This window comes from Paraburkholderia sp. EB58 (assembly GCF_050436665.1).
Lineage (GTDB): Bacteria > Pseudomonadota > Gammaproteobacteria > Burkholderiales > Burkholderiaceae > Paraburkholderia.
Map to the genome: position 1 here is coordinate 286,971 of NZ_JBNDMQ010000002.1, position 57,671 is coordinate 344,641.

Here is a 57,671-nt window from a genome sequence, read left to right on the forward strand (position 1 = left end):
TATCTGTTGCATTCCATGTCGCGATTCATCCCGCACTTCATCGCGCTGTCGGCGTCATCGCCGTTCGTGCAAGGTGTGGACACAGGTTTTCATTCGGCCCGTCTGAATTCGGTGTTTGCCTTTCCGCTGTCCGGCCGCGCGCCGTTCATGCTGACCTGGGACAGCTTCGAAGAATACTTTTCGAAGATGGTTCACACGGGTGTCGTGAACAGCATGAAAGATTTCTACTGGGACATTCGTCCGAAGCCAGGTTTTGGGACCATCGAAGTGCGCGTGATGGATACGCCGCTGTCGGTCGACCGCGCCGCGGCGATTGCCTGCTACATCCAGACGCTTGCACGTCATCTGTTGCTCGATAAACCGTTGACGCCGAGAGAGGACGACTACCTCGTCTACACATTCAACCGGTTCGAAGCATGCCGCTTCGGGCTGGCCGGCACCTGCATCGATCCGCAAACCGGCGAGCGCAAGACGATTTCGGAAGACATCCTCGAAACGCTTGAACGGATCGCGCCGCATGCCGACGCGTTGGGTTCAGGCAAGGCGCTGGCTGAAGTGGCGTCGATCGCACGTGGTCAGCTCAACGATGCAACCTGGTTGCGGACCGTGTTCGAACATGAAAAGTCGTTGCATGAAGCGGTACGGCAGCAGTGTCTGCAGTGGCGCGAGTGACAAACCGGTAGGCAAAACGACAGGCAAAGGCAGCCGGTTGGCCTAGCCGAAACCCGCAAAACAGTTTTTTGCGGGTTTTTTTTCGCAATCCTGATTCCAGTTCAGGGTTCCTTAGAAGTTTCCAAAGTTTACGTATACAAACGTAGTAGTAGTTAACAAGCATTGCACGGGCCTGTGGACAACTGAATAATTCCTTGCAAAGTCAAAGCGATGCGTAAATGATAACCATGCTGTTCAGACTCGCATCCGGACCGGAAAGTGCGGATAACTTCGACGGTGGCGAGGGGCTCGGGAGGCTTGTCAAGAATCGGTGCACACCCAGTCCCGGGCGTTTTCCCGTGGTTATCCACAGGATCCGGTGAATAAGTTAGCTGTACGATTCGCCGCTCTCGCATAGAATGTCGTTTGCGCAGCTTCGACCACGTTGTACCGCTGGCCGGTTTGATGGCGAGCAGGGTGGTTGGAGATGGCAAAAAAGCGTTGTAGTAAGGTGCGCCAGAAATGGCGTGCGAGGCAGTAAATTTTCAAGATAGTTGATTCAGTCCGTCCGTGGTCCGGGCGAGGCTGCCCACATACAGGCTGCCGGCGTGTTTGGCACCCGACGGCCAGCTAACAGCGACATGCTGTCAATAACCAACGAAAGATTATGAGCGAAGGCGTATACGGAGAGCAGGCAACCGGGCGAGTCACCCACAGCCTATTGCGACTGAGCACGGCCATGCGAAGCCAGGCATGGGAGTGGGCCGAAGGCGCGGGTTTGACGCCCACTCAAGGCGAGATTCTGGTGTTGCTGATGCAACGCAAGGGTCCAATGCGCCTGGGCGAAATCGCACGTGAAACGGCCTTGACCGCCGCGACCACGAGCGATGCGGTCAGCACCCTGGAAAGCAAGGGGCTGGTCGAAAAGCGCCGTGCCCTCGACGACGGCCGCGCCCTCGCGGTGCGTCTGACGGCCCGTGGACGCACGTCGGCCAAGCGCGCCGCGCAATGGCCGGACTTCCTCGCCAAGGCGGTGGGGACGCTGCGCGAGGACGAACAGGCGCTGTTCTACCGCACGCTGCTGAAGACGGTTCATCAGCTCGAAACGCAGGAGGACATTCCGCCGCACCGCATGTGTCTGACCTGCACGCATTTCGAGCCGAGCAAGAATCCGAAGAAGACGCCGCATTTTTGCAAGCTGCTGAATCTGAAGATGTCGGACACGGACGTGCGTCTGGACTGTTCGGTGTACGAAGCCGCTGACGTCGCGACCCAGAAGAAGACCTGGAAGATCTACGCGCAGTAACGCGGGTCCGCCACACTGCAAAGCCGGTCCGGCAGCCGCTAGATGCGAGCCTGCCTGATCGGCCTTGCGCTGTCTGGCGCCGTATCTTTTTGTCCAACTGATGATGGGATCTGCCGATGATTCACGAAGTTCTGGCGATTCGCCATGTCCACTTCGAAGATCTGGGCAGTCTGGAACTGGTGCTGGGCGAGCGCGGGCGGCCGGTTCGCTACCTCGATGTCGGCTTGGGCCGTATTGAGGCGCCGGACCCTGTCGCACCTTCGCTGATGGTCGTCCTGGGCGGCCCGATCAGTGCCGGCGACGATGCGCGCTACCCGACACTCCTGCCGCTTTTGTCGATGATCGAAAAGCGAATTGCGGCGGGTCTGCCTACGCTTGGCATCTGCCTTGGCGCGCAACTGATTGCGCGGGCGCTCGGCGCCCGGGTCTATCCAGCAGGCCGGACTGAACTCGGCTGGACACCGCTCACGCTGACCGACGCCGGACGCGCTTCGCCGCTTCGTCACGTGGACGGGGCGCTCACCTCCATGCTGCATTGGCACGGCGACACTTTCGACCTGCCAGCCGGTGCGACCCATCTTGCCTCGACCCCTGCTTGTGAGAACCAGGCGTTCGCCTGGGGCCAGCACGTGCTGGGTCTGCAATGCCACCCGGAAATCCGCGCTGACCGTTTCGAGCCCTGGCTGATCGGTAATGCTGGAGAAATCATCGCTGAAGGCCTCGACGTGTGCGAACTGCGCGCCGAGACGGCCCGTTTCGGCCCCGGTCTTGAAGAAGCGGCCCGCCGGATGTTCGGCGAGTGGCTCGACCAGGTCGAGAAGAACGGTACGAAGCCGTAAATGGTACGTACTACCAGGCTCACGCCAGGTTGCGGTCAGGCTTATGTCAGTTTCAATCAGGTTCAATCAGGTTCAATCGCGCCGGACCCACAAAGCGATGCGTGACGGCGCGAGTGCGCTCTGGCCGACAGGCATGAATGCCTGTCCAGCAGCGAATCGAACGCGGTGCTATGCTCGTTCGCTCCTCCGCTTTCCTTGGGCGTAATCCATGAGCGCGCTTTTTTCTCCGCTCACGCTGCGTAGCGTGACGCTTGCAAATCGCATCGTCGTGTCGCCGATGTGCCAGTATTCCGCCGAGCGTGGCGAAGCCACCGCATGGCACATGATCCACCTGGGCAGCATGGCGTTATCGGGCGCGGGTCTGCTGTGCATCGAGGCCACCTCAGTCGAACCCGAAGGTCGCATCACGCCGGGGGATCTGGGCCTGTGGGACGACGTCACGGAAGCCGCACTCGTGCCGGTGCTCGCCGCAATCCGCAAACATTCTTCGATTCCGGTTGCGATGCAGCTCTCACACGCGGGCCGCAAGGCGTCGAGCCATACACCGTGGGACGGCGGTCAGCTGATTCCGGTCGCCGAGGGCGGCTGGTTGCCGCATGCGCCGTCTGCGCTGCCGCATAAAGCGGGCGAAGAGCCGCCGCTCGCACTCGATACGGCAGGGCTCAACCGGGTTCGCGAGGCGTTCGCGGCGTCGGCCCGGCGTGCGGCACGGCTCGGTATCGACGCGCTCGAAGTCCACGGGGCGCACGGTTACCTGCTGCATCAGTTCCTCTCGCCGATTGCCAATCAACGTACCGACGAATACGGCGGCTCGCGCGAAAACCGCATGCGTTTTCCACTGGAGATCTTTGAGATCGTGCGCGCCGCGTTTCCGGCCGACAAGCCGGTGGGCGTGCGCGTGTCGGCGACCGACTGGGTCGAAGGTGGGTGCACCCTCGACGATACGATTGCCTTCGCGCTGGAACTGAAAAAACGCGGCTGCGACTGGATCGATGTCTCTTCCGGCGGCGTCTCGCCTTTGCAAAAAATCCCGCTTGAGCCCGGCTACCAGGTGCCGTTCGCACACGCTGTGAAGCAGGCCACAGATCTCACGACTATCGCCGTGGGTCTCATCACCGATCCGTTCCATGCGGAGCAACTGATCGAAGAGGGCGACGCCGACCTGATCGCGTTAGCTCGCGGACTGCTCTACAACCCACGCTGGCCGTGGCACGCTGCCGCCCAACTGGGCGCGACGGTCGAGGCGCCGCCGCAGTATTGGCGCTCGCAACCACGCGATCAAAAGGCACTGTTCGGTGACATTTCGTTCGGACAGCGTTAGGTCTTTGACGGGCAGAACATGCTGAAGGCGGTCTGACGGTTGAAGGAAGCCATATCAAGCGTGTACGATGCCGGATGTGACGCATGTGCGTCGCAAGTCGACGCGGCGCCCGCAAGGCGCCGCGTTTGCTATTCGAGTCAGAAAATCCGGCCGTCAGCATGCAGCCAGTGCTGACGACAGTCGAGATGTTCACCCCCAGTTCTTCACAAGGATTCATTCAATGAGTTCACGCAGGATCGTCGTGCGCCGTTCGGGAGTGCATGGCAAAGGCGTGTTTGCCCTCGAACCGATTGCGGCCGGCGAGCGCCTGATCGAATACAAGGGCGAGCGGATCTCGTGGAAAGAAGCTTTGCGACGTCACCCACACGATCCGAAAGAACCGAATCACACGTTTTACTTCGCGCTGGATGACGGCGGGGTGATCGACGGCAAGGTGGACGGCAATAGCGCCCGCTGGATCAACCATTCGTGCGCGCCGAATTGCGAAGCCGAGGAGATCGACGGGCACGTCTATGTGCACGCGTTGCGCGATATCGCGGCCGACGAAGAACTGTTCTACGACTACGGCCTCGTGATCGACGCGCGCCAGACCAAGAAGCTGCAGAAGGAATACGAGTGCCGGTGCGGTGCGCGCAAATGCCGCGGCACGATGCTGGCACCGCCGGAAAAGGCCGACAAGAAAGGCAAAAAGAAAAAGAAGTGACGCGCGGGCTGCGTGAGCGCAGCCCGGCATGGCCGGGCTTGCCATTAGTCAGTGGAACAACACCTGACCAGATAACGACTGCGGGACTACAGACCGATCGGCGCCTTGTGCGCCGATTTTTTTGGCGCGCGCCGGCCCTCGGGCTCGCGCACCGCGTTGCTTGCTGTCAACGGTATCCGCACGATAAAGCGCGCGCCGCCGTCCGGTGCGTCTTCGTAATGCACGCTGCCGTGATGCAGCACCATGATGTCGTGAACGATCGCGAGGCCGAGGCCCGCGCCGCTGTCGACGCCGCTTTCGCTCTGGCCGTCGCCGCGGAAAAAGCGCTTGAACAGATCGACCTGCTGGTTCACCGGCACGCCCGGTCCGTTGTCTTCGACGATGACCTCCGCCATCGCCACATTGTCGACGTGGCTCTGCGAGACGGTGAGCGTGATGCGCCCGCCGTCGAAACGCGAAGGCGGCACATACTTCAGCGCATTGTCGAGCAGGTTGGCAATCACCTCGTGCAGCAGCACCGGGTTGCCGCGCGCGGTGAGCGGCCGATCGTTGGCGGGGTCGTCCAGGCGCTGGAAGCCCAAGTCGACGTGGACCGCGAGCGCGCGCGGCACCCATTCCGCACCAGTTTCGAAAGCCAGCGCGGCCATGTCGACGTTGACGAAACGCGCAGCCTGCTCACCCGGTTCGGCGCGTGCGAGCGAGAGCAACTGGTTGGACAGGCGCACCGCGCGATCGGCGGCGGCGCGCAGTTCACGCACAGCGGCGAGCGTCTTTTGCGGATCGCGGGCCACGGCTGCCTGTTCCGCGTGCAGCTTGACGGCGGTGAGCGGCGTGCGCAGTTGATGCGCGGCGTCGGCGATAAATTTGCGCTGCGCGTCGAGCGCGGCTTTCAGGCGGTCGAGCAGTGCGTTTAGTGCGCCTGTAAGCGGACGGATTTCGACCGGCACGTAGGTCTCGTCGACCGGCTCCAGCGAAGTGTGAGTCTGCCGGTTCAGCGAGTCGGCCAGATCGGTCAACGGATTGAGCTGCTGATTGACCACGCGCCACACGATCACCCAGCCGGCGAGCAGCAACAGCAGCAGCGGCATCATGATCGCAACCAGGAATTCGGCCGCGATCTCAATGCGGTGCTCGACCGGTTGTCCCACCTCCACGACAATCGGATTGCCTTTGGGCTGGTCCACGCGCACTTGTGCGACGCGCATGGTGATGCCCTGGTGCTGCGTCTCGAACACGTAGGCGTAGTGCATGATGCGTACGTTCTTGCCCTGCAGCGGCAGGCTCGGATCACCGGCGATTTCGCTTTCGCCGTCGCTGATCCGATAAGACAGATGTTCAATCGGATCGGAGAACATGGCTTGGGCGAGCGGTTTCACGCTGACCGACGCATTGGGACCGGCAATCTGGATCTGCCTGGAAATGGCGGTGGCGAGGTCGGCCAGCGACCGGTCGACCACATGCTGCGTGTATTGCCACGCGAGCCAGTAGGCGATCAGGCCGCTCATCAATGCGAGCAGGGAAAGGGGGGCGGCCAAGCGGCGCAGCAGCGTGCGACGCAGGCTATTCGCGGCCGGGTGGGGCATGGTCGAACGCGATAAAAGAGGCAGAGCGGCGTCTGAGCCGCCGAAAGCCGCTGGGCCGCGGCAAACTACGCATCCGTGCGACGAATGCGCCGTGCCGGCCCAGCGCCGTCAGGTTATCGGGCCATCAGCGTGGCCCGAGCCTTCATAACCATTATGCGGCCTGACGGATTTCCTGCAACAGGTAGCCGAAACCGCGCACCGTGACGATTTCGACGCGGCAGTTTTCGAGCTTTTTGCGCACACGGTGCACATAGACTTCGATCGCAGTGTCGCCAAGATCGCCGCCGAAGTGCGTCAGGTGGTCTTGCAGTTGAGCCTTGCTGACCACGCGGCCGTGGCGCAGCAGCAGCATTTCAAGCACGGCGAATTCACGCGGCGACAGTTCGAGCGGCTTGTCGTCATTGAAGATGCGGCGGTCGACACCCGACAGGCGCACGCCGCCCAACGACACTTCCGGACGCGGCATGTCGCCGTGCGGGCCGCTGCGGCGCATTACCGCACGGATGCGCGCTTCGAGTTCAGCCGGTTCGAACGGCTTCAGCATGTAGTCGTCGGCGCCGGAATTCAGGCCCTGAACGCGGTCGTTCAGTTCGTCGCGCGCGGTCAGCACGATCACAGGCGTGTGCCGGTTGCTCTGACGAAAGCGCGAGAGCAGCGTCATGCCGTCGATGCCGGGCAGACCCAGATCGAGGATCACGAGTTCGTGGCGGTTTTGCGTGAGGGCCTGTTCGGCGAAAATGCCGTCGTGGACCATGTCGACCGTGAAGCCGGCTTGTTCGAGACTGCTTTGGATGCCGCGTGCGATGGGGCGGTCATCTTCGATCAGAAGGAGTCGCATGGATTTCGCTCAAGTACAATGGGTTTAGGCGTTCGGGCACGCGGTTCGCCGGGGCGCCTGCTGCACAGGATGCCGGGCGGCGTCGCCGTACCTGCGCGTCCAGGGAGCAATCACGAAAGTCATGTCCGATATAACGATCCACGAACTGGAAGCCGCGATCAACTTCTGGCGCGCCCGCTCACCTTCGAGCGGCGACGAACTGGTTCTGTGCAAGGAGGCAAGCGCGCTCTCCAAGCCGTATGCGCTGATGATTGTACAGCGTCAGACCGCGCTATCACCGGAAGGTTTGGATGCAACCGCGCGGGAAGCGTGGAATTCTTACGTTCGCCTTAAGAATGGCCTGTAGAACTGAAGGTTTGCGTGCCGTAATACCTGCAAAGCCCTTTCATCGTACTGCAAAGGCGGTTTTCCTGCGTGCGTCGATGCCTAGCCTTTCTGCGAGTCTTTGCCGGCCTGATCGATAAAACGGGCCAGCAAGATATCCCGTTCCGTGAGACCACCGGCCTCATGCGTCGACAGTGTGATTTCCACCTTGTTGTAGACGTTGAACCATTCCGGATGATGGTCCATTTCCTGGGCCTTGATCGCAACCCGCGTCATGAAACCGAACGCCTCGTTGAAATCGGCAAACTTGAAATGCCGCTGGATCGCGTCCCGGCCGGCGACCGCCACCCAGCCGTGCAATTGGGGCAATTGCGTTGAACGTTCTTCGGAAGTCAGTTTGTTAATCATGAGGATACCTCGCTTGTTTGCTCGTTTGTCCGGATCGGCGCGCCGGAGCGCACCCGTCCTGTAGACCGGCGATCGCGCGCGTCTTGAGACGCGCGAGCGATACGCGGACATGCGGCTATTTTTTCACGGATCGGGTTGGGCCGCTTTTGGGCTCGCCCTGAGTTTGGGCCAAGTAGGTTCAGACGTCGCCGTCGGCTTGCCAGCCTTCCTGGGTGCCCCGGTTGAGCACGCGATCGGATTCGAGCACCGCGCCCGCTGCGAACGGTGCGGCGTTGGCCAGTTTCGCCATGAGGGGGCCGAGATCGGTGCGGGCCAGCTCGAACAGTTGCGCGAAATCGTCGAGCACGAAATACGTCTTCTGAAACGTGTCGATCCGGTAGCGGGTCTGCATGACGCGTGCGAGGTCGAAGCCGAGCCGGTTGGGCGCCGCGCTTTCGAGGCTATAAAGCGTCTCGCTCTTGCTCGACACAATCCCCGCGCCATAGATCTGCACGCCGTTCGGGCTCGCCGCGTCCCGGATCAGACCGAATTCGACGGTGTACCAGTAGAGCCTCGCGAGTAAGGGCAGGGCGCCGACGTCATCCGCCGCTAGCGCCGCGCGGCCATAGGCCTGCATATAGTCCGCGAACACCGGATTGATCAGCAGCGGCACATGGCCGAACAGGTCGTGAAAGCAGTCCGGTTCTTGCAGATAATCGAGCTGATCGGGACGGCGCATCCACCAGGTGACCGGAAAACGGCGGTTCGCCAAATGTTCGAAGAAGACCTGCTCCGGCACCAGCCCCGGCACCGCGACAATCTCCCAACCGGTAGCGGGCGTAAGCTGTGCGTTGATGGCGGCAAACGACGGTACGTGCTCGGCCGACAGGTTCAGACGCTCGACGCCGGCCAGAAACGCCTCGCAGACTCGGCCCTTTAGCAAAGCTGTTTGGCGCGCGTAGAGCTGGTTCCAGACCGCGTGATCGACTGCGCCGTAGCGCTGGAGCGGCTGGTCGATGGTGAAATCGGCACGGGTTTCGAGGCCGGCGTCGAATTGTTCCTGCAGTTTGGCGGTGTTCGGACTGGACATGATGCGGCGTTCGAATGCAGTGTTTCAGTCCAGCCAGTGTAGAGCGGAGAAGCCGCGGAAAGGGCGCAAAGAGAGCGGTAATTAGGATGTTTATGCAATAATCGTGCATTAAAATCCAAATTTATGCGGGGATTAATCATGCTGGAACTAGATCACTTCGATCTCGCGCTGCTAGAGGTGCTGCAGCGCTTTGGACGGGCGACTCATCAGCAGCTCGGCGAGCAGGTGCCGCTGTCGCCGTCGCAGATCGGCCGGCGACTGCAGCGCCTCGAACAGGTGGGCGTGGTGGACGGCTATCGAGTCGTGCTGCGCCCGGAGAAACTCGGGCTCGGCGTGACCGCGTTCACCAGTCTCAAGCTTAAGCATCACGGCGATTCGATCATCGAGCAGTTCCAACAGCAGATCGACGTGCTGCCCGAGGTGCTCGAATGCCACGCGGTGGTGGGGGATGCCGATTATCTGCTGCGCATCGTGGCGCCGGATCTGAACGCGCTGTCGTCGTTCGTAATGAAGAAGCTGATGCGGGTGCCGGGTGTGGACAGCGTGCGTTCGAACATCGTGTTGACCACGTTCAAGCGCAACGGTCCTTTGCCGTTGGGGCACCTCGCACCAGGGTCGGCCGCTAGCTGAGGCGGCGCCTGTAGACTTTTACGCCGCTTGCCGCGGCTCGCTGTCGGGGCTGAGCAGATCCACGTAAGCGACGGCCACCAGATCCGTTTCAGGCACGCCGAGCTTCGCGAACATTTCGTGCGCTTCGGCGTGGCCGCCTTCCTCGTCGTCGTCCTGGGCGAGGAGTACTTCCAGTTCGACGAAGTCACCCAGGCCGTCCACCCGGTCGAGGTGAATGCGCGTGCGTCCGGTCGTGTAGACGTGGCGCTCCTTGGTGACGATGCCGCGCGTGGTCAGTGCGGTGGCAAGCAGCGCATGCATGGCTTCCGGGTTGGTCACAGGGCTGCGCGTGTAGTAGGACGCCTTCGGGCCGTCACGATCGTCGCGTTGATAGAAGATCAGCTCAGCGGGTGTGCCGTCGTCGAACTGGCGCAGCTTGAGCCGTCCACGCGGCACATCGTAGAAAAAGTCCTGCTGGCGGAAGATCAGTGGAGCCTCGGGCGAAAGTTCGGCGGCGCGTTCGCGGAGTTGCTCGAATTGCTGTGCGCGGGCTTTGATTTCGATGTTGCGTGCCATGTCAGGCTCCTCAGGAAGGATGGATTGTGGGCGGCTTCAGAGACATGTTACGGGGGCGAAGCGCGCCAGGAAGGACAAACTCGGAAGAAACTTAAACAAAGGCGGGGTGCAAACAGACGCGCGAACCCTGAATCTAGCAAAAAGCGCGTGACGATGGTGTTAAGGCGTCCGTAATCGAGTGCCGGATCGGGCGGCGCTGTCATGAGTGCGCCTCATATCGCCCACTGCTGCTCGATCGCCTTGAGTGCCGCGGCAATCGCCGGATCGTCCTGGCGCGCGGCCAGCGTGACGAAGCTCAACTGGGTCGGCACTGTGACACCCTCGACGATCGTGAGCGCGTGGGCATGCGCTTCGGCGATGGCGGTGGCGTCGCGCGCGAGGGTGAGGCCGACGCCTGATTTAACCAGATCGAGCATCGACGGCTCCTGATCGACTTCAGCCACCTTAACAGGCTTCACACCAGCCTCGGCAAAGCGCCGTGACAGCAGCCGATGATGGGCGGAGGCGGGCGGCGTCCAGATCCATGGCAGGGCGGCGAGTGTACGCCAGTCGCGCGCGCCTTTCACGCGGTCCTTCCAGCCGGCGGGCGCGAGCACGCGGTACTGGAAATGCGTCAGCGTGAGCGCATGAAACGCGGCGCCGTCGCGGGTATCGTCTTCTGAAGGATGGCCGATGTAGTAACCCACATCGAGCTCGCCCGCGCGGATCTGCTCGAGGACCCAGCCGGACATGCCGTGCCGCAGGGCGGTTTCGATATGCGGCCAGGTTTCGACGAGCTGCTTGAGGAAGCCGCCGAGGCGGAGGAATTCCGGATCGAGGATTGTGCCTATGCGGAGCGTGCCGCGTACCTCGTGACGGAGCGATGCGGCGGCGCGTTGTACGTCGTTGGCTGCGGCGAGGGCGCGTTCGGCGTGTGGTAGTAGCGCCTGGCCGTCGCGCGTTAATGCTAGTCCGTGCGAGGTTCGCGTGAATAGCGTTAGTCCTAGCGTTTCCTGCAGATGCTTGATTTGCAGGCTGACGGCAGGTTGGGTTAGATGCAGTTGCACCGCGGCGCGGGTGAGGTTGCCCTCGTTGGCGACGGTGACAAAAGCTCGCAGTAGGGTTAAGTCCATTTGGTGATATTAGCGCGGCTTATAGCGCGGTTGAGTAGAACTCATTGGATTTTGTGCTGCGCTGGCGGGTAGGCTTCCGGAATCAGGGCTTTTTTGGTTTTTGCCTACGGTGTTTGGTTGGTGTTTCTATGGCGTTGGGCTTTCCTTGTTTTGTTTTCGGTCTGGTTGGGTTTGTCTTTGGCTGTGTTCCTATGGCGTTGGCCTCTCCTTGCATTCTTATCGGTCTATTAGCTTCGCCCCTGTGCGGGGCGGCAAAGAAAGCGGGCTGCAACCGCCAGCCCGTAGTGAGCCATCTCGGTCATCCACCGGGAACGGCCCAAAACGAGATCGTCTCTCGCACCGCAAGCGCTAGTGACACAGGGCTCATTCATCCCGCCAGCGCGCTGCGTGCGCGGCGGATGGGTTGGCTCTACTGCGATGCGTGTGAATGCGTGCGTGGGGTAGGTGGTGAATGTTTGGATACCTAAACATGAGAAAAACAGTAAGAGCGTATCGAAGAATTGTTATGCCAGACGGCGGGGCGCGCAGCGCGACGCTGGAACGGATGAGTGCTTTGTCACTAACGCGAGTGGTGCGAGGGCGCGTCTCGTGTTGGGCCGTTTCCGGTGGATGACCGAGATGGCTCACTACGGGCTGGCGGTTGCAGCCCGCTTTCTTTGCCTACTTTCTTTGCGGCGGCAAAGAAAGTAGGTGCCGCCCCGCACAGGGGCGAAGCTAATAGACCGATAAGAATGCAAGGAGAGGCCAACGCCGTAAAACCACCACCAAAAGCCCCGCAGGCAAACAGACCACGAAGAAACCAAGGAAAGGCGAACGCCGTATGAGCAACGCCAAAAACGCCGTAGGCAAACAAACTAAGGAGACGAAACAGTGAGCACGACCAGCAAGACAGCCGCGCGCAGCGCAGAAACGGAAACGAGAACGTTAGAAGGCGAATTCGACTACATAGTAATAGGCGCCGGCACAGCAGGCTGCGTACTAGCAAACCGCCTAACCGAAGACCCAGAAGTCTCCGTACTTCTACTAGAAGCCGGCGGCAAGGACGACTACCACTGGATCCACGTCCCGGTAGGGTATTTATACTGCATCGGCAACCCCCGCACCGACTGGCTCTACAAAACGCGCGAAGAACCCGGCCTGAACGGCCGCTCCCTTTCATACCCCCGCGGCAGAGTCCTGGGCGGCAGCTCGTCCATAAACGGCATGATCTACATGCGCGGTCAGCGCGAAGACTACGACGAATGGGCCCGCGTCACCAATGATGCCTCCTGGTCCTGGAACAACGTCCTCCCCATCTTCAAACGCAGCGAGGACTACCACGGCGGCGCCAACGAATCGCATGGCGCAGGCGGCCCATGGCGCGTCGAAAAACAACGCCTCAAATGGAAAATTCTCGAGACCTTCGCGCAGGCCGCGCAGCAAACCGGCATCCCCGCCACCAACGACTTCAATCGCGGTGACAACAGCGGCGTCGGCTACTTTGACGTCAACCAGAAACGCGGCATCCGCTGGAACGCCTCGAAGGCCTTTCTACGCCCCGCACTCAAGCGCCCCAATCTGACTGTCATCACCGGCGCCGTCACGCAGCGCGTCGTGTTCGATGGGCGCCGTTGCACCGGTGTCGAATATCACGGCAATAACATCGATTATTTCGCCAAAGCCCGTTGTGAAGTGATCCTCAGTTCCGGCGCGGTCAACTCGCCGCAGTTGCTCGAACTCTCTGGCATCGGTAACGGTGCACGACTGCAGAACCTCGGCATCGAGGTCGTGCAGGATCTGCGCGGCGTCGGCGAGAATCTCCAGGATCATCTGCAATTGCGCATGGCGTACAAGGTCGACGGCGTGCGCACGCTCAATACCGCTTCGGCGCATTGGTGGGGCAAACTGATGATCGGCCTGCAGTACGCGCTGTTCCAGAGCGGACCAATGTCGATGGCGCCGTCGCAACTTGGTGCATTTGCGAAATCGGACCCCGATGACCGCTCGGTCACCCGGCCTGATCTCCAGTATCACGTGCAACCGCTTTCGCTCGATCGCTTCGGCGAGCCGCTGCATCGCTTCAACGCGTTTACCGCCTCGGTGTGCCATTTGCGACCCTCGTCACGCGGCAGTGTTCATATCGTCTCTGCCGAGCCGCACACGGCGCCGCTAATCGCGCCCAACTATCTGTCCACCGATTACGACCGTCACATCGCAGCCAATGCGCTGCGTCTGACGCGGCGTATTGCGGCCGCGCCCGCACTGGCCCCGTATCGGCCGCAAGAAATTATCCCTGGCATCGAGTTTCAGACCGAAGAGGAACTCCAGCAGGCCGCCGGCAATGTGGGGACCACGATCTTCCATCCAGTCGGTACTTGCCGGATGGGCACGCCGGACGACCCAGCCGCCGTCGTCGACCAGCGCCTGCGCGTGATCGGTGTCGAAGGTTTGCGCGTGGTCGATGCTTCGGTCATGCCTAACATCACCTCGGGCAATACCAACTCGCCCACGCTGATGATCGCCGAGCGCGCGAGCGACATGATTCGCGAGGATCGTCGCGCACGTCTTGCCGGGCAAACATCGCAGTCACGCCCGGCGGCTTCGATGTCCATTGCGTGACATGCAAGCGCGATGCGCGCCGCGGCTTGCCGGCGCGCATCGCATACTAAGTGCAAATCCCAATGAATGCGCTGCATCATTGGCGCGACAATGGCGCCATGCTGCGTGGCGCGCCGTGGATTACCGTCCGTAATTGGTGCACCACGCCAACGATCGGCACGGGGGTGTCGTCGCCATCACACGTCGCGCAGCCTCTGGCGCGGAAGATCGTAGTGTTTCGCCTCACTTCGCATGGAAGGGAACATGATTCTCGGCGACACGATTCTCGAAACGCGCGGACTAACGAGAGAGTTCAAGGGCTTTGTCGCCGTCAACGGCGTCAACCTGCGCGTGCGCCGTGGCTCGATTCATGCGTTGATCGGCCCGAATGGCGCCGGTAAAACGACCTGCTTCAATTTGCTGACCAAATTCCTCGTGCCCACCGCAGGGCAGATCGTCTACAACGGCGTCGACATCACCCGTGAACGGCCGGCACAAATTGCGCGGCGCGGCATCATCCGTTCGTTCCAGATTTCCGCCGTGTTTCCGCATCTGACGGCATTGCAGAACGTTCGCATCGGTTTGCAGCGCGCGTTGGGCACCGCTTTTCATTTCTGGAAGAGCGAACGCACGTTGCATCAGCTCGATGACCGGGCCATGGATCTGCTCACGCAGGTCGGTTTGACCGACTTTGCCGACGTGCTGACGGTCGAATTGTCCTATGGCCGCAAGCGCGCCCTCGAAATTGCCACCACGCTCGCGATGGAGCCCGAACTGATGCTGCTCGACGAGCCGACCCAGGGCATGGGCCACGAAGACGTCGATCGCGTGACCGCCCTGATCAAGAAGGTCTCGAGCGGCCGCACCATCCTGATGGTCGAGCACAACATGAATGTGATCGCCGGCATCTCCGACACGATTACTGTCCTGCAACGTGGTGAGGTGCTCGCCGAAGGCACGTACGCCGAAGTATCGAAGAGCCCGCTCGTTATGCAGGCCTATATGGGTAGTGCCGATGCCGCGCTCACCGGAGCGCATGCATGAGCACGATTGCGGAGCGCGAGAACGTCGAAGTCAGCGGTGTGGCCAGCGCGGAACCCGCGTTGGAGATCGCAGGCCTGCAGGCGTGGTATGGCGAATCCCATATATTGCATGGCGTCGACCTGACCGTGAACCGGGGCGAAGTCGTCACCTTGCTGGGCCGCAACGGCGCCGGACGCACCACCACGCTGCGCGCCATCATGGGACTCACCGGGCGGCGTACCGGGTCGATTCGCGTCGGCGGGCGCGAGACCATCGATATGCCGACCCATCGCATCGCCCACTGCGGCATTGGCTACTGTCCCGAAGAGCGCGGCATCTTTTCGAGCCTGTCATGTGAGGAAAACCTCCTGCTGCCTCCGCCGGTCGGCGATGCTGCGCACATGATGTCGCTGGATGAAATCTACGCGATGTTCCCCAATCTGCAGGAACGCCGGGTGAGTCAGGGCACGCGGCTCTCCGGGGGCGAGCAGCAGATGCTCGCCGTGGCCCGGATCCTGCGCACCGGCGCCAGTCTGTTGCTGCTCGACGAAATCTCAGAGGGCCTTGCACCGGTCATCGTGCAGGCGCTCGCGCGCATGATCGTGACGCTCAAGGCGCGCGGCTACACGATCGTGATGGTCGAACAGAATTTCCGTTTTGCCGCGCCGCTAGCCGACCGCTTCTATGTGATGGAGCATGGCGGCATCGTCGAACACTTCGGCGCTGGCGAACTCGAAAGCAAGATGCCGGCGCTGCACGACCTGCTTGGCGTATAGGTGCCCGATTGCCTCTGATAACCACAAGCAAGGAAACAAGGAGACCGCAATGAAAATGAATACACTCGCGCGACTTTCGGCATTCTGCTTTGCAGCAGCGGCCAGCGCCGCGCTGATGATGGGCGGCGCGCGGGCGGCTGACGACACAGTCAAGATCGGCTATATCACCGACATGTCCGGCCTTTACGCAGATATCGATGGCCCCGGCGGCCTCGAAGCGATCCGCATGGCGATCGCCGACTTTGGCGGCAAGGTCAATGGCAAGCCGATCGAACTCGTCTACGCGGACCACCAGAACAAGGCGGACATCGCCGCATCGCGGGCGCGCGAATGGTTCGACCGCGACGGCGTCAATATGTTGATCGGTGGCACGAACTCGGCGACAGGTCTGTCGATGGGCCAGGTGGCGGGCGAAAAGCACAAGGTCTATATCAACGTCGGCGCTGGCGCAGACACCCTGACCAACGAGCAATGCACGCCGTACACGATCCATTACGCGTATGACACGACGGCGCTCGCGAAGGGCACGGGCACGGCGGTGACGAAGCAGGGCGGTAAAACCTGGTTCTTCCTGACGGCTGACTACGCGTTCGGCAAGGCGCTGGAAACGGCGACCGCCGCCGTGGTGAAGGCAAATGGCGGCCAGGTGCTCGGCGACGTGCACCATCCGTTGTCGGCTTCGGATTTCTCCTCGTTCCTGTTGCAGGCGCAAGCGTCGAAGGCGCAGGTGCTGGGCCTTGCGAACGCCGGTGGCGACACCATCAACTCGATCAAGGCGGCGAAGGAATTCGGCATCACGAAGACCATGAAGCTCGCGGCGCTGCTGATCTTCATCGACGACATCCACAGTCTCGGGCTCGAAACGACGCAAGGTCTGGTGCTGACCGACAGCTGGTACTGGAACAAGAACGACACCACGCGCAAGTGGGCTGAGCGTTACTTCGACAAGACGAAGAAGATGCCGTCGAGCCTGCAGGCAGCCGACTACTCGGCCGTTACGACCTATCTGAAGGCGGTGCAGGCGGTGGGTTCGACGGATCCTGACAAGATCATGGCTCAGCTGAAGAAGACCAAGATCGACGACTTCTACGCCAAGGGCTATATCCGTGAGGACGGCAGCATGATTCACGACATGTATCTGATGCAGGTGAAGACGCCGGCTGAATCGAAAGAACCGTGGGACTACTACAAGATTACGGCGACCATTCCGGGTGATCAGGCGTTCACGACCAAGGCGGAAACGCGCTGCGCGCTGTGGAAATAAACGCGGGCTGAATCCCGTCCGTCTGTAGCCGGTACAACAGACGGGCCCGGTTCACCACGCTGCGCGCGGGCGGGACAGGGGGCCGCGCGCAGCCGGTCGCGCGCATTTCGATCTCACCTTGACGATGGTTAAGGGCTAAGGCGTTCAATGGAAATCTTTGGCATTCCGCTCTCGGCGATGCTGAGCCAGTTGCTGCTGGGACTCGTGAACGGCTCGTTCTATGCGATCCTGAGCCTCGGTCTCGCGATCATCTTCGGCCTCCTGAACGTGATCAACTTCGCGCACGGCGCGTTGTTCATGCTGGGCGCGATGCTCACGTGGATGGGGCTGTCGTATTTCAACCTGCCGTACTGGGTGATGCTGGTGCTCGCGCCGCTGCTTGTCGGTGCGTTCGGCATGGTGATCGAGCGCTCGATGTTGCGCTGGCTCTACAAGCTCGACCATCTGTACGGCCTGTTGCTGACCTTCGGTCTCACGCTGGTCGTTGAAGGCGTGTTTCGCTCCATCTACGGTTCGTCGGGACAGCCCTATGACGTACCCGAGGCGCTTTCCGGTGCGACCAATCTTGGCTTCATGTACTTGCCGAACTATCGCGCGTGGGTGGTGCTGGCCTCGCTGGTGGTCTGCTTTGCCACGTGGTTCGTGATCGAGAAGACGCGCCTTGGCGCCTATCTGCGCGCCGGTACCGAGAACCCGAAACTGGTGGAGGCATTCGGCGTCAACGTGCCGTTGATGATTACGCTGACCTATGGCTTTGGCGTCGCGCTCGCCGCGTTTGCCGGCGTGCTGGCGGCGCCCGTGATCCAGGTTTCGCCGCTGATGGGGCAGCCGATGATCATCACCGTGTTCGCGGTGGTCGTGATTGGCGGAATGGGCTCGATCATGGGCTCGATTCTCACCGGCCTGATGCTCGGCGTGATCGAAGGCTTCACACGCGTGTTTTACCCCGAAGCATCGGCGACCGTCGTCTTTGTCATCATGGCTCTGGTGCTGCTGGTGCGCCCGGCGGGTCTTTTCGGCAAGGAAAAATGATGCAAAGGAAAGCGCTTTACGCCGTGCTGCTGCTCCTGCTGATCGCGGTGCCGTTCATCGGCATCTATCCATTGTTCGTGATGAAGGTGCTGTGCTTCGCGCTGTTTGCGGCGGCCTTCAATCTGCTGATCGGCTACACGGGGTTGCTGTCGTTCGGTCATGCCATGTTTCTTGGGATGGCCGGTTACACCACCGGCTACGCGATCCAGACCCTCGGCTATTCACCCGAACTGGGCGTGCTCGCGGGCACGGCGGCAGCGACTGTCCTTGGGTTGGTAGTGGGCCTGTTTGCGATCCGGCGCCAGGGCATCTACTTCGCGATGGTGACGCTCGCGCTCGCGCAGATGGTCTACTTCGTGTTTCTGCAGGCGCCGTTCACGCATGGCGAAGATGGTCTGCAGGGCGTGCCGCGCGGCAAGCTGTTCGGAGTGCTGGATCTCTCGTCCGATTTCACGCTGTACTACGTCGTACTGGCGGTGATGGTGCTGATGTTCCTGTTGATCGTACGCATCGTCCACTCGCCGTTCGGACAGGTTTTGGTGGCGATCAAGGAGAACGGCCCGCGGGCGGTCTCGCTCGGCTATGACAGCGACCGTTTCAAGTTGCTGGCCTTCGTGTTGTCGGCAGGCATTGCCGGGCTGGCGGGGTCGATGAAGGTGCTGGTGCTGGGCTTTGAAACCCTGAGCGATGCGTACTGGACCATGTCGGGGCTGGTGATCCTGATGACGCTGGTCGGTGGCATGGGCACCTTGTTTGGGCCGCTGCTCGGCGCAGCGCTGATCGTTGCGCTCGAGGACCGGCTCGGCGATATCGGCGGCGCGCTGGCATCGGTGACCGGGGTGCAGTGGTTCAACTCGCTGGGCGAGTCGGCCACCATCGTCACGGGGTTGATCTTCATCGCTTGCGTGCTGGCATTCAGACGCGGCATCGTTGGAGAGATCGTGGCGCGGGTGCGGCTGTTGCGCGCATGACAGCATGCGGTCTTAAAGTACTTCGGTGTCCGATGCAATGTGAAAGGGAGAGGGTTGGCGGCATGGCGCACGGCGCTATGTCCGGGTGTTTCAAACGTGCCCCAATTCAGTGCTGCGATGCACCACTAGGGTAAATGCTAGTTGTCCGGATGGGGGCGGTTGTTTAATCTTCACCCAGTTCTGATGAACACCGAATTTGCAGGTGGAGAACGAGGAGACAATGAGGCACTCAGTGCCCAGACGAAAGCGCTGTTGGATATCGATCCAACAGCGCTTTTTATTTGTGCTTTTACAAATCGCTTATTCGCCGCCTGTGCACTTTCCGCGCTTTTTTCTCACCTTTTAGCGCGGGTTTTTCTGCAGATTTTCCGCACCCGACTGACGCTTGCCCTTTAGCGCCGGACAGTTTTTTTGCCCCCGTCAATGCTTGCAAAGCGCTTGCCGCAGGCCGTGGGCGTCCGCTACACTCGCCGTTCACTGACCGCTGGGTCGGGGTTTTAGCCCAGCACATTTAATTCGAACGGGTAACGGAGCAGCAAGAGGAGCGGGATGAATTCGGCATTGCGTTGGATGAGTGCGGCGTTGATTGCGACGGGTGTATCGGCGGTGTGGAGCGGCCATGCGTTTGCGGATGTGAAAATCGGCGTAACGGTGTCGGCGACCGGGCCGGCCGCTTCGCTCGGTATTCCGGAAAAGAACACCATCGCGTTGCTGCCGAAAGAAGTGGCGGGGCAGAAAATCGATTACATCGTGCTCGACGATGCGACCGATTCCACCCAGGCCGTCCAGAACGCCCGCAAGCTCACCAGCGAAGACCACGTCGACGCACTGGTCGGCTCGACCGTCGTGCCGAACTCGCTCGCCATGATCGACGTGGCCGCCGAAACGTCGACGCCGATGATCTCGATGGCCGCGGCCGCCTCGATCGTCGAACCGATGGATGCGAAGCGCGCATGGGTCTTCAAGACGCCGCAGAACGACATCCTGATGGCAACCGCGATCGCCCAGCACATGGCTAATCACGGCGTGAAAACGGTGGCCTTTATCGGCTTTGCCGACGCCTACGGTGAGAGCTGGTTCAAGGAGTTCGGCAAGGCCGCCGATCTGGCAAAGATCAAGATTGTCGCCAACGAGCGCTTCGCGCGCACCGATGCCTCGGTCACGGGCCAGGTGCTGAAGATGATGTCGCAGAACCCGGATGCGGTGCTGATCGCGGGTGCCGGCACGCCGGCGGCGCTGCCGCAGAAGACGCTGAAAGAGCGCGGCTACAAGGGCAAGTACTATCAGACGCACGGCGTGGCGAATAACGATTTCCTGCGCGTGTGCGGTAAGGATTGCGAAGGCACCTATCTGCCGGCGGGGCCGCTGCTGGTGGCCGATCAACTGCCTGATTCGAACCCGGTGAAAAAGAGTGCGCTTACCTACAAGCACGCGTACGAAGCGGCTTACGGCGTCGGCTCGATTTCGACCTTCGGCGGCCACGCATGGGACGCGGGCCTGTTGCTGCAAAAGGCGATTCCTTTGGCACTGCAAAAAGGCCAGCCCGGCACGCAGGCTTTTCGCGAAGCGCTGCGCGCCGCGCTTGAGGGCACCAAAGACCTGCCTGCTTCACACGGCATCTTCAACATGAGCGCAAACGACCATTCCGGTCTTGATCAGCGAGCGCGGGTGATGGTGGAGATTGTGGACGGCAAGTGGAAGCTGGCCGGCGACTGAGAAGGCGGAACAGCGAATCGGAACCAGATACAAGGCGCGTGCAGTTGACGCGCCTTTTTTGTTGCTCGCGCGGTACCGTGAGTCGTCGCGCGAGAGAGGCGAGACGTGCCGGCTCGGCAGGGAAAACCATGCTTGGCACACCTGAATCCGATCAATAGATTCAGACACTCGGCCCACGAGCCGGATAACAGATACACGCATCAAGCGTTTGGAGACAGACAATGAAAAAGACAGGGCAGTGGGTCCGCACGGCGATCGCACTAGCATTGGTATGCGGTGCGAGCGCGGCGATGGCGCAGGTGAAGATTGGGGTGACGGTGTCGACGACAGGACCGGCCGCATCGCTCGGGATTCCTGAGAAGAACACCATTGCGTTGCTGCCCCAGGAGATAGGCGGCAAGAGCGTGCAATACATCGTGCTCGACGACGCATCGGACACCAGCAAGGCGGTGCAGAACACACACAAGCTGATCGACGAAGATCACGTCGATGCGATCATCGGGTCGACCGTCACGCCGAATTCGCTGGCGATGCTCGACGTGGTGTCGGAAGGCAAGACGCCGATGATTTCGCTGGCCGCCTCGGCGGCGATCATCGCACCGATGGATGCGAAGCGCGAGTGGGCCTTCAAGACGCCGCAAAACGACAGCCTGATGGCGGATGCGATTGCGGGCTATATGGAGAAACACGGCGTCAAGACGGTCGGTTTCATCGGCTTCGCAGATGCCTATGGCGAGAACTGGTACAGCGTATTCAGCACGGCCGCGGCCGCGCATCATCTGAAGCTTGTCGCCAATGAGCGCTACGCCCGCACCGACGCCTCCGTGACCGGCCAGGTGCTGAAGACGATGGCTGCGAATCCGGACGCGGTGCTGATTGCCGGTTCAGGAACGCCTGCAGCATTGCCGGCCAAGACACTGAAAGAGCGTGGCTACAAGGGCAAGATCTATCAGACCCACGGCGTGGCGAACAACGACTTCCTGCGCGTGTGCGGGAAGGATTGCGAAGGCGAGTTGCTGCCCTCTGGCCCGATTCTCGTGGCCGACCAGTTGCCGGATTCGAACCCGGTGAAGCAGTCGTCCGAGGCGTACAAGAACGCGTATGAGAAGGCGTACGGCGTGGGCTCGGTGTCGACCTTCGGCGGTCACGCATGGGATGCCGGCCAGATGCTGCAGCGGGCGATTCCCGAGGCGCTCAAGAAGGGCCAGCCCGGCACGGTAGTGTTCCGCGAGGCGCTGCGTGACGCGCTCGCAAACATCAAGGAGCTGCCGCTCGCGCACGGCATCATGAACACCACGGCGACCGACCACAACGGGCTCGACAAGCGCGCTCGTGTGATCGTAGAGATCGTCGACGGCAAGTGGAAGCTGCAGGACGAGTAACGCAATAAAAGCGGACGATACACGCTTCTCGCGCACAGCCTGCGGTGGATGACGCCGCTCTGCCATTCTGTTCGATGACAATGGTTGTGTCCGCTGCGCCGGGCTCTGGCGCGGCGGCTGTGTCTTGCGGCCTTACGGCGTTAGTGAAGCCTCTGTGCGGCACGTGTGCCCATCCGAGCGGCACGGCTTAAGGGCGGGTAGTCTGTCTTGCCGTCATCACCCGCCATGACGGTTTCCCAGTGTCGACCAGAGTTAGCGCTTCAGTGCTTGCTCTGGTCTCATGCAATTTATTGCGATCGATTTCGACGTTTTCAGGACGAGGAAGTATGGATCTATCTATTGCGGCGATCCTCGCGCAGGACGGCATCACCACCGGAGCGATCTACGCGCTGCTCGCGCTCGCGCTGGTGCTGGTGTTTTCCGTAACGCGGGTCATCTTTATCCCGCAGGGCGAGTTTGTCTCGTACGGTGCGCTGACTCTTGCCGCACTGCAGTCGCAGAAATTTCCGGCCACCTGCTGGTTGCTGATGGCGCTGGGGGCGGCATGTTTTGTCGTCGAGACGGCCGGCCTCGTACGGCATCCGGAGCGGCGCGCTCATGCGGCACGCACGCTGGTGATACTCGCGGCCAAGTATCTGCTGTTCCCGGTTGCGGTGTACGCGGTGACGCACGGGCTATTCGCGCAGCCACTGCCGATGCTCGCGCAGATTGCGTTGACGCTGCTGATCGTGATTCCAATGGGGCCATTCGTGTACCGGCTGGCCTTCGAGCCGATCGCCGAAGGCACAACGCTGCTGCTGCTGATCGTGGCGGTCGCGGTGCACTTCGCGATGGTCGGCCTCGGGCTCGTGATGTTCGGCGCGGAGGGCTCGCGCACCAATGCCTTCTCCGATGCCACGTTCAACCTCGGCAGCCTGTCGATCTCCGGGCAGAGCGTGTGGGTGGTCGGGACGGCCGTGGTGCTGATCGCGGCGCTCTATCTGTACTTCGACCGCTCGATCTCGGGCAAGGTGTTGCGCGCGACTTCGGTCAACCGTCTTGGGGCGCGGCTGGTCGGCATCGGCACGACCCAGGCGGGCAGGCTTGCGTTCACGCTGGCTGCGGGGCTCGGAGCGCTGTGCGGCATCCTCGTTGCGCCCCTCACCACCATCTACTACGACTCGGGCTTCCTGATCGGTTTAAAGGGCTTTGTGGGGGCCATCATTGGCGGCCTGGTCAGTTACCCGCTGGCGGCTGCGGGCTCGGTGCTGGTGGGCCTGCTGGAATCGTATTCGTCGTTCTGGGCGAGTGCCTATAAGGAAGTGATCGTGTTCACGCTGATCATCCCGGTGCTGCTGTGGCGCAGTCTCGCCAGCCCGCACGCTGAAGAGGACGAGGAGTGACACGATGAAGCACATCATGCAAAACAAGTTCTTCTGGCTGTTCCTCGTGGTGATGTTCGCGCTGCCGGTGCTGCCGCAGCCGATTCATGTGCCGGAGTACTGGGTGACGCTGCTCAATTACATCGGCCTGTATGCGATCGTGGCGATTGGCCTGGTGCTGCTGACAGGCATCGGCGGCATGACGAGCTTCGGGCAGGCGGCGTTCGTCGGCGTGGGTGCCTATACGACCGCCTTTCTGACGACGCAGTACGGTGTGTCGCCGTGGCTCGCGCTAATCGTCGGCGTGGTGCTGACAGCGTTGATTGCGTTGATGCTCGGTGCCGTGACGATGCGTCTTTCAGGGCACTTCCTGCCGCTCGGCACGATTGCCTGGGGGCTGGCGCTGTTCTATCTGTTCGGCAACCTCGACATCCTCGGCAAGTACGACGGCATTAACGGCATTCCGGTGCTCAACGTGTTCGGCATCAATCTGGAGTCGGGGCGCCATATCTATTACCTGATCTGGGTGGTGGTGATCGGTGCAGTGGTGTCCGTTCAGAATCTGCTTAATAGCCGGCCTGGACGGGCGATTCGTGCGTTGCGAGGCGGCGGCGCGATGGCCGAAGCCATGGGCGTCAATACGGCGTGGATGCGCGTGGTGATCTTCATCTACGCCGCGGTGCTGGCGGCGATCTCCGGCTTCCTTTACGCGCATTTGCAACGCGCAGTGAATCCGACGCCGTTTGGTCTGAACCACGGCATCGAATTCCTGTTCATGGCGGTGGTGGGAGGCGTCTCGCATGTGTGGGGCGCAGTGCTCGGGGCGGCGATCCTCACCATCCTGCAGGATTATCTGCAGACGCTGCTGCCCAAGTTGCTGGGGGAGAGCGGCAATTTCGAAGTGATCGTGTTCGGCGTGCTGATGGTCCTGCTGCTGCAGTACGCGCGGCAGGGCGTGTGGCCGTTCGTGGCGCGCTTCTTTCCGCGTGGACCACGTGCCCATGTGCCAGAGCAGGCTGAGCCGTTGCCGCAGCGCAGCAAGCCGGCGGCGGGTGAAACGCTTCTGACCGTGGATAAGGCGCGCAAGGAGTTTGGCGGCCTAGTGGCAGTGAACGACGTCAGCTTCGAGGTGAAGGCGGGACAGATCATCGGCTTGATCGGGCCGAACGGCGCGGGTAAGTCAACCACCTTCAATCTGGTCACCGGCGTATTGCGCGCAACTAGCGGCGAGATCACGTTTCGCGGCGAGCGGATCGATGGACTCACTTCACGTGAAATCGTCAAACGCGGAATTGGCCGGACGTTCCAGCACGTCAAACTGCTGCCGGGCATGAGCGTGCTGGAGAACGTCGCGATCGGCGCGCACTTGCGCGGACACGCGGGCGTCTGGCGTAGCGTCGCCAAGCTAAACGCCGCAGAAGAAGGGCGCCTGATGGCGGAAGCCGCCCGGCAGATTCGCCGTGTGGGGCTGGAAGAGCATATGTACGAGGAAGCGGGGAGTCTCGCGCTTGGCCAGCAGCGAATTCTGGAAATCGCGCGTGCACTGTGCTGCGATCCGACACTGTTGCTACTTGACGAGCCCGCTGCGGGCCTGCGCTATCAGGAAAAGCAGCGGCTCGCCGACTTGCTGCGCAAGCTCAAGGAAGAGGGAATGAGCGTGCTGCTGGTCGAGCACGACATGGATTTCGTGATGAATCTCACCGACCGGCTGGTGGTGATGGAATTTGGGACGCGGATCGCGGAAGGTTTGCCGCAGGACGTGCAGAAGGATCCGGCGGTGCTCGAAGCGTATCTGGGTGGGGTGGACTGATGGAAACGATGATGAATTCCGCGATGCCGATTCTCGACGTGGAGGGGTTGTCGGTCCGCTACGGCAAAGTTGAGGCGCTGCACGGCGCCAGCATCAAGGTCCGACCGGGGCAAATCGTGTCCGTGATCGGCCCAAACGGAGCGGGTAAGTCCACTCTGCTTAACGCGATCATGGGCGCGTTGCCAGTGACTGGTCATGCAAAGGGCGCGATTTTGTATCGGGGGGAGGACGTTAGCGCGGTGCCGGTGGAAAAGCGGGTGGCGCGGGGCATGTGCCTCGTCCCCGAGAAACGGGAGCTCTTTTCGACGATGAGCGTCGGGGACAACCTCGTGCTGGGCGCCTACCGGCGCAAGCGGGCGGGGGAGCGCAATTATCTTGACCAGCTCGAACCGGTCTTCACGCTGTTTCCGCGGCTCAAGGAACGTCGGAAGCAGGCGGCGGGGACGCTGTCCGGCGGTGAGCGCCAGATGCTGGCAGTGGGGCGGGCGCTGATGGGCAAGCCTGAGTTACTGATGCTGGACGAGCCGAGCCTCGGTCTTGCGCCGCTGATCGTCAAAGAGATTTTTCACATCATTAGCGCGCTGCGTCAGACGGGCGTCGCGACCTTGCTGATCGAGCAAAATGCGCGCGCCGCCCTGCAGATTTCCGAGTACGGCTACGTTCTGGAGACTGGCGAGTTGGCGCTTGAGGGGCCGGCCGTGGATCTGGCGCAGAATCCTCGCGTGATTGAGACATATCTCGGTTTAACGAAGAAGGTGGCGTAAAGCCTTTGGCGTCAAGCGTTTGCGGGTGACCGAGCGGTGCGTTTCACGTGAAACACACCGCTTTTTTTATCGTCTGGCCAAACGGACGAAATTCGGGCCAAAAGCGAACCCGCTATAATTCGCCAATACATTTTCCTTAGAAGGTTCACGCGGTGTCCCGGCGTGAGATCCGCGATGCTTTATCCCACTGAATTTGACGTAATTGTCGTTGGCGGCGGTCATGCCGGCACCGAAGCCGCTTTGGCTTCTGCACGCATGGGCAACAAGACGCTCCTGCTGACGCATAACATCGAAACCCTCGGTCAGATGAGCTGCAATCCGTCGATTGGCGGTATTGGTAAAGGCCATCTGGTGAAGGAAGTCGACGCACTCGGCGGCGCGATGGCCGCAGCTACCGACGAAGGCGGCATCCAGTTCCGTATCCTGAACTCGTCGAAAGGCCCTGCCGTGCGGGCGACCCGCGCGCAAGCCGACCGTCTCCTGTACAAGCAGGCTATCCGGCATCGCCTCGAGAATCAGCCGAATCTCTGGTTGTTCCAGCAGGCGGTGGACGACCTCATGGTGGAAGGCGACCGGGTGGTCGGCGCAGTCACGCAGGTTGGGATTCGCTTCCGCTCTCGCGCTGTCGTGCTGACGGCCGGGACCTTCCTGGACGGCAAGATTCACGTTGGCCTGAACAACTACACAGGCGGCCGCGCAGGTGATCCGGCCGCCGTGTCGCTGTCGGCGCGCCTCAAGGAACTGAAGCTGCCGCAAGGCCGACTGAAGACCGGGACGCCGCCGCGGATCGACGGCCGCACAATCGATTTTTCCAAGCTTGAAGAGCAACCGGGCGATCTGGATCCGGTGCCGGTGTTTTCGTTCCTGGGCCGCGTCGAACAGCATCCGCGTCAGGTGCCGTGCTGGGTGACGCATACCAACGAGCGTACCCACGACATCATCCGCGGCGGGCTCGACCGGTCGCCGATGTACACGGGTGTGATCGAAGGGGTAGGGCCGCGTTATTGCCCGTCGATTGAGGACAAGATTCACCGGTTTGCGTCGAAAGAGTCGCATCAGATCTTCCTGGAACCCGAAGGCCTGACCACGAACGAGTTCTACCCGAACGGGATTTCCACGAGCCTGCCGTTCGACGTGCAACTGGAACTGGTGCGCTCGATGGTGGGTCTCGAGCGCGCCCACATCCTGCGTCCCGGTTACGCGATCGAATACGATTATTTCGACCCGCGTGGGCTGAAGGCGTCGCTGGAAACGAAGGTGATCAACGGTCTGTTCTTTGCGGGGCAGATCAATGGCACGACCGGTTACGAAGAGGCTGCGGCGCAAGGTCTGCTGGCCGGCATAAACGCGGGTCTGCATGTGCAGGGGCGCGAAGCGTGGTGCCCACGTCGTGATCAGGCGTACCTTGGTGTGCTGGTCGACGACCTCGTAACGCGCGGTGTTTCCGAGCCGTATCGTATGTTTACCAGCCGTGCCGAGTATCGTCTGAGCCTCCGTGAAGACAATGCGGACATGCGTCTGACGGAAATCGGTCGCGAACTCGGAGTTGTGGACGACGTCCGCTGGGAGGCATTTGGCCGCAAGCGCGAGGCTGTTTCACGTGAAACAGAGCGCCTCCGCACAACGTGGGTGAATCCGAAGACGGTGTCCGCGGAAGAGGCGACGGCGTTGCTCGGTAAGGCGATCGATCACGAGTACAGCCTTGCTGATCTCTTGCGTCGTCCGGGTGTGACCTATGACGGCGTGTGTGGTTTGCGCGACGGCGTTTGCGCCCCGGCCGAAACCTTGGCCGAAGACGACGTCCTGCTGGCGCAGATCAAGGAGCAGATCGAGATCGGCATCAAGTATCAGGGCTATATAGAGCGTCAGGCTGGAGAAATCGAGCGTAACGAATCGCATGAAAACACCCGCCTGCCCGAAGGACTCGACTACGCCGAGGTGCGCGGCCTGTCATTCGAGGCGCGTCAGAAGCTGACCCAATTCCGCCCCGAAACCATCGGCCAGGCATCGCGTATCTCCGGCATTACGCCAGCGGCGATCTCGCTGCTGATGGTTCACCTGAAGCGCGGCCTTGGCCGCCGCTTGACGAAACCCGCCGGTGCAGCCGACAGCGGCACCGACTCCACGCCGGTGACGCAATGACGGCACGGCAGAAGGGGTTTGGCGGCGCAGATAGCAGGGAAGCGCTGGGTGCGTTGCTCAACGAGGGTGTCGAGGAACTCGGCCTCGATCTGAGCGACGCCCAGCTTGGCAAGTTGCTCGACTACGTCGCATTGCTTGCGAAGTGGAACGCCGTGTACAACCTCACGGCAATCCGCGAGCCGCGGCAAATGCTGATCCAGCACATCCTCGATTCGCTTTCAATCGTGCCGCATCTCGCTAGCCTCGGTCCGTCGTTGGCACTCGACGTCGGCTCGGGTGGTGGCCTGCCCGGAATCGTGTTAGCGATCGTCTTGCCTGACTGGACGGTCACGCTCAACGACATCGTCCACAAAAAGACGGCGTTTCAAGCGCAGGCCAAGGCGGAACTCGGTCTCACCAATCTCTCCGTGGTGACCGGCCGCGTCGAAACACTGAAGCCTGGCGTGGAAGTGCCGGGAAAGTTTGATGTAATCGTCTCGCGTGCATTCGCAGAGCTCGCGGATTTCGTTACACTGGCCCGTCATCTGGTTGCTGAGCAGGGCGCGATCTGGGCTATGAAGGGCGTACGGCCCGATGGCGAGATTGAACGCCTACCGGCGGGCTCCCACGCAAAACAGATCATCCGGCTCAAGGTGCCGTCGCTCGAAGCAGAGCGCCACCTCGTCGAGGTGGTGCTGGACGCCGATAGCTAAGCCGCCCCGCGAACCAGAGATTAGATACAAGCGCATTCCAACTCATCCAGGCAGCAAAAGGGACACACCAAAGATGGCAAAAATCTTCTGCGTTGCGAACCAGAAGGGCGGCGTCGGGAAGACGACGACAGCAGTCAATCTCGCCGCTAGCCTCGCATCGCAGGGACAGCGTGTTCTTCTCATCGACCTGGATCCGCAGGGCAACGCCACCATGGGCAGCGGTGTCGACAAGGCCGCCTGTACCAACACCGTTTATGAAGTGCTGGTGGACGGCTTGGCGATAGCGGATGCGCGGGTGCGGCCTGAAGCGGTTTCGTACGACGTAGTGCCGGCCAACCGCGAACTGGCGGGGGCTGAAGTCGAACTGGTGGACGTGGAGCATCGCGAGCGTCAGTTGAAGGATGCGCTGGCGTCGGTGGAAGGCGACTACGACTTCATCCTGATCGACTGCCCGCCGGCTCTGTCGCTGCTGACCCTCAACGGCCTGTGCGCCGCGCACGGCGTAGTGATCCCGATGCAGTGCGAGTATTTCGCGCTTGAAGGGCTGTCGGACCTGGTCAATACCATCAAGCAGGTGCACGCGAACCTGAATCGCGATCTGAAGGTCATCGGGCTGCTGCGCGTCATGTTTGATCCGCGCATCACGCTGCAACAGCAGGTGTCCGACCAATTGAAAGAGCATTTCGGCGACAAGGTATTTGACGTCGTCATTCCGCGCAACGTGCGTCTCGCCGAGGCGCCCAGCTATGGATTGCCGGGCGTCGTGTTCGACCGTGCGTCGCGCGGTGCGCAGGCGTACGTGCAATTTGGCGCGGAAATGATTGAGCGAGTGCGCGCGATCATTTGACGCGTGGCGAGGCACCCCCAAGCTGATCGAGGAAGCACGATGAATGCAGTAGCACGAAAGAAGGGATTGGGCCGGGGGCTGGAAGCCTTGCTCGGCGGCAGCGCGGACATCACCGAGGCGGTGAAGATCGAAGGCGCGCCGAACGTCTTGCCGCTTGGCAAGCTGCAGGCCGGCAAGTACCAGCCGCGCACGCGCATGGACGAAGGTGCGCTGCAGGAATTGGCGGCCAGCATTCGCGCGCAAGGTCTGATGCAACCGATCCTCGTGCGCCCAGTCTCGGCCGACAAGTACGAGATCATCGCCGGCGAGCGGCGTTTCCGCGCGGCACGCATCGCGGGTCTGGAAGAGGTGCCGGTGCTGGTGCGGGACGTGCCCGACCAGGCCGCCGCAGCGATGGCGCTGATCGAGAACATCCAGCGCGAAGATCTGAACCCGTTGGAAGAGGCTCAAGGCATCCAGCGTCTGCTCGACGAATTCAGCTTTACGCATGAGCAGGCAGCGGAATCGGTGGGGCGATCGCGCAGTGCAGTGTCGAACCTGCTGCGTCTGTTGAATCTGGCGGCGCCGGTGCAGACGATGCTGCTCGCGGGCGATCTCGACATGGGCCACGCCCGTGCGTTGCTGGCGGTCGACGCCGCCACGCAGATCACGCTCGCCAACCAGGTCGTCAACAAGCGGATGTCGGTGCGCGAAACCGAGAAGCTGGTGACCACGACCACCAAGGTCGCGCCAGCGGTAAAGGCGAAGGCAAACAACGACGGCGGCCGCGATACACGGCGCCTCGAAGAGGAGCTGTCGGATCTGCTGGCCGCCACGGTCAAGATCAAGCTCGGCCGCCGCGGGCGTGGCCAGGTGCTGGTGGACTTCGGCGACCTCGATGCGCTCGAAGGCATCCTCGTGCGGCTGCGCGGCAACGCCACGGCCTGATTGACGATTCCCCGTGACGGTTGCCGAGCGCGAGTCCCAAACCGCCAGAAGAAGTCCGCTGCATAAGCTGATCGCCCTTGCGACGAAAGAGCCGGTTCTCTCTGTGCTCGTCGTCGCGCTGATCGCGCTGCAGTGTCTGCACCCACGCCCGTGGCTCACGCTGCCGGGGCTCGTCGACTGGCAGACCGTCCTGACACTTGCAGGACTCCTGATCTTGACGAAAGCCATCGAATTATCAGGAGTCCTGATGTGGATGGCGCACCGGGTGATTCATTACATCCACTCGGAACGGGCCCTTGCGTTCTTGCTGATCGGCCTGGCGGCGGCGTTGTCAACGCTGTTGACCAACGACGTCGCGCTGTTTGTGGTCGTGCCGCTTGCGTTGTCCCTGCACGAACTCACGCCGCTGCCGCTCAAGCGTCTCGTCATTTTCATCGCGCTGTCGGTGAACGCGGGCTCGATTCTGACGCCGCTCGGCAATCCGCAAAACCTGTTTCTCTGGCAAACCAGCGGCGTGTCCTTTGGCGGTTTCGTCTGGGGGCTGGCTCCGCTTTGTGCCGTGTTGATGGTGATGCTTTACGTCATGGCGGCAGCGAGCTTCCGCGCGAAGCCGCTCGATCTGTCCAAAGATACGGAGACTCACCCCGTCGACCGCGTACTCGTAGGCGTGGCGGTGCTGTTGTTTATTGCTTTCGTGCTGCTCGCCGATTCCCATCACGCCGGCATTGCGCTCGCGGCCATCGTGGTGGGCTTCCTGATCTGGCGCCGCGAGATCGTCCTGAAAATCGACTGGCTGCTGCTGCTGATTTTTGTCTTCATGTTTATCGTGTTGCGCAGCGTCGCGGCGTTGCCGTGGGTGCACACGCTGGTCGGCCAACTGGGTCTCGCGACCCCGCTGCGCGCTTTTGCCGCAGGGGCCGTTCTCTCGCAAGGAATCAGCAATGTTCCGGCTGCGATCATGCTCGCCGAGTTCACCAAAGACTGGCGCGCGCTCGCCTTCGGTGTGAGTGTGGGCGGCTTCGGTATCGCAATCGGTTCACTGGCAAATCTGATTGCCGTGCGACTCTCGAAGGAACGCGGCATGTGGCTGCCGTTTCACCTTTACTCCGTGCCGTTCTGGCTGGCCGGCGGGGCAGTCGGCGGCTGGCTTCTGTTGCATATTTGATACGGACGCCAGAGCGTCCCCGTGCTAGCCTTCCGGCCCGAATCAGGTCAATTTAGCTGACATTTTTTGCGATCCCCCGACAGCCTTACAGTTGGCGTCCATTGGGATCTGAAAGCCGCTTTCCCGCATCATGGAGCGCCTTTTCACGCGGGTTATTGAACGGCCTAAAGTCTTGAATTGCCTGCAACTATCGCTTACAATCGCCCGGATTTAATTGCACGGCAACCCCGTAAGCGTCGCGTAAGCTGGCGGACGGAACTAGACTTTCGGAACACAGCGATGGCGGTCAAAACGTCGAATCAGGCGCCGAAGAATGGGCACGACGAAGACCGCGCAGAACGCACGTTTTCCGCTGCGTCTGGTCAGCCCGTTACACATGACGATGGGTGGGATGTCGAGCAACAAGATAACAATATCGTTCCGCTCACGCGGGCTGAGGCAGAGAAGCTGTTCGGTCCGAATGTGAGTCGTCCATCGCGGGTCACGCCTTTCAAGGTCGTGGCGGCGCAAATGGTTTTGTCCCTGGGTGCTACGCTGGTGTGGTGGCTGTTCTACAAGCCGCCGGGCGCTGCTGCGCTGTCCGCGTTCTTGGGGGGAGCGATTTGCTGGGTGCCGGGCGCATTGTTCGCGGCACGACTAAGAACACTGAGCGGCGCCGAAACAGTCATGAGCTGGATGATCGGCGAAGCGCTCAAGATGGGGACAACGATCGCGATGTTTGTAGCCATCGCTTTCTGGTATCACGACGTACGCTGGGTGCCGCTGCTCGTGACCTACCTCATTGCATTGAAGACGTACTGGATCGCGCTTGCCTGGCGGTGAGCGGAGAAGTAACGCAAAAAATACTGGCTGGCGCAAGGCGTCGGCAAAAAGGCGCGCGGGTAGGACATGACTCGCGCCGGCGTGTTCCCGCAATAGACTCTTGCAGCGGGAACGGCCCGGACTGATTTTCGACAATTTGGGTGGCATTAACGATATGGCAGCTAGCGAAGGAACGCGCGCGATGGATCCGTCCGAGTACATCGCGCACCACTTGCAGAACTTTTCTACCGCGCACCAGACGTCGATTTTCGATATCCACGTCTGGAATCTCGACACCCTGTTCTGGTCGATCGTTTGCGGCCTGCTCACCATCTTCATCCTGCATCTCGCTGCCCGTAAAGCGACTTCCGGCGTGCCGGGCCGCTTCCAGTGCGCGATCGAAATGCTGGTCGAAATGGTCGAAGATCAATCGAAGTCGATGATCCACGGCAGCCGCACCTTCATTGCTCCGCTCGCACTGTTCGTGTTCGTCTGGGTTGCTCTGATGAACTCGCTCGACTTCATCCCCGTCGACCTGCCGGGCCGTGTGATCGGCTGGCTGGGCCTCTCGGAAGTCATTCCGCACCACCGCATCGTTCCGACGGCCGACCTGAACGGCACGCTCGGCATCGCGCTCGGCGTGTTCGTGCTGATGATTTACTACAACTTCAAGATCAAGGGCGCCGGCGGCTTCGTGCATGAACTGCTGTCCGCTCCGTTCGGCGCGCATCCGCTCCTGTGGATCCCGAACCTGGCACTGAACATCATCGAGTTCGTCGCGAAGACGGTTTCCCTCGGCATGCGGCTGTTCGGCAACATGTACGCGGGCGAACTGTTGTTCCTGCTGATCGCCCTCCTGGGCAGCATCTGGAGCTTCGGCGCGGACACGACGGTGCTTGGCTTCATCGGCCACGTGATCGCCGGCAGCGTGTGGGCAATCTTCCACATTCTGATCGTTCTACTGCAGGCGTTCATTTTCATGATGCTGACGCTGGTGTACCTCGGCCAGGCACACGACAAGCACTAACCTGCGCTGTCGAACAACGAATTGCTTTAGCTTTTTAGTTTTTTAAATCCTAGTTCCAACCAGTTCCAAAAAGACTTTTCACAAAGGAGTGATCATGCAAGCTTTCATCGCCAACATCCAGGGTCTGACCGCCATCGGTATCGGCATCATCATCGGCCTGGGTGCAATCGGCGCCTGTATCGGTATCGGCCTGATGGGCGGCAAGTACATTGAAGCATGCGCTCGTCAGCCGGAACTGATGAACCCGCTGCAAACCAAGATGTTCCTGCTGGCTGGTCTGATCGATGCGGCGTTCCTGATTGGCGTTGGTGTGGCAATGCTGTTTGCGTTCGCGAACCCGCTGCTGTCGAAGCTGGCAGGCTGAGGTTCCTCGGAAGTTTGCGCCTGAGCTATAACTAGTACAGGGCGCAGGGCGGAACGGGCACTTAGGCGCTGATCGAATACAGAATCGATGAGCGCCTTGCCGTTTCACTTTCCGAACTAGCAACGTTTAAGGAAACACCGTGAATCTCAACGCAACCCTGTTTGCGCAAATGGTCGTGTTCCTGATCCTCGCGTGGTTCACGATGAAGTTCGTGTGGCCTCCGTTGATCAACGCCCTCGACGAGCGCGCGAAGAAGATCGCCGAAGGTCTGTCTGCTGCTGAAAAGGGCAAGGCGGAACTGGAAGCCGCGCACAAGCGCGTCGACCAGGAACTGGCACAGGCGCGCAACGATGGTCAGCAACGCATTGCTGATGCCGAAAAGCGCGCAGTGACCCTCGCTGACGAAATCAAGGCCCAGGCACAAGCTGAAGCCGCCCGCATTCTCGCGCAAGCGAAGGCCGATGCAGAACAACAAGTCGTCAAGGCGCGTGAAGCGCTGCGCGGCGAAGTGGCTGTACTCGCCGTCAAGGGCGCTGAACAGATCCTGAAGCGCGAAGTCGACCAGGCAGTTCACGCTGACCTGCTGAATCAACTGAAAGCCGAGCTCTGATCATGGCCGAACTTGCAACCATCGCCCGTCCGTACGCAGAAGCGCTGTTTGGCGTGGCCGAAGCTGGTGACATCGCCGCCTGGTCCACGCTCGTGCAGGAGCTGGCACAGGTTGCGCGTCTGCCCGAAGTGCTGTCGATCGCCACGAGCCCGAAAGTAAGCCGCGCGCAGGTCAGCGATCTGCTGCTGAACGCGGTGAAGTCGCCGCTCAAGGACAATGCGCAAGCGAAGAATCTGGTGCAGATGCTGGTGGACAACCACCGTCTGCAACTGCTGCCGGAAATCGCCACGCAGTTCGAAGAGCTGAAAAACGCCCGCGAAGGGGCGGCTGATGCGCTGATCGTCAGCGCATTCCCGCTCGAAGGCGCGCAGTTGAACGAACTCGTCGCAAGTCTCGAACGCAAGTTCAAGCGCAAGCTGAAGCCGGTGATCGAGGTCGACTCGTCGCTGATCGGCGGCGTGCGCGTGACGGTCGGCGATGAAGTGCTCGATACCTCGGTCCGCGCGCGGCTTGCCAGCATGCAGACGGCTCTGACGGCCTGAAGCGCTTAAAACGCTGAAGCGGCTGGCACGCAACAGAATTGACTATCAGGAGCGAATAATGCAACTCAATCCCTCTGAAATCAGCGAGCTGATCAAGAGCCGGATCCAGGGCCTTGAAGCGAGCGCAGACGTTCGCAACCAGGGCACCGTGATCTCCGTGACCGACGGTATCGTGCGTATCCACGGCCTGTCGGAAGTGATGCAGGGCGAAATGCTCGAATTCCCGGGCAACACCTACGGTCTCGCGCTGAACCTCGAGCGTGACTCGGTCGGCGCCGTGATTCTAGGTGAATACGAACACATTTCGGAAGGCGACATCGTCAAGACGACGGGCCGCATTCTCGAAGTGCCGGTGGGTCCGGAACTGCTCGGCCGTGTGGTCGACGCACTTGGCAACCCGATCGACGGCAAGGGCCCGATCAACGCGAAGCACACCGACGCAATCGAAAAGATTGCACCGGGCGTGATCTGGCGTAAGTCGGTTTCGGAGCCGGTCCAGACCGGCCTGAAGTCGATCGATGCGATGGTGCCGGTTGGTCGTGGCCAGCGTGAGCTGATCATTGGCGACCGCCAGTGCGGCAAGACGGCTGTCGCTGTCGACACGATCATCAACCAGAAGGGCAAGAACCTCTTCTGTATCTACGTCGCGATCGGCCAGAAGGCTTCGTCGATCATGAACGTGGTGCGCAAGCTGGAAGAAACCGGCGCGCTGGAATACACGATCGTCGTGGCCGCTTCGGCTTCGGAATCGGCTGCGATGCAATACCTCGCACCGTACGCCGGCTGTTCGATGGGCGAATACTTCCGCGACCGCGGTCAAGACGCGCTGATCGTTTATGACGACTTGACCAAGCAAGCTTGGGCATACCGTCAGATCTCGCTGCTGCTGCGCCGTCCGCCGGGCCGTGAAGCTTACCCGGGTGACGTGTTCTATCTGCACTCGCGTCTGCTGGAACGTGCAGCTCGCGTCTCGGAAGAGTACGTCGAGAAGTTCACCAACGGCGAAGTGAAGGGCAAGAGCGGTTCGCTGACGGCACTGCCGGTCATTGAAACGCAAGCAGGCGACGTGACTGCATTCGTTCCGACGAACGTGATCTCGATTACCGACGGCCAGATCTTCCTGGAAACCGACCTCTTCAACGCAGGTATCCGCCCGGCAATTAACGCCGGCGTGTCGGTGTCGCGTGTGGGTGGTGCGGCTCAGACGAAGGTTGTGAAGAAGCTGTCGGGCGGTATCCGTACCGACCTGGCGCAGTACCGTGAACTGGCAGCATTCGCCCAGTTTGCCTCGGACCTCGACGAAGCAACCCGCAAGCAGCTCGAACGCGGCCGCCGCGTGACGGAACTGCTCAAGCAGCCGCAGTATCAGCCGCTGCAAGTGTGGGAACTGGCTATCGCGCTGTTCGCTGCGAACAACGGTTACCTCGACGACCTCGAAGTCGCGCAAGTGCTGCCGTTCGAAAAGGGCCTGCGTGACTACCTGAAGTCGAAGCACGCTGACCTGATCAAGCGCATCGAAGATACCAAGGAACTCTCGAAGGACGACGAAGGCCTGCTGCATACGGCCGTCAAAGACTTCAAGAAGTCCGGCGCTTATTGATCCGCGAGTGACCCGCAAGGCATAAACGGACCTTGAAGCGGCGCGGGCCGCATGTGAGTGCCCCCGTGCTGCTTCGATCGCTTTGCATGGGACCCGAGTAACCGCTAAAGCGGTAACTCGGGCCGACAAAGGAGCAAGCAATGGCTGGAATGAAGGAAATTCGCGGCAAGATCAAGAGCGTGCAAAACACGCGCAAGATCACGAAAGCGATGGAGATGGTGGCCGCATCGAAGATGCGCCGCGCTCAGGAGCGCATGCGCGCTGCTCGCCCGTATGCCGACAAGGTCCGCGACATCGCTGCACACATGAGCCGTTCGAACCCTGAGTATCGTCACCCGTTCATGGTGTCGAACGAAGGCGCGAAGCAGGCCGGCATGATCCTCGTCACGACCGACAAGGGTCTGTGCGGCGGCATGAACACGAACGTGCTGCGCGCGGCGCTGCAGAAGTTCAAGGAACTGGAAGGCCAGGGCAAGACGATCGAAGCGACGGCGATCGGCACCAAGGGTCTCGGTTTCCTGAATCGCCTGCGCGCGAAGGTTGTGTCGAACGTCGTGCATCTGGGCGACACGCCGCACCTCGAGAAGCTGATCGGCGCGGTGAAAGTGCAGCTCGACATGTACTCGGAAGGCAAGATTTCCGCGGTGTACCTGGCGTACACGCGCTTCGTCAACACGATGAAGCAGGAAGCGGTGATCGAGCAACTGCTGCCGCTGTCGGCAGACCAGTTCGAGCGCAAGGAAGACGAGGGCACGGTGCCGAGCACGTCGTGGGACTACATCTACGAGCCGGACGCGCAGGCGGTGGTGGACGAGTTGCTCGTGCGTTATGTCGAAGCGCTGGTCTATCAGGCCGTGGCGGAAAACATGGCGTCGGAGCAGTCGGCACGGATGGTCGCGATGAAGGCCGCTTCGGACAACGCGAAGACGGTCATCAACGAACTGCAGCTCGTGTACAACAAGAGCCGGCAGGCCGCGATCACGAAAGAACTGTCGGAAATCGTCGGTGGCGCTGCGGCGGTCTGACCTAACGGTCAGGCGCGCCTTACGGCAAGCGCTACGAAACTGCGCCTTTGCGCGAGTGAAGAATTGAGTATCTAAAGGAAAAGCGATGAGTACTACTGCTTTGGTAGAAGGCAAGATCGTACAGTGCATCGGCGCGGTGATCGACGTGGAATTCCCGCGTGACCACATGCCGAAGATTTACGACGCGCTCATTCTCGACGGTTCGGAATTGACCCTCGAAGTTCAGCAGCAGCTGGGCGACGGCGTCGTGCGGACCATCTGTCTGGGTGCATCGGACGGCCTGCGCCGCGGCACGACGGTGAAGAACACCGGCAAGCCGATCAGCGTGCCGGTTGGCAAGCCGACGCTCGGCCGGATCATGGACGTGCTGGGCCGCCCGATCGACGAAGCCGGCCCGATCAACTCGGACGTGACGCGCGGTATTCACCAGAAGGCTCCGGCGTTCGACGAATTGTCGCCGTCCACGGAACTGCTCGAAACGGGTATCAAGGTTATCGACCTCATCTGCCCGTTTGCCAAGGGCGGTAAGGTGGGTCTGTTCGGTGGCGCCGGCGTGGGCAAGACCGTGAACATGATGGAACTGATCAACAACATCGCCAAGGAACACGGTGGTTATTCCGTGTTCGCCGGTGTTGGCGAGCGTACCCGTGAAGGGAACGACTTCTATCACGAAATGAAGGACTCGAACGTTCTCGACAAGGTCGCGCTGGTGTACGGCCAGATGAACGAGCCGCCGGGCAACCGTCTGCGCGTCGCGCTGACCGGTCTGACGATGGCTGAGTACTTCCGTGACGAAGGCCTCGACGTGCTGTTCTTCGTCGACAACATCTACCGTTTCACGCTGGCAGGCACGGAAGTGTCGGCACTGCTCGGCCGTATGCCGTCGGCAGTGGGCTATCAGCCGACGCTGGCTGAAGAAATGGGTAAGCTGCAAGAGCGTATTACGTCGACCAAGACTGGCTCGATCACGTCGGTGCAGGCCGTGTACGTCCCTGCGGATGACTTGACCGACCCGTCGCCGGCTACGACCTTCGGCCACCTGGACGCAACCGTCGTGTTGTCGCGTGACATCGCTTCGCTGGGTATCTATCCGGCAGTCGACCCGCTCGATTCGACCTCGCGTCAGATCGACCCGAACGTGATCGGCGAAGAGCATTACGCCATCACGCGCGGCGTGCAGCAAACGCTGCAGCGCTACAAGGAACTGCGCGACATTATCGCGATTCTGGGCATGGACGAACTGGCGCCGGAAGACAAGCTCGCCGTGGCGCGCGCTCGTAAGATCCAGCGTTTCCTGTCGCAGCCGTTCCACGTTGCTGAAGTGTTCACGGGTTCGCCGGGCAAGTACGTGCCGCTGAAGGAAACGATCCGCGGCTTCAAGATGATCGTGGGCGGTGAGTGCGATCATCTGCCGGAGCAGGCGTTCTACATGGTCGGCACGATCGACGAAGCCTTCGAAAAGGCCAAGAAGATCCAGTAAAGGTCGGGTGTAACGAGGCGGGCGCAGGCCTCGCGCGTATCGATACGTGTTGGGTATCGGCACGCAAAGCCGGCGCCTCTTATTACGCTCAACCCAGCCTTGCATGGGACGAGGGTGAGCGCTAAAGCGCTAACACTCGTCGAGCTTTGCATGGGACCAGAGTAGGCGCTAAAGCGCTAACTCTGGTCGCCACAGGAGTCGATATGGCAACCATTAAAGTAGACGTCGTCAGCGCGGAAGAGCAGATCTTCTCGGGTCAGGCGAAATTCGTGGCGCTGCCGGGCGAAGCGGGCGAACTCGGCATTCTGCCGGGCCACACGCCGCTCATCACGCGGATTCGTCCGGGTGCGGTGCGTATCGAAGCTGAAAACGGCGAAGAAGAGTTTGTGTTCGTCGCCGGCGGCATCCTCGAAATCCAGCCGGGCGCAGTGACGGTTCTCGCCGACACGGCAATCCGCGGCAAGGATCTCGACGAAGCCAAGGCCGAAGACGCACGCAAGCGCGCAGAAGAAGCGCTTCAGAACACGGGTTCGAACCTCGAATACGCAACCGCTCAGGCGGAACTGGCGTATGCGACGGCTCAGCTCGCGGCGATTCAGCGTCTGCGCAAGCTGCGCGGTCAGAACTAAGCGGCAAGCATCAAAGGAAAAGCAGCCTGACCGGCTGCTTTTTTTCATGTTGGCTTGACGTTTACGGAAAGGGAAGAAGGGTCGCAGCTTTAGTGCGCGTGAAGCGGCGGAAGCCGGCAGAGACCTGCGGGTAAGACTTGATGCCTTGCCGTTATCCGCCGAGGCACAATCAGTTTCAAATTCCTCAAGAAAAACGCCGGGCTGCCCCTCGTTTTCCGCCCTGCCGGAAGTCCTCTTGCGGGATTGACCCCCTCGGGGGCCTAGCGCGAAGCGGCAGGTCAGGGGGCACCCAATAAAGCAAATATCCGCTCAGGGAGACACCGCCATGGCGACGCAAATGTCAGGTGAAGGCGCACTCGTTGAACCGAAGGACGGTCTGTCCTATGTACGCGGCTCGACCGCTATCCCGTTGAGTGACGCGACCGTCGGACAATTCCTGTTCGAAACGGCGCGACGCTTCCCAAACCGACCCGCTGTGGTGTTCCGCGAGCAGGGAATCCGCTGGACGTGGCAGGTGTTTCTGCAAGAGGTCGACGTGTTCGCCGCGGGTCTGCTGGCGCGGGATATCGGCAAGGGCGATCGCGTCGGCATCTGGTCGCCAAATCGGGTCGAGTGGCTGCTTACGCAGTTTGCCACCGCGCGCATCGGCGCCGTGCTAGTCAACATCAACCCGGCCTATCGGCTGGCCGAGCTCGAGTACGCGCTGAACAAGGTCGGCTGCAAAGCTATCGTTGCCGCTGAGTGCTTCAAATCTTCACAGTATCTGGAAATGCTACAGGAGTTGGCTCCGGAGCTCGCCACGCAGGCGCCCGGCGATCTGCATGCCTCTCGCCTGCCGGACCTGCGCGTCGTGATCCGCATGGGCGACGCCCAGACGCCGGGCATGTTGAGCTTCTCCGATGTGATCGAGCAGGGGCGCGCGACGCTCGACCCGGCGAAGCTCCAAGCCATCGGCGCCACCCTCTCAGCCGGCGACCCGATCAATATCCAGTTCACCAGCGGCACTACCGGCAATCCGAAGGGCGCCACGCTCACGCATCGCAACGTCGTCAACAACGCCCGCTATATCGCGATGGCGATGCGCCTCTCGGAACAGGACGGACTCTGCATTCCCGTGCCGCTCTATCACTGCTTTGGGATGGTGCTGGCGGTACTGGCCTGCGTATCGGTCGGTGCGAACATGGTCTTCCCCGGAGAGGCGTTTGATCCGGCCGCCACGCTCGCCGCGGTCGCCGAGGAAAAATGCACTGCGTTGCACGGCGTTCCGACTATGTTCATCGCCGAACTGGATCACCCGGACTTCGCGCGCTTCGATCTCACGCGTCTGCGCACGGGCATCATGGCCGGCTCGCCATGTCCGATTGAGACGATGAAAAAGGTCGTATCGAAGATGCACCTGGCGGAAATCACGATCGCCTACGGCATGACGGAGACCAGCCCGGTGTCGTTTCAGAGCTCAACCACAGACCCGCTCGACAAACGCACCTCGACGGTGGGGCGCATCCAGCCGCATCTGGAGGTCAAAGTGGTCGACGCGCTAGGCGATATCGTGCCGGTCGGTGAAACCGGCGAACTGTGCACGAAGGGCTACTCCGTGATGCAGGGCTACTGGGGCGACGAAGCCAAAACACGCGAAAGCATCGTCGATGGCTGGATGCACACCGGTGACCTCGCAACACTCGACGCCGACGGCTATTGCAACATCGTTGGCCGGCTCAAGGATATGCTGATTCGCGGCGGTGAGAATATCTACCCCCGCGAGATCGAGGAGTTTCTGTTCCGCCATCCGAAGATCCAGAGCGTGCAGGTGTTCGGCGTGCCGGACGCGAAGTACGGCGAGGAAGTGTGTGCATGGATCGTGCTGCGCGCCGGCGAACAGTGTAGCGCCGAAGAGGTGCAGGACTTCTGCCGCGGCCAGATCGCCCATTACAAGGTGCCGAAGTACATCCGCTTTGTCGATGAGTTGCCCATGACGGTCACCGGGAAGGTGCAGAAGTTCGTGATGCGCGAACGGATGATTCAGGAGCTGAAGCTGAAGGAAGGCAAGACGGCCTGATACGACTGCGGCGTCACGTAACCTTCACGTGACGCCGCCGGGTTGGCCTGGATTAGCCACCGTCTGCGAAGCCAGGCCTGAAAACGACCTTGGCAGGGCTCGTCTGAGCAGCGCGCAAACGTTTGGCTAGAGAAAAAAAAAGCGGGCCTGGAGCCCGCTAAAAACCACACGCTACGGGGTTAGCGCGAGGAGACCATTGGAGGAACCGACTGGCCAGACGCTAAACGTCGACCACGGCGCCAACAGGGATGCCCCTTTCCAGGGCTTCGGCGTGCTGCCGACCGGCAAGTGCATCGTATCCGCTCACACCACGCACCCAGCCACATCCGTGTTGAAACCGTTGAAGGGCATTGTGGGCGAATAACTTCAGCAACGCGGTAACAAAGTGTTTCAGGTTGTAACGCCCGCCGGATAAGGCTCCCAAGGATTTTTTGCCATTGAAAGCTGTTTAAAACGTAATTTTTACCGACTGCCCTGAAGGTTTTCACACGGGCGCGATTGATGCTATTCGAGGTGCATCGTGGGCCGCTTCTCGTTCAGTCTTCACTGCATGAATGCATGAGCTGTGACGCGCTTTGCAGCGCGAATCGCCGTCTGTACAGGCGGTTACAGCTCCAATATCCTGAGAGATGGTCTGATGAACGAGCGGGCTGCGCTGTAGCACCTACGTGAGCGCGATTGCGTCACTGCGGTGATTGGCTTGTCAAACAACGACATCGGCCGATCTATTCCATATTGGCTTACATGCATACGCACGGTTACAGGATTGTTCCGATGAACTTCGCGTACTCGAACAATACCGCCGGTCGTCAGGCGCCGAAGTCCGACACCCGGGGCCCCAGGCGTGGCCCCCCAAGCGCTCACTTCAACCACTTGTCCGAGATCGTCTGATACTCACCCGTCGCCTGCGCCTGGTGCAACCATTGGTCCACGTACTGCTGGAAAACCACGTCGCCGCGCGGCAGCAGCCATGCCTTCTCGCCGTACTGGAACGGCTTGTCGGGGTGTACCGAACACAGCCCAGGGTTAAGCTTCTGCTGCAGCAGCGTCTCCGATGCGTCTGTCACCATCACATCTGCCTTGCCGGCCAGGATCTGCTTGAAAATGGTCACGTTGTCCGGATACACGGTCAGGTTCGCGTGCGGGAAATATTGCCTCGCGAACCGCTCGTTCGTGCCGCCGGGGTTGACGATCACCCGGACCGCGGGCTGGTCGATCTCGGCCACTGTCTGATACCTGTTCACGTCGTCGCAGCGCACGATGGGAGTCTTGCCGTCAACCATATACGGCTGGGTGAAGAACGCGCGCTTCTGCCGTTCGAGTGATGGCGATACGCCGCCCACGCCGATATCGCACTTGGCCACGAAGTCGTTCATCAGGTTCGGCCACGACGTTTTCACGTACTCGACCTTCACGCCCAGCGACTTGGCGAGCGATTCGGTCATGTCGATATCGATGCCCTCGAATTGTCCCTCGCCCTTGTAGAACGAGTACGGTTTGTAATCACCAGTCGTGCAGGCGCGCAGTGTGCCGCGGGCCAAAATCTCATCGAGTCGCGACGCGGCCGTCGCGGCGGCGCCGCCAGCCGTGGCGGGGCCTGCGGCGCCTTGCGCGTTTGCCATGCCGGCTGCAGCGCACAACAGCGCGCCGGCCAGGATCCATGCCACCTTCCTCATCGGATCTCCTCGAACACCGTAATTGTTTGGTAAGGCCGCTGATCATAGCCCGGCAATTCGCCGTTGAACATTGGCCGCAAGGCCGAGGAAGCCCCGCAGCTATACACAGCTATCGCCGCGATCAATGAAGATGCAAGTTGGGGCGCGCTGCCTCCGGTAAAATGCCCCTTTGCCTTCAGTCGTACGCACGCATCGTGGCCCATAACCTTCTCAACGACACCTTCCTGCGCGCGCTGCTGCGCCAGCCGACCGACTACACGCCGATCTGGCTGATGCGTCAGGCGGGTCGCTACCTGCCCGAATACAATGCGACGCGCAGCCGTGCCGGCAGCTTCCTCGGGCTTGCGAAGAGTCCGGCCTACGCGACTGAAGTCACGCTGCAGCCGCTCGAGCGCTACCCGCTCGACGCCGCCATCCTGTTCTCCGACATTCTCACGGTGCCCGACGCAATGGGCCTCGGGCTGGAGTTCGTGGCCGGCGAAGGGCCGAAGTTTGCCCGCCCGGTGCGCATCGAAGCCGACGTCGCACGCCTCGCCGTGCCCGACATCGACGCCACGCTGCGCTATGTCACCGACGCCGTGCGCGAAATCCGCAAGGCGCTGACCGACGCGCAAGGCCGCCAGCGCGTGCCGCTGATCGGTTTCTCGGGCAGCCCGTGGACGCTTGCCTGCTACATGGTCGAAGGCGGCGGTTCGGACGACTTCCGTACCGTGAAGTCCATGCTGTATGCCCGTCCGGACCTGATGCAGCGCATCCTCGAGGTGAACGCGCAAAGCGTGGCGGCGTACCTGAATGCGCAAATCGAAGCCGGCGCGCAAGCCGTGATGATTTTCGACACTTGGGGCGGCGCGCTGGCCGACGGCATCTATCAGCGCTTCTCGCTGTACTACATCGAGCAGGTGGTGAGCCAGCTCAAACGCACTCACGACGGCGAAAAGGTGCCGGTGATCACCTTCACGAAGGGCGGCGGCCTGTGGCTCGAGGAAATCGCGGCTACCGGCGTCGACGCGGTCGGCCTCGACTGGACGGTGAACCTTGCCAAGGCGCGCGAGCGTGTCGGTGGCCGGGTGGCATTGCAGGGCAACATCGATCCGTCCGTGCTGTTCGCGCCGCCCTCGGCGATTCGCATCGAAGCGCGCGCCGTACTCGACAGCTTCGGCAATCATCCGGGCCACGTCTTCAATCTCGGGCACGGCATCTCGCAATTCACGCCGCCGGAAAACGTCGCGGAACTGGTCGACGAAGTGCATCGCCACAGCCGCGCCATTCGCGCTGCTGGAGCAGGCGGAACGGCGCCGGCTACGTGACAATTTTGTTGCACTGCGGCGAGCTGGGCTCTCGGACTAAGGTAAAAATAATGTCAGCTAGGCCGTCAGATGGCGCTTCTGCCGTTGTCAAGACTTGACTTATACACACTTATCACGCTGCGGCGCGGTAGAGGCTTTCATCGCAGCATTGCGCTTGCAAGTTGTGTGCGCATTTGATCAAGTCCTTGACTGGCAAGGGTTTCCACGGGCCTTGACGAAATGTGCGAAAACCCACACAACGCAGCAGCGGCGCGGTTTTCCAGCCTTCCGGGCAGAGTTTTCAACAAAGTTATCCACAGGACGCGCGGGCAAACAGCAATTGTTCAGTCGAATCCAAAACTTAGCGCGGAAAGTGAAGTTTTACTTTAACTTCATCGTATTCGCCGCCGCTTCACGGCATATCGCGCCAGTCATGCGCCGCGTCTGCCGACCCCGATTGTCATCCTGAATCTAATTTGAGCCACGTCTTTGTCCGCGTCGCGCTGGATCATCCGCTGCCGACCCTGTTCGACTATCGCTGCGATGCAACCGAGCCACCGCGGCCCGGTACGCTCGTCAGCGTGCCGTTCGGCAGGCGTCAGGATGTGGGACTCGTCTGCGAAGTGACTGCTCACAGCGACGTGCCCGCGGACAAGCTGCGAGCCGTGGACGCCCTCTGCGACGCATGTCCGCCGCTATCGGCCGAATGGCTGGCGCTGGCCGCCTTTGCCGCGGACTACTATCAGCGGGGTCTCGGGGAAGTCGCCTTGCCGGCGTTGCCGCAAGCATTGCGCGACCCGTCGCGCTGGGCACGCCTGCTCGCACCTCAGGAGCGCTACAGCTTGCTGCCGGCCGGCCGTGAGGCCTTGCCCGACGCCTTGCCGGCACGCGCGAGCGCCTTGCGGCGCCTTGCTGAGGCACTGATCGAAGCGGAAGCACTGCTGGTTGCCGACGCGCGCGTCATCCACCCAAAGGCCGTCGCGACGCTCGACGCCTGGCAAGCCGAGGGCTGGGTGACGCTGGAGGTGACCGAGGCTGCCGCACTCGGCGCACCTCCGGTAAGCGACGAGGCGCAGCAGCATGCCGCCTCACCCGCCTTGCCGACCCTCACCGACGAGCAAGCCGCTGCCGTCGAGGCGATCCGCGACGCCAACGGCTTCGCCCCGTTCCTGCTGCACGGCGTCACCGGCAGCGGCAAGACCGAGGTCTATTTGCGCGCCCTCGCCGCGATCCTTGCGGCGCGGCCCGACGCCCAGGCGCTCGTCCTCGTGCCCGAAATCAATCTCACGCCGCAATTCGAGGCTGCCTTCCGCGCGCGTTTCGCCGCGCTCGACGGCACCTCGATCGTCACTTTGCACAGCGGTCTCGCGGAGGGCGAACGGGCGCGCAACTGGTTCGCGGCACACAGCGGCCGTGCGCGGATCGTGCTCGGCACGCGGCTCGCGGTGCTTGCCTCGCTGCCGAAGCTCGCGATCATCGTGGTCGACGAGGAGCACGACCCTGCCTACAAGCAACAGGAAGGCTTGCGCTACTCGGCGCGCGATCTGGCCATCTGGCGCGCCAAGCAACTGGCTTTGCCGGTGGTGCTCGGCTCGGCGACGCCTTCGCTCGAAAGCTGGTGGCAGGCCGACCAGGGGCGCTATACGCGGCTGACGCTGTCGCGCCGCGCGGTCGCTGAAGCGGTGTTGCCCACCGTCAAGCTGATCGATCTCGAAGAGGAGCGGCGACGCGGACGGGCTTCGGTGGAAGGTTTGTCGGGGCCGCTGATTGCGGCGTTGAAAACGCGCCTGGAAAAGGGCGAACAAAGCCTGGTATTTCTGAACCGCCGCGGTTACGCGCCGCAACTGGCCTGCGACGCCTGCGGCTGGGTGGCCGGCTGTCCGCGTTGCAGTGCCTACGTCGTGTTGCACAAGCCTGAGCGCGCGTTGCGTTGCCATCATTGCGGGTGGGAGGCGCGCATTCCGCGTTCGTGCCCGGATTGCGGCAACGTCGATATCGCGCCGCTCGGGCGCGGCACGCAGCGTGTTGAGGAGACGCTGGCAACCGCAGTGCCGGGCGCACGCGTCCTGCGTATCGACGCCGACAGCACCCGCCGCAAAGGCAGCGCGCAGGCGCTGTTCTCCGACGTGCACGCGGGTGATGTCGACATCCTGGTGGGCACGCAGATGATCGCCAAGGGCCACGACTTCCAGCGCGTCTCGCTGGTGGGTGTGCTCAATGCGGATACCGCGCTGTTCTCGCACGACTTCCGCGCGAGCGAGCGCCTGTTCGCCCAGTTGATGCAGGTGAGCGGCCGTGCCGGTCGCGCCGGGCTGCCCGGCGAAGTGCTGGTGCAGACGCGCTATCCGCGGCATGCGCTGTATCACGCGCTGGCGCGGCACGACTACGTGGGCTTCGCCAACTCGACTCTGGCCGAGCGCCGCGACGCCCATCTGCCGCCGTTCGTCTATCAGGCCTTGCTGCGCGCCGAAGGGCGCACCCTTGAAGCGGCGCTCGCCTTCCTGCAACAGGCCGCCGCGGCGCTAGCGGAGATGCCGTCCGCCGAGCGGGTCACGGTCTACGACGCCGTGCCGCTGACTATCGTCAAGGTGATGCATGTGCATCGCGCGCAACTGCTGATCGAAAGCGCGTCGCGCGCCGCGCTGCAAGCCACGCTGCGGGCCTGGCAACCCGTCTTGCGGACCTTTAAGGGCGTCTTGCGCTGGAATCTCGAGGTCGACCCGCTCGACATCTGACGCCTCCCATCCGCGTTCGCTCGCCTTGATTGGCGTGCAAATCCCTTTCAGTCATATTCATAGAGCGAAAGGTCGTTTCAGTTCTGAAAGCCACTCGTCTATATTTCGCCAAATCGGCGCAGTTTTAACAACAATCCCAATTTCTCCCGCGCCGACGCACCTCAACTCTCGGGGCTTTGCGATGAGCGATACCAATCACAGCCTGCCGGCGGGCGCAGCACCGGCGAAATCCGATCCCAACCGTGACACGGCCACCCAACGTGGCGGGGGCTTGTTCGCCACCGAAGACTGGTGGGCCGTCTGGATCGGTCTGCTAGTGATCGTCGTTGCGTGGGCGTTGTTCGCTTCCGGTAGCAGCATCAAATGGCTCGCCGTCGCGCCGGCCAAATGGTCTGACCCAGCGGCAGCCGCTCGGGATCTGGTCAAACACCTGCCGAACTACGCCGCGCTATTCGTCGTGTTTGCCGTGCTGTTCGGCGTGAGCCTCGCCGCCTTGAAACAGCGGCTCGCGCATTTTCTGCCGTCGTTCCTGATCCTGTTCGTCGCGTCGATAGTGATTTTCATCCTGGGCGCGTGGGTCAATGCATCCAGGTACAACCTCGAACCGCCGCTGGTTGCACTCGCGCTCGGCCTGGTGGTCTCAAACGTGTTCCGTCTGCCAGAGTGGTTCTCGGCCGGGTTGCGCGTCGAGTTTTATATCAAGGTGGGCATCGTGCTGCTCGGGGCGACGCTGCCGTTCACCTTGCTGGTGTGGGCTGGTCCGGTTGCGGTCGGGCAGGCGAGCATCGTCTCGCTGGTGACGTTCTTCGTGATCTTCTTTGCCGCCAAGGCGTTTGGTCTCGATCGCCGCTTTGCCGCAGTGCTTGGTGTAGGCGGCGCGGTGTGCGGCGTTTCGGCGGCGATTGCAATTGCCGGCGCCGTGCGCGCCAAGCGCGAGCAGGCTTCGGTGGCGATCACGCTGGTGATCCTGTGGGCCATCGTGATGATTTTCGTGCTGCCGTTTGCGTCGCGATCACTCGGGCTTTCGACGGCGGTCGCGGGCGCCTGGATCGGCACCTCTGAATTTGCGGATGCCGCCGGTATCGCCGCCGCGCAAGCCTACGGCGACTTCGCGAAGCACGCGGGCGGTGCGATCGCCGGTGCGCCCGAAGCGTCCCTGCAGGCTTTCACGTTGATGAAGGTGGTGGGCCGCGATATCTGGATCGGCATCTGGGCGTTCGTGCTGGCGATCGTTGCGACCACCCGCTGGGAGAGCGAGGACAACGGCGTCAAAGCCAAGGCCAACGCAGGCGAGATCTGGGCGCGCTTCCCGAAATTCGTGATCGGCTTCGTGATCGCGTCGGCGCTCGTGACGTGGATCGCGAGCCACTATTCGCTGGCGGATTACCGCAAGGTAGCGACGCCGGAGTTCGTCGCGCCGATTACCGCGCTGCGCACCTGGGCGTTCATTTTCTGCTTTCTGAGCATCGGATTGACGACGCGGTTGCGCCTGCTGAGCACCACCGGTCTAAAGCCGTTCCTCGCGTTCACGGCCGGCGTGGTCGTCAATATCGCCATCGGCTACGCGCTGTCCGCGCACGTGTTCGCGTCGTACTGGAATAGCTTGGGGCAGGGCTCGTGACTGCCCCGGCAGAACGCGCCGACGCGACGACGGCGGCGCTGCGCGCGTGCCGGCCCAGTTGCGCGGGTTGCCGGTACCGCGCTGACGATCGACTAACGCTTGAGCAGAGCATCCCGGGCCTCGCTGTCTTCAGTTCAGGGTTTGGGGCGAGCGTGGCGGCAAGCCGGCTATGCCGCCTGCACGATCAGCTCGTTTCGCCGGACGACGCCTGCAGTCAGTTCGTGGCGCGCGCCTGAGCGCTGGTCCTCGAGTCCTTCACTCCCGGACGGCTCCCTGCACACCGCTGCCGCTGGGCGTGCGGCGCTCATCCGCAGGGTCCCTTGCGACCGAGCACGTTGCACCGCGAATGAAAAGAACCGCACACATCGCGCACATCGTCCAGATTCCCGCCACTACCAGCCACTTTTCCATTTCGACCACCCCGTAAGCCCCGTACCGTGCGCTAGTGCGCATCCATAGCCTGTATAACGGCGCGGTTGCGATTTCGATAAGGGTTGCCAAAAAAGAAATTCATAGGGGAAAGTACCGATGCCAGAGGCGGTTGGCCCGGTCCGCCGCCACTGGCCGCAAACCCCGGTCGTACAAGGATTTATCAATGGTGCAACCATGCCTTTTGGGTGGTTGCACCTTTTTATTGAGAGGCGTACGATTCGGCCAACTTTTAAGTCTTTGGCCGGCGGGTTGGCTGGCATATGAGAAGGAAACATGGCTAGCACCACCCTCGGCGTCAAGGTCGACGACCTCCTGCGTTCCCGGCTGAAAGATGCCGCTACCCGTCTCGAACGCACTCCGCACTGGCTGATCAAGCAGGCGATCTTTGCGTATCTCGAACGGATCGAGCACGGTCAACTGCCGGCGGAATTGTCCGGCGCGCATGGTTCGGCCGATCTGGCCGACGGCGCAAGCGTCGAGTCCGAAGTGGATGGCGCGTCGCACCCGTTCCTCGACTTCGCGCAGAACGTGCAACCGCAATCGGTACTGCGCGCGGCGATCACCGCGGCTTATCGCCGTCCCGAGCCGGAATGCCTGCCGTTCCTGCTCGGTCAGGCGCGTTTGCCGGCCAATCTCGCCAACGACGTGCAGGCGATGGCGAGCAAGCTCGTCGAAACGCTGCGTGGTAAGAGCAAGGGTGGCGGCGTCGAAGGTCTGATTCACGAGTTCTCGCTGTCTAGCCAGGAAGGCGTGGCGCTGATGTGCCTCGCCGAAGCGCTGTTGCGGATTCCCGATCGCGCCACCCGCGACGCGTTGATTCGCGACAAGATCAGCAAGGGCGACTGGAAATCGCACGTCGGCCAGGCGCCGTCGCTGTTCGTCAATGCCGCCACGTGGGGGCTGATGATCACCGGCAAGCTGGTGACGACCAATAGCGAAACGGGTCTGTCGTCGGCGTTGACGCGTCTGATCGGCAAGGGCGGCGAGCCGCTGATCCGCAAGGGCGTCGATATGGCGATGCGCCTGATGGGCGAGCAGTTCGTCACCGGCGAGAACATCTCCGAAGCGCTGGCGAATAGCCGTAAGTTCGAGGCGCGCGGCTTCCGCTACTCCTACGACATGCTCGGTGAAGCCGCTACGACGGAAGCCGATGCACAGCGCTACTACGCGTCGTACGAGCAGGCGATCCACGCTATTGGCAAGGCGGCCGGCGGACGCGGCATCTATGAAGGCCCGGGCATTTCGATCAAGCTGTCGGCGCTGCATGCGCGCTATTCGCGCTCGCAGCAGGAACGCACGATGAGCGAGCTGCTGCCGCGTGTGCGGTCACTCGCGATTCTCGCGCGCCGCTACGACATAGGCCTGAACATCGACGCTGAAGAGGCGGACCGCCTCGAGATCTCGCTGGATCTGCTCGAGGCGCTGTGCTTCGATCAGGAACTGGCGGGCTGGAACGGCATTGGTTTCGTGGTGCAGGCTTATCAGAAGCGCTGCCCGTTCGTGATTGATTACATCGTCGATCTGGCGCGCCGCAGCCGTCACCGCATCATGGTGCGCCTCGTGAAGGGCGCCTACTGGGACACCGAGATCAAGCGTGCGCAAGTGGACGGCCTCGAAGGCTATCCGGTGTATACGCGCAAGATCTACACGGACGTGTCGTACCTCGCGTGCGCGAAGAAGCTGCTCGGGGCACCGGACGCGGTCTATCCGCAGTTCGCCACGCACAACGCGCACACGCTCTCGGCGATCTATCACCTCGCCGGTCAGAACTACTATCCCGGTCAGTACGAGTTCCAATGTCTGCACGGTATGGGCGAGCCGCTGTATGAAGAAGTCACGGGCCGCGACAAGCTGAACCGTCCGTGCCGCGTGTATGCACCGGTCGGTACGCACGAAACGCTGCTGGCGTACCTCGTGCGGCGTCTGCTGGAAAACGGCGCGAATACCTCGTTTGTGAACCGCATCGCGGACGAAAACGTCGCGATCAAGGATCTGGTCGCCGATCCGGTGGAAGAGGCGTCGAAGGTCGTGCCGCTCGGCGCGCCGCACACGAAGATTCCGTTGCCGCGCAACCTGTATGGTGCGGAGCGTCTCAATTCGATGGGTCTCGATCTGTCGAACGAACACCGGCTGGCGTCGCTTTCGTCGGCGCTGCTGGCGAGCGCGCATCATCCGTGGCGCGCGGCTCCGATGCTCGAAGACAACGAAATCGCCGTAGGCACCTCGCGCGACGTGCGCAATCCGGCCGATCACCGTGACCTCGTTGGTACCGTTGTCGAAGCCACTTCGGAACACGTGAGCGCCGCGCTCGCGCATGCCGTAGCCGCCGCGCCGATCTGGCAGGCGACGCCGGTCGAAGCGCGCGCCGATTGCCTCGCGCGCGCCGCTGATCTACTCGAAGCGCAGATGCACACGCTGATGGGCCTGGTGGTGCGCGAGGCGGGCAAGTCGCTGCCGAACGCGGTGGCGGAAATTCGCGAAGCCGTCGATTTTCTGCGCTACTACTCGGCGCAGATCCGCACCGAGTTCTCGAACGACACGCATCGTCCGCTCGGTCCGGTCGTTTGTATCAGTCCGTGGAATTTCCCGCTGGCGATTTTCATGGGGCAGGTTGCTGCTGCGCTGGCGGCCGGTAACACCGTGCTGGCGAAGCCGGCCGAACAGACTCCGCTGATCGCCGCACAAGCCGTGCGCATCCTGCGCGAAGCCGGCGTGCCGGCCGGCGCGGTGCAACTGCTGCCGGGCGACGGTGAAACGGTCGGTGCGGCGCTGGTCGCCGATGCCCGTACCCGTGCGGTGATGTTCACCGGTTCGACCGAAGTCGCGCGCCTCATCAACAAGACGCTCTCGAGCCGTCTGGACGCAGAAGGCAAGCCGATTCCGCTGATCGCCGAAACCGGCGGCCAGAACGCGATGATCGTCGATTCGTCGGCGCTCGCCGAACAGGTGGTGGCGGACGTGCTGAACTCGGCGTTCGACTCGGCCGGTCAACGCTGTTCCGCGCTGCGCGTTCTTTGTCTGCAGGACGACGTCGCCGATCGCACGCTGGAAATGCTGACGGGCGCGATGCGCGAGCTCGCAGTGGGCAACCCGGATCGCCTGTCGATCGACGTGGGTCCGGTGATCGACGTGGAAGCGAAGCGTGGCATCGACGCCCATATCGCAGCGATGCGCGAGAAGGGCCGCAAGGTCGAGCAACTGTCGATGCCGGAAGGCGGCGCACAAGGCACCTTCGTGCCGCCGACGCTGATCGAACTCGATAGCATCGACGAACTGAAGCGCGAAGTATTCGGCCCGGTGCTGCACGTGGTGCGCTATCGCCGCAGCGCGCTGGACAAGCTGCTGGAACAGATCCGGGCGACCGGTTATGGCCTGACGCTTGGCATCCACACGCGGATCGACGAGACGATCGCGCACGTGATCAGCCGCGCGCATGTGGGCAACATCTACGTGAACCGCAATGTGGTGGGTGCGGTGGTCGGCGTGCAGCCGTTCGGCGGCGAAGGCCTGTCGGGCACGGGGCCGAAGGCAGGCGGAGCGCTGTATCTGCAGCGTTTGCTGGCCACGCGTCCGGCGGGTCTGCCGAAAACGCTGGCGCAGTTGCTCGTGGCCGATGCACCACAGGCGGGCGTAAACGGTGATAATCGCGGCGACAATCCGTCCTCGGCGCTGATGGCCTTGCGTGACTGGCTGATCGGCGAGCGCCAGGCGGCACTGGCGGCGCGTTGCGACGGCTACCTGTCGCAAGGTCTGGCTGGCGCGACCGCGGTGCTGCCCGGGCCGACCGGCGAGCGCAACACCTACACGCTGGGCGCGCGTGGCACCGTGCTGTGCGTGGCGTCGACGGCAAGCGGCGCACGCGTGCAGTTCGCCGCGGCGCTGGCCACCGGGAATCGCGCGCTGTTCGAAGGCGCGGCTGGCGAGCAACTGGTGTCGGCGCTGCCGGCAGCACTCAAGCCGTACGCGAGCGTGAAGAAGAGCGCCGACACGCCGTTCGACGCCGTGCTGTTCGAAGGCGATAGCGACGAACTGCTTGCGCTGGTGAAGGAAGTGGCCAAGCGCGCCGGTCCGATTGTCTCGGTGCAAGGCGTGGCGGCACGCGCGCTCGAAAGCGGTGACGAGGATTACGCGCTCGAACGTCTCCTGACGGAACGTTCGGTCAGCGTGAATACGGCAGCAGCAGGCGGTAATGCGAATTTGATGACGATCGGTTGAGCGAACCTTTAACGGTCGATTCAATAAAACGGAAGCGGTACGGCGACCCCGAAACCGCTCCACTCACACCTGGTACCAAGGAGAAGCTATGCAACACAAGATGAAACAGCTGGCAGGCGCGGCGCTCGTCGCAGCGATGTCACTGTCGGGGGCAGCACATGCACAGCAGGTCGAAGACGTGAAGGTGGGCTTTGCTGGTCCGATGACGGGCGCACAGGCTCACTACGGCAAGGACTTCCAGAACGGCATCACGCTGGCTGTGGAAGAAATGAACGCCACGAAGCCGGTGATCGGCGGCAAGCCGGTGCGCTTCGTGCTGGATGCGGCGGACGACCAGGCTGACCCGCGCACCGGCACGACCGTTGCGCAGAAGCTGGTGGACGACGGCATCAAGGGCATGCTCGGCCACTTCAACTCGGGCACGACGATCCCGGCTTCGCGCATCTACGCGAACGCAGGCATCCCCGAAATCGCCATGGCGACGGCGCCTGAATACACGCAACAAGGCTTCAAGACCACGTTCCGGATGATGACGTCCGACACGCAGCAAGGTTCGGTCGCGGGCACGTTCGCGGTGAAGAACCTGGGCATGAAGAAGATTGCGATTGTTGATGATCGTACGGCTTATGGTCAGGGTCTGGCCGATCAGTTTGAGAAGGCGGCGAAGGCTTCAGGTGGGACGATCATTGATCGTGAGTTCACCAATGACAAGGCTGTGGACTTCAAGTCGATCTTGACCAAACTGAAGTCGGTTAATCCGGATCTGATCTATTACGGTGGTGCTGATTCGCAAGCCGCGCCGATGGTCAAGCAGATGAAGACGCTCGGTATCAAGGCTCCGTTGATGGGCGGTGAGATGGTTCACACGCCTACTTTCCTGGAGCTGGCTGGTGATGCGGCTAATGGCACCGTTGCCTCGCTGGCTGGGTTGCCGTTGGAGCAGATGCCTGGTGGTGCTGATTACGTCGCCAGGTACAAGAAGCGCTTCAATGAAGATGTGCAGACATATTCGCCGTATGCCTATGATGGCGCTATGGCCATGTTCGATGCTATGAAGAAGGCTAACTCTACCGATCCGGCTAAGTATCTGCCGCTGCTCGCTAAGACCGATATGCCTGCTGTTACTACTACTCATCTTGAGTATGACGGTAAGGGTGATCTTAAGAATGGTGGAATCACGCTGTATAAGGTTGTTGATGGGAAGTGGACTACGCTGCAAAGCGTGGGTGGGAAGTAAGCTTTTTTTGCCTGGCGGCGCTTGAGGGTGATTTTTGTTAGCTCTTTGAGCGATTGCTGTTTTGCTTGGTGGTGATGCCCTGCGGGTCTCCTGACTCGTGGGGCTTTTGTTTTTTTGCTCTTGGCCTTGTTTTGTTCGTGGTATGGGGATGAACGCGGCAGGAAGCGTAGCGGCGGTCGAAGCGGCGAATGCGGACGAGCCGCTCCCGTCACGGTAACGATATCGAGCACGATATCGCCCGTGACGCTGGACCGTCCCTAAAGAAGAACGGTTACTGCCTCGTGAAATAGCCCTCGTTGATGGCTGTCGGCATGTTTGAGCCGCCGTCATCCCAGTTGATGACAAAAACGCCCTTCGGGTAGGCGGCACTAGGCCCCATCAGGAACGCAGTTCCCGTGAAATTCTTCCCGGCGTACGGGCAAGGATTCCTGGCGGGATTCGTGTCCTGCGTCGCCGTCTGAAACTGGATGTCTGTCACGTCAATAGTATTGGTTTGCGGCGTCAAGCTACCGCTCCATGTACAGTTATATCCGTAAGTGCCGCTGAATGAAGTTCCGGCGATGACGATCTGTGTCGTCGAAGTCTAGCCGAAAGTTCCCGCTAGCGATGAGACTGTCGGTTTGACCAGAATGCTGTTCAATTCCAGTGTCGAATCCGAAGCGGTGCCGCTCGGACCTTGAACCTTCAAGGAATAAGTCGTACCGCCCGAATTCAAGCTTAACGTGGCGTTGCCTTGCACAAACGTCCCCGCCGATGGCAGCCAGCCGTCACCTGTAGCGCTGTTCGCATTTCCGGCCATCGACACACTTCCGAGGCCAATCGTCAATGGTTGATCGGTGCCGTTCCCAAATGCGCGTAGATAGCCAGCGCTATTTATTGTGACAACCACAGCATTAGCGGCCGGCCCTGTCAACATAAGAACGTTGTCAACAACTGCGGGACCCGGCATGGGAGTGGCTGCGTCTTTGCTCCCGCCTCCACAGCCAGCGAAAAGCACACATGAAGTGGCAGCGACTAGGAGAAGATGTCGTTCGTTCATTTGATCGGGTTTGGGGTGGAGGTGGGAAGAACTGTTTCGGGCATTGAAAAATTCGCGGCGGTTTCTGGCGCGCATGACAGCTACCCCAAAGGAAGACTGACGACTTAGGGAAAGAGAGAGAATCGCCCCAGTCATCGCTAACGATCCTACCGGCGATGAGTTGGGTGGAATAATCGGACTATTCTTATTTTTGTGAGATGCGACGGACTCCTCAAAGTTACCTATTCGTACCTCGCGATGGGGCTCTTCAAGACGCCGCTGTGATCACGCCGCGGACCAGGTGGTGCGCGCCACTATGCTTGACTCAAGGGGTGACGCACCGCAAGTTTCATCCTAAAAACATAGGTATCCTTATATCTGATAGGTTTACACCGTCACGATCGAAAGGACTTGGCAACGTGTTGATGCGCCAAGCCAGGCTTGGAATTGCCTGTCACAACGAGCAAAGTAGGTTTGCCCATGTCGCAATGGAATACGCTCTCGGTCCCACTGGAGAACGGTTGGCAATGTACGCTGGTCCTCGCCAGCGAGTACAGCAGTCCGTCAGGTAACTGGCTACCGTTCACGAGGGGCGATGAGCGAGAACAGATTGAGCAGGACAGACGAGATTTCGATTGCTATTTCCGGCCACGCTCGAACCTGCGCACCGTGAGCGGAGAGGCCGAACTGCACGAGATTCAATCGTTCCTGCGTGATACGCTGAATGTGGTCCACTGGAACCAGCCTACCGACAACGCGGGCGTCGAGCGAGCGCTTCGCGACACGGTATCGTCGGGGCGACTGGTGCCCGTCGTCAATCGCGAATGGCGGTCACTGGGCCGCGTGGCCAAGCCTGCGCCGGCGCCGCAACGGTGGCCGTCGGGCGGGCGCGGATTTGACGGGGGCAGTCAGAAGTGGGCGGCCTTCGTGAATGCCGGTCCAGGTCCGTTGACGTTCAACGGGGAGCCAGTTCTGTCTGGGCCTTATGACCCCGCCACGCGCGAATCCCAACTCACCGAGGCGCGCGCCGCAGTGAGCACAAGTGGCACGATCGGCGATCTGCTTGGCGTGCTTGAGGCAGCGGCCGGTGCCATGCTCGGCATTGACTCTGGGGTAGACGATCGAGTTGACGAGGTGACCGAGAATAGCGGTGGTACGGCTACGCAGCTCGGCGATGCACAGCCGTTCGAATACCTGCCAAATACGCCTGATGGCGACTCCTTCGAGATTGCGAAAACGCCAAATGAAGGTGAGCCGGGTACGTGGTACACGAACCCGGGCAGTGGACAAATGCGTATGTTTGGCGGCGATGGCCAGCGTGTTGTTGATTTTGACTTCGATCACGACCACGGTCAGGGTGTTCCTCACGCACATAACTGGGCAGTCGATCCGCTTAGCGGAAAGCTATTGCGCGGACCTGGCCTACCATTTTCCTTGCTACCCTAAATCGGTGGAACCGAAATGAAAGACGCAACTTACACCAACGTGCGGGATTTGGGGAAACTCCCGAGTTTCCACGACGCGGAACT

51 protein-coding genes (2 of these 51 cut by a window edge) are annotated in these 57,671 nt (G+C 61.5%); 43 read left to right on the forward strand and 8 right to left on the reverse strand.

The window, feature by feature from the left end:
• The 5 genes from P3T40_RS03950 to P3T40_RS03970 form a co-directional block, all read left to right on the forward strand.
• On the forward strand, window positions 1-672 hold the 3' portion of the coding sequence (locus P3T40_RS03950; protein ID WP_429266362.1) for a YbdK family carboxylate-amine ligase. Its footprint begins 444 nt before the window's first position; the window shows 672 of its 1,116 coding nt (coding positions 445-1,116); the start codon falls outside the window, past its left edge; it ends in the stop codon at window positions 670-672.
• Window positions 673-1,318: 646 nt separating this feature from the next.
• The gene (locus P3T40_RS03955; RefSeq protein WP_429266363.1) at window positions 1,319-1,957 is read left to right on the forward strand and encodes a MarR family winged helix-turn-helix transcriptional regulator; all 639 of its coding nucleotides are present in this window, start codon (window positions 1,319-1,321) and stop codon (window positions 1,955-1,957) included.
• 116 nt (window positions 1,958-2,073) lie between these two features.
• Complete coding sequence (locus tag P3T40_RS03960) at window positions 2,074-2,796, forward strand: glutamine amidotransferase (protein ID WP_429266364.1); 723 nt, start codon at window positions 2,074-2,076, stop codon at window positions 2,794-2,796.
• A 208-nt stretch (window positions 2,797-3,004) separates the two neighbouring features.
• Window positions 3,005-4,117 carry an NADH:flavin oxidoreductase/NADH oxidase gene (locus tag P3T40_RS03965; protein WP_429266365.1) on the forward strand — a complete coding sequence of 371 codons (1,113 nt, stop codon included), beginning with the start codon at window positions 3,005-3,007 and terminating at the stop codon, window positions 4,115-4,117.
• Between the two features lie 220 nt (window positions 4,118-4,337).
• Window positions 4,338-4,820, forward strand: coding sequence for an SET domain-containing protein (locus tag P3T40_RS03970; protein WP_429266366.1), 483 nt, complete (start codon window positions 4,338-4,340; stop codon window positions 4,818-4,820).
• An 86-nt stretch (window positions 4,821-4,906) separates the two neighbouring features.
• Here the strand turns inward: P3T40_RS03970 and P3T40_RS03975 are convergent, their stop codons facing one another.
• Both P3T40_RS03975 and P3T40_RS03980 read right to left on the reverse strand, forming a co-directional pair.
• On the reverse strand, window positions 4,907-6,403 hold the full coding sequence (locus P3T40_RS03975) for a sensor histidine kinase N-terminal domain-containing protein (RefSeq protein WP_429266367.1): 1,497 nt from the start codon (window positions 6,401-6,403) through the stop codon (window positions 4,907-4,909).
• A 151-nt stretch (window positions 6,404-6,554) separates the two neighbouring features.
• Window positions 6,555-7,241, reverse strand: coding sequence for a response regulator transcription factor (locus tag P3T40_RS03980; RefSeq protein WP_074262960.1), 687 nt, complete (start codon window positions 7,239-7,241; stop codon window positions 6,555-6,557).
• Window positions 7,242-7,362: 121 nt separating this feature from the next.
• Between P3T40_RS03980 and P3T40_RS03985 the strand changes: the two genes are divergently transcribed.
• Window positions 7,363-7,587 (forward strand): DUF3717 domain-containing protein, encoded by a 225-nt coding sequence (locus P3T40_RS03985; protein ID WP_429266368.1) that lies wholly within the window; start codon window positions 7,363-7,365, stop codon window positions 7,585-7,587.
• Window positions 7,588-7,667: 80 nt separating this feature from the next.
• Here P3T40_RS03985 and P3T40_RS03990 read toward each other — a convergent pair whose 3' ends face one another.
• Together P3T40_RS03990 and phhA are read right to left on the reverse strand one after the other, a co-directional pair.
• Window positions 7,668-8,084 (reverse strand): 4a-hydroxytetrahydrobiopterin dehydratase, encoded by a 417-nt coding sequence (locus P3T40_RS03990; protein WP_429266369.1) that lies wholly within the window; start codon window positions 8,082-8,084, stop codon window positions 7,668-7,670.
• 67 nt (window positions 8,085-8,151) lie between these two features.
• Entirely contained in the window at window positions 8,152-9,042 is an 891-nt protein-coding gene (gene phhA / locus P3T40_RS03995; RefSeq protein ID WP_429266370.1) for a phenylalanine 4-monooxygenase, read from the reverse strand.
• Between the two features lie 138 nt (window positions 9,043-9,180).
• On the opposite strand from phhA, the gene P3T40_RS04000 reads away from it, so the two are divergent.
• Window positions 9,181-9,672: an Lrp/AsnC family transcriptional regulator gene (locus P3T40_RS04000; RefSeq protein WP_429266371.1), complete on the forward strand. Its 492-nt coding sequence runs from the start codon at window positions 9,181-9,183 to the stop codon at window positions 9,670-9,672.
• Window positions 9,673-9,690: 18 nt separating this feature from the next.
• Here the strand turns inward: P3T40_RS04000 and P3T40_RS04005 are convergent, their stop codons facing one another.
• Both P3T40_RS04005 and P3T40_RS04010 read right to left on the reverse strand, forming a co-directional pair.
• Window positions 9,691-10,227, reverse strand: coding sequence for a class IV adenylate cyclase (locus P3T40_RS04005; RefSeq protein ID WP_429266372.1), 537 nt, complete (start codon window positions 10,225-10,227; stop codon window positions 9,691-9,693).
• A 212-nt stretch (window positions 10,228-10,439) separates the two neighbouring features.
• Complete coding sequence (locus P3T40_RS04010) at window positions 10,440-11,339, reverse strand: LysR family transcriptional regulator (RefSeq protein WP_429266373.1); 900 nt, start codon at window positions 11,337-11,339, stop codon at window positions 10,440-10,442.
• 870 nt (window positions 11,340-12,209) lie between these two features.
• Between P3T40_RS04010 and P3T40_RS04015 the strand changes: the two genes are divergently transcribed.
• From P3T40_RS04015 to P3T40_RS04150, 28 genes are all read left to right on the forward strand, one after another.
• Window positions 12,210-13,937 (forward strand): GMC family oxidoreductase, encoded by a 1,728-nt coding sequence (locus P3T40_RS04015; protein WP_429266374.1) that lies wholly within the window; start codon window positions 12,210-12,212, stop codon window positions 13,935-13,937.
• 243 nt (window positions 13,938-14,180) lie between these two features.
• Window positions 14,181-14,960, forward strand: coding sequence for an ABC transporter ATP-binding protein (locus P3T40_RS04020; RefSeq protein WP_429266375.1), 780 nt, complete (start codon window positions 14,181-14,183; stop codon window positions 14,958-14,960).
• The gene (locus P3T40_RS04025; protein ID WP_429266376.1) at window positions 14,957-15,715 is read left to right on the forward strand and encodes an ABC transporter ATP-binding protein; all 759 of its coding nucleotides are present in this window, start codon (window positions 14,957-14,959) and stop codon (window positions 15,713-15,715) included. The genes P3T40_RS04020 and P3T40_RS04025 overlap by 4 nt, the downstream gene beginning before the upstream one ends.
• Before the next feature lie 49 nt (window positions 15,716-15,764).
• A complete protein-coding gene (locus P3T40_RS04030) occupies window positions 15,765-16,979 on the forward strand; it encodes an ABC transporter substrate-binding protein (RefSeq protein WP_429266377.1) in 1,215 nt (404 codons plus the stop codon).
• Between the two features lie 147 nt (window positions 16,980-17,126).
• Window positions 17,127-18,011 carry a branched-chain amino acid ABC transporter permease gene (locus P3T40_RS04035; RefSeq protein WP_429266378.1) on the forward strand — a complete coding sequence of 295 codons (885 nt, stop codon included), beginning with the start codon at window positions 17,127-17,129 and terminating at the stop codon, window positions 18,009-18,011.
• Complete coding sequence (locus tag P3T40_RS04040; RefSeq protein ID WP_429266379.1) at window positions 18,011-18,982, forward strand: branched-chain amino acid ABC transporter permease; 972 nt, start codon at window positions 18,011-18,013, stop codon at window positions 18,980-18,982. Before P3T40_RS04035 ends, P3T40_RS04040 begins: the two co-directional genes overlap by 1 nt.
• Before the next feature lie 183 nt (window positions 18,983-19,165).
• On the forward strand, window positions 19,166-19,378 hold the full coding sequence (locus tag P3T40_RS04045) for a hypothetical protein (protein ID WP_429266380.1): 213 nt from the start codon (window positions 19,166-19,168) through the stop codon (window positions 19,376-19,378).
• A gap of 153 nt (window positions 19,379-19,531) precedes the next feature.
• Window positions 19,532-20,698 (forward strand): ABC transporter substrate-binding protein, encoded by a 1,167-nt coding sequence (locus P3T40_RS04050; protein ID WP_429266381.1) that lies wholly within the window; start codon window positions 19,532-19,534, stop codon window positions 20,696-20,698.
• A 221-nt stretch (window positions 20,699-20,919) separates the two neighbouring features.
• The gene (locus P3T40_RS04055) at window positions 20,920-22,080 is read left to right on the forward strand and encodes an ABC transporter substrate-binding protein (RefSeq protein WP_429266382.1); all 1,161 of its coding nucleotides are present in this window, start codon (window positions 20,920-20,922) and stop codon (window positions 22,078-22,080) included.
• A 326-nt stretch (window positions 22,081-22,406) separates the two neighbouring features.
• Window positions 22,407-23,462: a branched-chain amino acid ABC transporter permease gene (locus P3T40_RS04060; protein ID WP_429266383.1), complete on the forward strand. Its 1,056-nt coding sequence runs from the start codon at window positions 22,407-22,409 to the stop codon at window positions 23,460-23,462.
• A 4-nt stretch (window positions 23,463-23,466) separates the two neighbouring features.
• The gene (locus P3T40_RS04065; protein ID WP_429266384.1) at window positions 23,467-25,251 is read left to right on the forward strand and encodes an ABC transporter permease subunit; all 1,785 of its coding nucleotides are present in this window, start codon (window positions 23,467-23,469) and stop codon (window positions 25,249-25,251) included.
• Window positions 25,252-25,259: 8 nt separating this feature from the next.
• On the forward strand, window positions 25,260-26,015 hold the full coding sequence (locus P3T40_RS04070) for an ABC transporter ATP-binding protein (protein ID WP_429266608.1): 756 nt from the start codon (window positions 25,260-25,262) through the stop codon (window positions 26,013-26,015).
• 174 nt (window positions 26,016-26,189) lie between these two features.
• Window positions 26,190-28,157: a tRNA uridine-5-carboxymethylaminomethyl(34) synthesis enzyme MnmG gene (gene mnmG, locus P3T40_RS04075; RefSeq protein WP_429266385.1), complete on the forward strand. Its 1,968-nt coding sequence runs from the start codon at window positions 26,190-26,192 to the stop codon at window positions 28,155-28,157.
• Window positions 28,154-28,849 carry a 16S rRNA (guanine(527)-N(7))-methyltransferase RsmG gene (gene rsmG, locus P3T40_RS04080; protein WP_429266386.1) on the forward strand — a complete coding sequence of 232 codons (696 nt, stop codon included), beginning with the start codon at window positions 28,154-28,156 and terminating at the stop codon, window positions 28,847-28,849. Before mnmG ends, rsmG begins: the two co-directional genes overlap by 4 nt.
• Window positions 28,850-28,922: 73 nt before the next feature.
• The gene (locus P3T40_RS04085; RefSeq protein ID WP_429266387.1) at window positions 28,923-29,696 is read left to right on the forward strand and encodes a ParA family protein; all 774 of its coding nucleotides are present in this window, start codon (window positions 28,923-28,925) and stop codon (window positions 29,694-29,696) included.
• 39 nt (window positions 29,697-29,735) lie between these two features.
• Window positions 29,736-30,623 (forward strand): ParB/RepB/Spo0J family partition protein, encoded by an 888-nt coding sequence (locus tag P3T40_RS04090; RefSeq protein ID WP_429266388.1) that lies wholly within the window; start codon window positions 29,736-29,738, stop codon window positions 30,621-30,623.
• Between the two features lie 58 nt (window positions 30,624-30,681).
• Complete coding sequence (locus P3T40_RS04095; protein ID WP_429266609.1) at window positions 30,682-31,788, forward strand: SLC13 family permease; 1,107 nt, start codon at window positions 30,682-30,684, stop codon at window positions 31,786-31,788.
• Between the two features lie 279 nt (window positions 31,789-32,067).
• Window positions 32,068-32,610, forward strand: a complete 543-nt coding sequence (locus P3T40_RS04100; RefSeq protein ID WP_429266389.1) for an ATP synthase subunit I — start codon at window positions 32,068-32,070, stop codon at window positions 32,608-32,610.
• Between the two features lie 154 nt (window positions 32,611-32,764).
• Window positions 32,765-33,616 carry a F0F1 ATP synthase subunit A gene (atpB, locus tag P3T40_RS04105; protein WP_429266390.1) on the forward strand — a complete coding sequence of 284 codons (852 nt, stop codon included), beginning with the start codon at window positions 32,765-32,767 and terminating at the stop codon, window positions 33,614-33,616.
• A 94-nt stretch (window positions 33,617-33,710) separates the two neighbouring features.
• On the forward strand, window positions 33,711-33,980 hold the full coding sequence (gene atpE / locus P3T40_RS04110; protein WP_007180033.1) for a F0F1 ATP synthase subunit C: 270 nt from the start codon (window positions 33,711-33,713) through the stop codon (window positions 33,978-33,980).
• Window positions 33,981-34,119: 139 nt separating this feature from the next.
• A complete protein-coding gene (locus P3T40_RS04115) occupies window positions 34,120-34,590 on the forward strand; it encodes a F0F1 ATP synthase subunit B (protein ID WP_429266391.1) in 471 nt (156 codons plus the stop codon).
• Window positions 34,591-34,592: 2 nt separating this feature from the next.
• Window positions 34,593-35,132 carry a F0F1 ATP synthase subunit delta gene (locus tag P3T40_RS04120; protein ID WP_429266392.1) on the forward strand — a complete coding sequence of 180 codons (540 nt, stop codon included), beginning with the start codon at window positions 34,593-34,595 and terminating at the stop codon, window positions 35,130-35,132.
• Between the two features lie 58 nt (window positions 35,133-35,190).
• Complete coding sequence (atpA, locus tag P3T40_RS04125) at window positions 35,191-36,732, forward strand: F0F1 ATP synthase subunit alpha (protein WP_429266393.1); 1,542 nt, start codon at window positions 35,191-35,193, stop codon at window positions 36,730-36,732.
• A gap of 140 nt (window positions 36,733-36,872) precedes the next feature.
• The gene (gene atpG, locus P3T40_RS04130) at window positions 36,873-37,757 is read left to right on the forward strand and encodes a F0F1 ATP synthase subunit gamma (RefSeq protein WP_429266394.1); all 885 of its coding nucleotides are present in this window, start codon (window positions 36,873-36,875) and stop codon (window positions 37,755-37,757) included.
• Window positions 37,758-37,842: 85 nt separating this feature from the next.
• Complete coding sequence (atpD, locus tag P3T40_RS04135; protein WP_429266395.1) at window positions 37,843-39,237, forward strand: F0F1 ATP synthase subunit beta; 1,395 nt, start codon at window positions 37,843-37,845, stop codon at window positions 39,235-39,237.
• 203 nt (window positions 39,238-39,440) lie between these two features.
• Window positions 39,441-39,866, forward strand: coding sequence for a F0F1 ATP synthase subunit epsilon (locus P3T40_RS04140; protein WP_012434800.1), 426 nt, complete (start codon window positions 39,441-39,443; stop codon window positions 39,864-39,866).
• Between the two features lie 325 nt (window positions 39,867-40,191).
• Window positions 40,192-41,922, forward strand: a complete 1,731-nt coding sequence (locus P3T40_RS04145) for an AMP-binding protein (protein WP_429266396.1) — start codon at window positions 40,192-40,194, stop codon at window positions 41,920-41,922.
• Window positions 41,923-42,118: 196 nt separating this feature from the next.
• On the forward strand, window positions 42,119-42,286 hold the full coding sequence (locus P3T40_RS04150; RefSeq protein WP_429266397.1) for a hypothetical protein: 168 nt from the start codon (window positions 42,119-42,121) through the stop codon (window positions 42,284-42,286).
• 496 nt (window positions 42,287-42,782) lie between these two features.
• On the opposite strand, the gene P3T40_RS04155 is transcribed toward P3T40_RS04150, so the two are convergent.
• On the reverse strand, window positions 42,783-43,598 hold the full coding sequence (locus tag P3T40_RS04155) for a transporter substrate-binding domain-containing protein (protein ID WP_429266398.1): 816 nt from the start codon (window positions 43,596-43,598) through the stop codon (window positions 42,783-42,785).
• Between the two features lie 194 nt (window positions 43,599-43,792).
• Between P3T40_RS04155 and hemE the strand changes: the two genes are divergently transcribed.
• The 6 genes from hemE to P3T40_RS04185 all read left to right on the forward strand — a co-directional run bounded on the left by hemE (window position 43,793) and on the right by P3T40_RS04185 (window position 55,124).
• Complete coding sequence (hemE, locus tag P3T40_RS04160) at window positions 43,793-44,905, forward strand: uroporphyrinogen decarboxylase (protein WP_429266399.1); 1,113 nt, start codon at window positions 43,793-43,795, stop codon at window positions 44,903-44,905.
• Between the two features lie 455 nt (window positions 44,906-45,360).
• The gene (locus P3T40_RS04165) at window positions 45,361-47,619 is read left to right on the forward strand and encodes a primosomal protein N' (RefSeq protein WP_429266400.1); all 2,259 of its coding nucleotides are present in this window, start codon (window positions 45,361-45,363) and stop codon (window positions 47,617-47,619) included.
• 181 nt (window positions 47,620-47,800) lie between these two features.
• Entirely contained in the window at window positions 47,801-49,240 is a 1,440-nt protein-coding gene (locus P3T40_RS04170) for a YeiH family protein (RefSeq protein ID WP_429266401.1), read from the forward strand.
• A complete protein-coding gene (locus tag P3T40_RS04175; RefSeq protein WP_429266402.1) occupies window positions 49,237-49,476 on the forward strand; it encodes a hypothetical protein in 240 nt (79 codons plus the stop codon). Before P3T40_RS04170 ends, P3T40_RS04175 begins: the two co-directional genes overlap by 4 nt.
• A 469-nt stretch (window positions 49,477-49,945) precedes the next feature.
• On the forward strand, window positions 49,946-53,887 hold the full coding sequence (putA, locus tag P3T40_RS04180) for a trifunctional transcriptional regulator/proline dehydrogenase/L-glutamate gamma-semialdehyde dehydrogenase (protein WP_429266403.1): 3,942 nt from the start codon (window positions 49,946-49,948) through the stop codon (window positions 53,885-53,887).
• An 88-nt stretch (window positions 53,888-53,975) separates the two neighbouring features.
• Complete coding sequence (locus P3T40_RS04185) at window positions 53,976-55,124, forward strand: branched-chain amino acid ABC transporter substrate-binding protein (RefSeq protein WP_429266404.1); 1,149 nt, start codon at window positions 53,976-53,978, stop codon at window positions 55,122-55,124.
• 271 nt (window positions 55,125-55,395) lie between these two features.
• Here the strand turns inward: P3T40_RS04185 and P3T40_RS04190 are convergent, their stop codons facing one another.
• Window positions 55,396-55,629 (reverse strand): hypothetical protein, encoded by a 234-nt coding sequence (locus tag P3T40_RS04190; protein WP_429266405.1) that lies wholly within the window; start codon window positions 55,627-55,629, stop codon window positions 55,396-55,398.
• A 993-nt stretch (window positions 55,630-56,622) separates the two neighbouring features.
• Between P3T40_RS04190 and P3T40_RS04195 the strand changes: the two genes are divergently transcribed.
• Both P3T40_RS04195 and P3T40_RS04200 read left to right on the forward strand, forming a co-directional pair.
• Window positions 56,623-57,588: a hypothetical protein gene (locus tag P3T40_RS04195; protein WP_429266406.1), complete on the forward strand. Its 966-nt coding sequence runs from the start codon at window positions 56,623-56,625 to the stop codon at window positions 57,586-57,588.
• Between the two features lie 15 nt (window positions 57,589-57,603).
• Window positions 57,604-57,671, forward strand: partial view of a hypothetical protein gene (locus P3T40_RS04200; protein ID WP_429266407.1) — the beginning only. 391 nt of this gene lie beyond the right edge of the window; only the first 68 of its 459 coding nucleotides appear in the window; it begins with the start codon at window positions 57,604-57,606; its stop codon lies beyond the right edge, outside the window.

Bases quoted from the DNA above. Each gene is read 5' to 3' on its own strand.
- P3T40_RS04005 (WP_429266372.1), bottom strand. From the start codon at position 10,227: ATGGCACGCAACATCGAAATCAAAGCCCGCGCACAGCAATTCGAGCAA.
- atpG (WP_429266394.1), top strand. From the start codon at position 36,873: ATGGCTGGAATGAAGGAAATTCGCGGCAAGATCAAGAGCGTGCAAAAC.
- P3T40_RS04020 (WP_429266375.1), top strand. From the start codon at position 14,181: ATGATTCTCGGCGACACGATTCTCGAAACGCGCGGACTAACGAGAGAG.
- P3T40_RS04100 (WP_429266389.1), top strand. From the start codon at position 32,068: ATGGCGGTCAAAACGTCGAATCAGGCGCCGAAGAATGGGCACGACGAA.
- P3T40_RS04090 (WP_429266388.1), top strand. From the start codon at position 29,736: ATGAATGCAGTAGCACGAAAGAAGGGATTGGGCCGGGGGCTGGAAGCC.
- phhA (WP_429266370.1), bottom strand. From the start codon at position 9,042: ATGTCCAGTCCGAACACCGCCAAACTGCAGGAACAATTCGACGCCGGC.
- P3T40_RS03965 (WP_429266365.1), top strand. From the start codon at position 3,005: ATGAGCGCGCTTTTTTCTCCGCTCACGCTGCGTAGCGTGACGCTTGCA.
- P3T40_RS03955 (WP_429266363.1), top strand. From the start codon at position 1,319: ATGAGCGAAGGCGTATACGGAGAGCAGGCAACCGGGCGAGTCACCCAC.
- P3T40_RS03975 (WP_429266367.1), bottom strand. From the start codon at position 6,403: ATGCCCCACCCGGCCGCGAATAGCCTGCGTCGCACGCTGCTGCGCCGC.
- P3T40_RS03970 (WP_429266366.1), top strand. From the start codon at position 4,338: ATGAGTTCACGCAGGATCGTCGTGCGCCGTTCGGGAGTGCATGGCAAA.
- P3T40_RS04065 (WP_429266384.1), top strand. From the start codon at position 23,467: ATGAAGCACATCATGCAAAACAAGTTCTTCTGGCTGTTCCTCGTGGTG.
- P3T40_RS04025 (WP_429266376.1), top strand. From the start codon at position 14,957: ATGAGCACGATTGCGGAGCGCGAGAACGTCGAAGTCAGCGGTGTGGCC.
- P3T40_RS04040 (WP_429266379.1), top strand. From the start codon at position 18,011: ATGCAAAGGAAAGCGCTTTACGCCGTGCTGCTGCTCCTGCTGATCGCG.
- P3T40_RS04085 (WP_429266387.1), top strand. From the start codon at position 28,923: ATGGCAAAAATCTTCTGCGTTGCGAACCAGAAGGGCGGCGTCGGGAAG.
- mnmG (WP_429266385.1), top strand. From the start codon at position 26,190: ATGCTTTATCCCACTGAATTTGACGTAATTGTCGTTGGCGGCGGTCAT.
- putA (WP_429266403.1), top strand. From the start codon at position 49,946: ATGGCTAGCACCACCCTCGGCGTCAAGGTCGACGACCTCCTGCGTTCC.
- P3T40_RS04185 (WP_429266404.1), top strand. From the start codon at position 53,976: ATGCAACACAAGATGAAACAGCTGGCAGGCGCGGCGCTCGTCGCAGCG.
- P3T40_RS04030 (WP_429266377.1), top strand. From the start codon at position 15,765: ATGAAAATGAATACACTCGCGCGACTTTCGGCATTCTGCTTTGCAGCA.
- P3T40_RS04000 (WP_429266371.1), top strand. From the start codon at position 9,181: ATGCTGGAACTAGATCACTTCGATCTCGCGCTGCTAGAGGTGCTGCAG.
- P3T40_RS03990 (WP_429266369.1), bottom strand. From the start codon at position 8,084: ATGTCCGCGTATCGCTCGCGCGTCTCAAGACGCGCGCGATCGCCGGTC.
- P3T40_RS04010 (WP_429266373.1), bottom strand. From the start codon at position 11,339: ATGGACTTAACCCTACTGCGAGCTTTTGTCACCGTCGCCAACGAGGGC.
- P3T40_RS04145 (WP_429266396.1), top strand. From the start codon at position 40,192: ATGGCGACGCAAATGTCAGGTGAAGGCGCACTCGTTGAACCGAAGGAC.
- atpA (WP_429266393.1), top strand. From the start codon at position 35,191: ATGCAACTCAATCCCTCTGAAATCAGCGAGCTGATCAAGAGCCGGATC.
- P3T40_RS04055 (WP_429266382.1), top strand. From the start codon at position 20,920: ATGAAAAAGACAGGGCAGTGGGTCCGCACGGCGATCGCACTAGCATTG.
- P3T40_RS04060 (WP_429266383.1), top strand. From the start codon at position 22,407: ATGGATCTATCTATTGCGGCGATCCTCGCGCAGGACGGCATCACCACC.
- P3T40_RS04120 (WP_429266392.1), top strand. From the start codon at position 34,593: ATGGCCGAACTTGCAACCATCGCCCGTCCGTACGCAGAAGCGCTGTTT.
- atpE (WP_007180033.1), top strand. From the start codon at position 33,711: ATGCAAGCTTTCATCGCCAACATCCAGGGTCTGACCGCCATCGGTATC.
- atpD (WP_429266395.1), top strand. From the start codon at position 37,843: ATGAGTACTACTGCTTTGGTAGAAGGCAAGATCGTACAGTGCATCGGC.
- rsmG (WP_429266386.1), top strand. From the start codon at position 28,154: ATGACGGCACGGCAGAAGGGGTTTGGCGGCGCAGATAGCAGGGAAGCG.
- P3T40_RS03985 (WP_429266368.1), top strand. From the start codon at position 7,363: ATGTCCGATATAACGATCCACGAACTGGAAGCCGCGATCAACTTCTGG.
- P3T40_RS04170 (WP_429266401.1), top strand. From the start codon at position 47,801: ATGAGCGATACCAATCACAGCCTGCCGGCGGGCGCAGCACCGGCGAAA.
- P3T40_RS04045 (WP_429266380.1), top strand. From the start codon at position 19,166: ATGAACACCGAATTTGCAGGTGGAGAACGAGGAGACAATGAGGCACTC.
- atpB (WP_429266390.1), top strand. From the start codon at position 32,765: ATGGCAGCTAGCGAAGGAACGCGCGCGATGGATCCGTCCGAGTACATC.
- P3T40_RS04140 (WP_012434800.1), top strand. From the start codon at position 39,441: ATGGCAACCATTAAAGTAGACGTCGTCAGCGCGGAAGAGCAGATCTTC.
- P3T40_RS04050 (WP_429266381.1), top strand. From the start codon at position 19,532: ATGAATTCGGCATTGCGTTGGATGAGTGCGGCGTTGATTGCGACGGGT.
- P3T40_RS04070 (WP_429266608.1), top strand. From the start codon at position 25,260: ATGATGAATTCCGCGATGCCGATTCTCGACGTGGAGGGGTTGTCGGTC.
- P3T40_RS03980 (WP_074262960.1), bottom strand. From the start codon at position 7,241: ATGCGACTCCTTCTGATCGAAGATGACCGCCCCATCGCACGCGGCATC.
- P3T40_RS04035 (WP_429266378.1), top strand. From the start codon at position 17,127: ATGGAAATCTTTGGCATTCCGCTCTCGGCGATGCTGAGCCAGTTGCTG.
- P3T40_RS04155 (WP_429266398.1), bottom strand. From the start codon at position 43,598: ATGAGGAAGGTGGCATGGATCCTGGCCGGCGCGCTGTTGTGCGCTGCA.
- P3T40_RS03960 (WP_429266364.1), top strand. From the start codon at position 2,074: ATGATTCACGAAGTTCTGGCGATTCGCCATGTCCACTTCGAAGATCTG.
- P3T40_RS04195 (WP_429266406.1), top strand. From the start codon at position 56,623: ATGTCGCAATGGAATACGCTCTCGGTCCCACTGGAGAACGGTTGGCAA.